At 63.1% G+C, this 55,788-nt stretch carries 49 protein-coding genes and 3 pseudogenes (1 of these 52 cut by a window edge); 23 read left to right on the forward strand and 29 right to left on the reverse strand.

Annotated elements, in window-relative coordinates:
- Nucleotides 1-190, forward strand: partial view of a serine hydroxymethyltransferase gene (glyA, locus tag ACSVIK_RS11710; RefSeq protein WP_442444495.1) — the final stretch only. 1,085 nt of this gene lie to the left of the window's left edge; only the last 190 of its 1,275 coding nucleotides appear in the window; the start codon falls outside the window, past its left edge; it ends in the stop codon at nucleotides 188-190.
- A 125-nt stretch (nucleotides 191-315) separates the two neighbouring features.
- On the opposite strand, the gene ACSVIK_RS11715 is transcribed toward glyA, so the two are convergent.
- Nucleotides 316-1,506 (reverse strand): cyanate transporter, encoded by a 1,191-nt coding sequence (locus tag ACSVIK_RS11715; RefSeq protein WP_442444496.1) that lies wholly within the window; start codon nucleotides 1,504-1,506, stop codon nucleotides 316-318.
- A complete protein-coding gene (locus ACSVIK_RS11720; RefSeq protein ID WP_442444497.1) occupies nucleotides 1,503-2,405 on the reverse strand; it encodes a DMT family transporter in 903 nt (300 codons plus the stop codon). Before ACSVIK_RS11720 ends, ACSVIK_RS11715 begins: the two co-directional genes overlap by 4 nt.
- 85 nt (nucleotides 2,406-2,490) lie before the next feature.
- Here ACSVIK_RS11720 and ACSVIK_RS11725 point away from each other — a divergent pair, with 85 nt between their 5' ends.
- Nucleotides 2,491-2,994: a MarR family winged helix-turn-helix transcriptional regulator gene (locus tag ACSVIK_RS11725; protein WP_442444498.1), complete on the forward strand. Its 504-nt coding sequence runs from the start codon at nucleotides 2,491-2,493 to the stop codon at nucleotides 2,992-2,994.
- Nucleotides 2,995-3,117: 123 nt separating this feature from the next.
- Nucleotides 3,118-3,986 (forward strand): annotated as a pseudogene (locus ACSVIK_RS11730) (AraC family transcriptional regulator).
- A gap of 145 nt (nucleotides 3,987-4,131) precedes the next feature.
- Here ACSVIK_RS11730 and ACSVIK_RS11735 read toward each other — a convergent pair.
- The gene (locus tag ACSVIK_RS11735) at nucleotides 4,132-5,025 is read right to left on the reverse strand and encodes a LysR substrate-binding domain-containing protein (protein WP_442444499.1); all 894 of its coding nucleotides are present in this window, start codon (nucleotides 5,023-5,025) and stop codon (nucleotides 4,132-4,134) included.
- Nucleotides 5,026-5,120: 95 nt separating this feature from the next.
- Between ACSVIK_RS11735 and ACSVIK_RS11740 the strand changes: the two genes are divergently transcribed.
- Nucleotides 5,121-6,293, forward strand: coding sequence for an MFS transporter (locus tag ACSVIK_RS11740; RefSeq protein ID WP_442444500.1), 1,173 nt, complete (start codon nucleotides 5,121-5,123; stop codon nucleotides 6,291-6,293).
- Between the two features lie 262 nt (nucleotides 6,294-6,555).
- Here the strand turns inward: ACSVIK_RS11740 and ACSVIK_RS11745 are convergent, their stop codons facing one another.
- The 5 genes from ACSVIK_RS11745 to ACSVIK_RS11765 form a co-directional block, all read right to left on the reverse strand.
- Nucleotides 6,556-6,858 carry a LasR-specific antiactivator QslA gene (locus ACSVIK_RS11745; RefSeq protein ID WP_442444501.1) on the reverse strand — a complete coding sequence of 101 codons (303 nt, stop codon included), beginning with the start codon at nucleotides 6,856-6,858 and terminating at the stop codon, nucleotides 6,556-6,558.
- Nucleotides 6,851-7,093, reverse strand: a complete 243-nt coding sequence (locus ACSVIK_RS11750; protein WP_442444502.1) for a hypothetical protein — start codon at nucleotides 7,091-7,093, stop codon at nucleotides 6,851-6,853. The genes ACSVIK_RS11745 and ACSVIK_RS11750 overlap by 8 nt, the downstream gene beginning before the upstream one ends.
- A 467-nt stretch (nucleotides 7,094-7,560) precedes the next feature.
- Nucleotides 7,561-8,787, reverse strand: coding sequence for a hypothetical protein (locus tag ACSVIK_RS11755; protein ID WP_442444503.1), 1,227 nt, complete (start codon nucleotides 8,785-8,787; stop codon nucleotides 7,561-7,563).
- Between the two features lie 51 nt (nucleotides 8,788-8,838).
- Nucleotides 8,839-9,132, reverse strand: coding sequence for an addiction module antidote protein (locus tag ACSVIK_RS11760; protein WP_442444504.1), 294 nt, complete (start codon nucleotides 9,130-9,132; stop codon nucleotides 8,839-8,841).
- A gap of 309 nt (nucleotides 9,133-9,441) precedes the next feature.
- Entirely contained in the window at nucleotides 9,442-10,008 is a 567-nt protein-coding gene (locus tag ACSVIK_RS11765; protein ID WP_442444505.1) for a hypothetical protein, read from the reverse strand.
- Between the two features lie 355 nt (nucleotides 10,009-10,363).
- Between ACSVIK_RS11765 and hrpA the strand changes: the two genes are divergently transcribed.
- The 8 genes from hrpA (at nucleotide 10,364) to cyoE (ending at nucleotide 21,192) form a co-directional block, all read left to right on the forward strand.
- Nucleotides 10,364-14,380 carry an ATP-dependent RNA helicase HrpA gene (gene hrpA / locus ACSVIK_RS11770; protein ID WP_442444506.1) on the forward strand — a complete coding sequence of 1,339 codons (4,017 nt, stop codon included), beginning with the start codon at nucleotides 10,364-10,366 and terminating at the stop codon, nucleotides 14,378-14,380.
- 243 nt (nucleotides 14,381-14,623) lie between these two features.
- On the forward strand, nucleotides 14,624-14,893 hold the full coding sequence (locus ACSVIK_RS11775) for a hypothetical protein (RefSeq protein ID WP_442444507.1): 270 nt from the start codon (nucleotides 14,624-14,626) through the stop codon (nucleotides 14,891-14,893).
- The gene (locus tag ACSVIK_RS11780) at nucleotides 14,890-15,465 is read left to right on the forward strand and encodes a DUF6436 domain-containing protein (protein ID WP_442444508.1); all 576 of its coding nucleotides are present in this window, start codon (nucleotides 14,890-14,892) and stop codon (nucleotides 15,463-15,465) included. The genes ACSVIK_RS11775 and ACSVIK_RS11780 overlap by 4 nt, the downstream gene beginning before the upstream one ends.
- An 893-nt stretch (nucleotides 15,466-16,358) precedes the next feature.
- The gene (gene cyoA, locus ACSVIK_RS11785; RefSeq protein WP_442444509.1) at nucleotides 16,359-17,279 is read left to right on the forward strand and encodes a ubiquinol oxidase subunit II; all 921 of its coding nucleotides are present in this window, start codon (nucleotides 16,359-16,361) and stop codon (nucleotides 17,277-17,279) included.
- Between the two features lie 2 nt (nucleotides 17,280-17,281).
- Nucleotides 17,282-19,270 (forward strand): cytochrome o ubiquinol oxidase subunit I, encoded by a 1,989-nt coding sequence (gene cyoB, locus ACSVIK_RS11790; RefSeq protein WP_442444542.1) that lies wholly within the window; start codon nucleotides 17,282-17,284, stop codon nucleotides 19,268-19,270.
- Between the two features lie 3 nt (nucleotides 19,271-19,273).
- Nucleotides 19,274-19,900 carry a cytochrome o ubiquinol oxidase subunit III gene (gene cyoC, locus ACSVIK_RS11795; protein WP_442444510.1) on the forward strand — a complete coding sequence of 209 codons (627 nt, stop codon included), beginning with the start codon at nucleotides 19,274-19,276 and terminating at the stop codon, nucleotides 19,898-19,900.
- Entirely contained in the window at nucleotides 19,901-20,236 is a 336-nt protein-coding gene (gene cyoD / locus ACSVIK_RS11800) for a cytochrome o ubiquinol oxidase subunit IV (RefSeq protein ID WP_442444511.1), read from the forward strand.
- Nucleotides 20,236-21,192, forward strand: a complete 957-nt coding sequence (gene cyoE, locus ACSVIK_RS11805; protein WP_442444512.1) for a heme o synthase — start codon at nucleotides 20,236-20,238, stop codon at nucleotides 21,190-21,192. The genes cyoD and cyoE overlap by 1 nt, the downstream gene beginning before the upstream one ends.
- A 194-nt stretch (nucleotides 21,193-21,386) precedes the next feature.
- On the opposite strand, the gene ACSVIK_RS11810 is transcribed toward cyoE, so the two are convergent.
- Nucleotides 21,387-21,989 (reverse strand): TetR/AcrR family transcriptional regulator, encoded by a 603-nt coding sequence (locus tag ACSVIK_RS11810; RefSeq protein ID WP_442444513.1) that lies wholly within the window; start codon nucleotides 21,987-21,989, stop codon nucleotides 21,387-21,389.
- Between the two features lie 88 nt (nucleotides 21,990-22,077).
- Here ACSVIK_RS11810 and ACSVIK_RS11815 point away from each other — a divergent pair, with 88 nt between their 5' ends.
- Nucleotides 22,078-23,322: an oxygenase MpaB family protein gene (locus ACSVIK_RS11815; protein ID WP_442444514.1), complete on the forward strand. Its 1,245-nt coding sequence runs from the start codon at nucleotides 22,078-22,080 to the stop codon at nucleotides 23,320-23,322.
- 43 nt (nucleotides 23,323-23,365) lie between these two features.
- Here ACSVIK_RS11815 and ACSVIK_RS11820 read toward each other — a convergent pair whose 3' ends face one another.
- The 4 genes and pseudogenes from ACSVIK_RS11820 to ACSVIK_RS11835 all read right to left on the reverse strand — a co-directional run bounded on the left by ACSVIK_RS11820 (nucleotide 23,366) and on the right by ACSVIK_RS11835 (nucleotide 25,999).
- Nucleotides 23,366-24,205 (reverse strand): methyl-accepting chemotaxis protein, encoded by an 840-nt coding sequence (locus ACSVIK_RS11820; protein WP_442444543.1) that lies wholly within the window; start codon nucleotides 24,203-24,205, stop codon nucleotides 23,366-23,368.
- Nucleotides 24,206-24,223: 18 nt separating this feature from the next.
- Nucleotides 24,224-25,012, reverse strand: a pseudogene (locus ACSVIK_RS11825) (MCP four helix bundle domain-containing protein); the annotation flags it as partial.
- A gap of 195 nt (nucleotides 25,013-25,207) precedes the next feature.
- A complete protein-coding gene (gene grxC / locus ACSVIK_RS11830) occupies nucleotides 25,208-25,462 on the reverse strand; it encodes a glutaredoxin 3 (protein ID WP_268182821.1) in 255 nt (84 codons plus the stop codon).
- 18 nt (nucleotides 25,463-25,480) lie between these two features.
- On the reverse strand, nucleotides 25,481-25,999 hold the full coding sequence (locus ACSVIK_RS11835) for a carboxymuconolactone decarboxylase family protein (RefSeq protein WP_442444515.1): 519 nt from the start codon (nucleotides 25,997-25,999) through the stop codon (nucleotides 25,481-25,483).
- A gap of 121 nt (nucleotides 26,000-26,120) precedes the next feature.
- Here ACSVIK_RS11835 and ACSVIK_RS11840 point away from each other — a divergent pair, with 121 nt between their 5' ends.
- Nucleotides 26,121-26,951, forward strand: a complete 831-nt coding sequence (locus tag ACSVIK_RS11840; protein WP_442444516.1) for a cupin domain-containing protein — start codon at nucleotides 26,121-26,123, stop codon at nucleotides 26,949-26,951.
- 108 nt (nucleotides 26,952-27,059) lie between these two features.
- Entirely contained in the window at nucleotides 27,060-27,593 is a 534-nt protein-coding gene (locus ACSVIK_RS11845; protein ID WP_442444517.1) for a DUF3087 domain-containing protein, read from the forward strand.
- Between the two features lie 9 nt (nucleotides 27,594-27,602).
- Here the strand turns inward: ACSVIK_RS11845 and ACSVIK_RS11850 are convergent, their stop codons facing one another.
- The gene (locus ACSVIK_RS11850; protein WP_442444518.1) at nucleotides 27,603-28,364 is read right to left on the reverse strand and encodes an SDR family NAD(P)-dependent oxidoreductase; all 762 of its coding nucleotides are present in this window, start codon (nucleotides 28,362-28,364) and stop codon (nucleotides 27,603-27,605) included.
- Nucleotides 28,361-29,137 carry an SDR family NAD(P)-dependent oxidoreductase gene (locus ACSVIK_RS11855; RefSeq protein ID WP_442444519.1) on the reverse strand — a complete coding sequence of 259 codons (777 nt, stop codon included), beginning with the start codon at nucleotides 29,135-29,137 and terminating at the stop codon, nucleotides 28,361-28,363. The genes ACSVIK_RS11850 and ACSVIK_RS11855 overlap by 4 nt, the downstream gene beginning before the upstream one ends.
- 93 nt (nucleotides 29,138-29,230) lie before the next feature.
- Between ACSVIK_RS11855 and ACSVIK_RS11860 the strand changes: the two genes are divergently transcribed.
- Together ACSVIK_RS11860 and ACSVIK_RS11865 are read left to right on the forward strand one after the other, a co-directional pair.
- Nucleotides 29,231-30,118 (forward strand): LysR family transcriptional regulator, encoded by an 888-nt coding sequence (locus ACSVIK_RS11860; RefSeq protein WP_442444520.1) that lies wholly within the window; start codon nucleotides 29,231-29,233, stop codon nucleotides 30,116-30,118.
- 131 nt (nucleotides 30,119-30,249) lie between these two features.
- Nucleotides 30,250-31,533 (forward strand): FAD-dependent oxidoreductase, encoded by a 1,284-nt coding sequence (locus ACSVIK_RS11865; protein WP_442444521.1) that lies wholly within the window; start codon nucleotides 30,250-30,252, stop codon nucleotides 31,531-31,533.
- 5 nt (nucleotides 31,534-31,538) lie between these two features.
- Here the strand turns inward: ACSVIK_RS11865 and ACSVIK_RS11870 are convergent, their stop codons facing one another.
- The 5 genes and pseudogenes from ACSVIK_RS11870 to ACSVIK_RS11890 form a co-directional block, all read right to left on the reverse strand.
- Nucleotides 31,539-34,607, reverse strand: coding sequence for an error-prone DNA polymerase (locus tag ACSVIK_RS11870; protein ID WP_442444522.1), 3,069 nt, complete (start codon nucleotides 34,605-34,607; stop codon nucleotides 31,539-31,541).
- A complete protein-coding gene (locus tag ACSVIK_RS11875; protein WP_442444544.1) occupies nucleotides 34,604-36,013 on the reverse strand; it encodes a Y-family DNA polymerase in 1,410 nt (469 codons plus the stop codon). Before ACSVIK_RS11875 ends, ACSVIK_RS11870 begins: the two co-directional genes overlap by 4 nt.
- A gap of 7 nt (nucleotides 36,014-36,020) precedes the next feature.
- On the reverse strand, nucleotides 36,021-36,638 hold the full coding sequence (gene imuA, locus ACSVIK_RS11880; protein ID WP_442444523.1) for a translesion DNA synthesis-associated protein ImuA: 618 nt from the start codon (nucleotides 36,636-36,638) through the stop codon (nucleotides 36,021-36,023).
- Between the two features lie 131 nt (nucleotides 36,639-36,769).
- Nucleotides 36,770-37,801: a GGDEF domain-containing protein gene (locus tag ACSVIK_RS11885; protein WP_442444524.1), complete on the reverse strand. Its 1,032-nt coding sequence runs from the start codon at nucleotides 37,799-37,801 to the stop codon at nucleotides 36,770-36,772.
- Nucleotides 37,802-37,951: 150 nt separating this feature from the next.
- A pseudogene (locus tag ACSVIK_RS11890) lies at nucleotides 37,952-38,078 on the reverse strand (phosphonate ABC transporter, permease protein PhnE); the annotation flags it as partial.
- 199 nt (nucleotides 38,079-38,277) lie between these two features.
- Here ACSVIK_RS11890 and ACSVIK_RS11895 point away from each other — a divergent pair.
- Together ACSVIK_RS11895 and ACSVIK_RS11900 are read left to right on the forward strand one after the other, a co-directional pair.
- Nucleotides 38,278-38,874, forward strand: a complete 597-nt coding sequence (locus ACSVIK_RS11895) for an NAD(P)H-dependent oxidoreductase (protein ID WP_442444525.1) — start codon at nucleotides 38,278-38,280, stop codon at nucleotides 38,872-38,874.
- 23 nt (nucleotides 38,875-38,897) lie between these two features.
- Nucleotides 38,898-39,497: a TetR/AcrR family transcriptional regulator gene (locus ACSVIK_RS11900; protein WP_442444526.1), complete on the forward strand. Its 600-nt coding sequence runs from the start codon at nucleotides 38,898-38,900 to the stop codon at nucleotides 39,495-39,497.
- 450 nt (nucleotides 39,498-39,947) lie between these two features.
- Here the strand turns inward: ACSVIK_RS11900 and ACSVIK_RS11905 are convergent, their stop codons facing one another.
- The 7 genes from ACSVIK_RS11905 to ACSVIK_RS11935 form a co-directional block, all read right to left on the reverse strand.
- Nucleotides 39,948-40,424 (reverse strand): tetratricopeptide repeat protein, encoded by a 477-nt coding sequence (locus ACSVIK_RS11905; RefSeq protein WP_442444527.1) that lies wholly within the window; start codon nucleotides 40,422-40,424, stop codon nucleotides 39,948-39,950.
- A gap of 12 nt (nucleotides 40,425-40,436) precedes the next feature.
- Nucleotides 40,437-43,082: an RHS repeat-associated core domain-containing protein gene (locus ACSVIK_RS11910; RefSeq protein ID WP_442444528.1), complete on the reverse strand. Its 2,646-nt coding sequence runs from the start codon at nucleotides 43,080-43,082 to the stop codon at nucleotides 40,437-40,439.
- A 19-nt stretch (nucleotides 43,083-43,101) separates the two neighbouring features.
- Entirely contained in the window at nucleotides 43,102-44,265 is a 1,164-nt protein-coding gene (locus ACSVIK_RS11915; protein WP_442444529.1) for a DUF6531 domain-containing protein, read from the reverse strand.
- A gap of 547 nt (nucleotides 44,266-44,812) precedes the next feature.
- A complete protein-coding gene (gene phnE / locus ACSVIK_RS11920; RefSeq protein WP_442444530.1) occupies nucleotides 44,813-45,577 on the reverse strand; it encodes a phosphonate ABC transporter, permease protein PhnE in 765 nt (254 codons plus the stop codon).
- Nucleotides 45,574-46,404, reverse strand: coding sequence for a PhnE/PtxC family ABC transporter permease (locus ACSVIK_RS11925; protein ID WP_442444531.1), 831 nt, complete (start codon nucleotides 46,402-46,404; stop codon nucleotides 45,574-45,576). The genes phnE and ACSVIK_RS11925 overlap by 4 nt, the downstream gene beginning before the upstream one ends.
- Nucleotides 46,398-47,198, reverse strand: coding sequence for a phosphonate ABC transporter ATP-binding protein (locus ACSVIK_RS11930; RefSeq protein WP_442444532.1), 801 nt, complete (start codon nucleotides 47,196-47,198; stop codon nucleotides 46,398-46,400). The genes ACSVIK_RS11925 and ACSVIK_RS11930 overlap by 7 nt, the downstream gene beginning before the upstream one ends.
- Nucleotides 47,195-48,046 carry a putative selenate ABC transporter substrate-binding protein gene (locus tag ACSVIK_RS11935; protein WP_442444533.1) on the reverse strand — a complete coding sequence of 284 codons (852 nt, stop codon included), beginning with the start codon at nucleotides 48,044-48,046 and terminating at the stop codon, nucleotides 47,195-47,197. Before ACSVIK_RS11935 ends, ACSVIK_RS11930 begins: the two co-directional genes overlap by 4 nt.
- 123 nt (nucleotides 48,047-48,169) lie before the next feature.
- Between ACSVIK_RS11935 and ACSVIK_RS11940 the strand changes: the two genes are divergently transcribed.
- Nucleotides 48,170-49,060 (forward strand): NAD(P)-dependent oxidoreductase, encoded by an 891-nt coding sequence (locus ACSVIK_RS11940; protein ID WP_442444534.1) that lies wholly within the window; start codon nucleotides 48,170-48,172, stop codon nucleotides 49,058-49,060.
- Nucleotides 49,057-49,845, forward strand: coding sequence for a hydroxypyruvate isomerase family protein (locus ACSVIK_RS11945; protein ID WP_442444535.1), 789 nt, complete (start codon nucleotides 49,057-49,059; stop codon nucleotides 49,843-49,845). The genes ACSVIK_RS11940 and ACSVIK_RS11945 overlap by 4 nt, the downstream gene beginning before the upstream one ends.
- 95 nt (nucleotides 49,846-49,940) lie before the next feature.
- Here ACSVIK_RS11945 and ACSVIK_RS11950 read toward each other — a convergent pair whose 3' ends face one another.
- Nucleotides 49,941-52,127 (reverse strand): putative bifunctional diguanylate cyclase/phosphodiesterase, encoded by a 2,187-nt coding sequence (locus ACSVIK_RS11950; protein ID WP_442444536.1) that lies wholly within the window; start codon nucleotides 52,125-52,127, stop codon nucleotides 49,941-49,943.
- Between the two features lie 302 nt (nucleotides 52,128-52,429).
- Between ACSVIK_RS11950 and ACSVIK_RS11955 the strand changes: the two genes are divergently transcribed.
- Nucleotides 52,430-53,758, forward strand: a complete 1,329-nt coding sequence (locus ACSVIK_RS11955) for a spinster family MFS transporter (protein ID WP_442444537.1) — start codon at nucleotides 52,430-52,432, stop codon at nucleotides 53,756-53,758.
- Nucleotides 53,759-53,937: 179 nt separating this feature from the next.
- On the opposite strand, the gene ACSVIK_RS11960 is transcribed toward ACSVIK_RS11955, so the two are convergent.
- Complete coding sequence (locus ACSVIK_RS11960; RefSeq protein WP_442444538.1) at nucleotides 53,938-54,915, reverse strand: zinc-dependent alcohol dehydrogenase family protein; 978 nt, start codon at nucleotides 54,913-54,915, stop codon at nucleotides 53,938-53,940.
- A gap of 182 nt (nucleotides 54,916-55,097) precedes the next feature.
- Here ACSVIK_RS11960 and ACSVIK_RS11965 point away from each other — a divergent pair, with 182 nt between their 5' ends.
- On the forward strand, nucleotides 55,098-55,778 hold the full coding sequence (locus tag ACSVIK_RS11965; protein WP_442444545.1) for a substrate-binding periplasmic protein: 681 nt from the start codon (nucleotides 55,098-55,100) through the stop codon (nucleotides 55,776-55,778).
- Nucleotides 55,779-55,788: the final 10 nt, after the last annotated feature.

Consider the following 55,788-nt stretch of genomic DNA (forward strand, 5'->3'; position numbering starts at 1 on the left):
GCTGCGCATTGGCACGCCGGCCGTGACCACACGTGGCTTCGGCATCGCCGAATGCGAGCGCCTGGCCGGCTGGTTATGCGATGTGTTGGATGCCCTGGCGGCAGACGGTGAAACGCAGGTGGCCGTGCGTGATCGGGTGCGTGAGCAGGTGACCGAGCTGTGCCGGCGCTTTCCGGTTTACGGTCAATAGGGGCGTAGGGTGCACCGGTGCGCCGGCCGCTCGGAAGCAGTACGCTGTCAGAGTTTCGCTGGATCGTCGTGCTGCCAGGCTTGGCATGGCCCGGCGGGCTACTCGCTGGCGCTCGTGAGGCCGCCCTATGCGCTGGGTTCGGCGCCGCTTGGGTTGGGGCGGGTGTGGAACTGTCCGCTACCCGGTGCAAAGCGTGCCGCCATGGCCATCAGTGTCAGGGTGGCCACGGCCATCGCCAGCCAGCTCAGGCGCAGGTCGGCGGTGTACTGGCGTAGCAGACCGGCCAGAAATGGCGCGGTGGCGGCGATCAGGTAGCCGCCGCCCTGCACGAAGGCCAGCAGATCGCCGGTCTGTCGTGGGTCGTCCAGGTGATCCTGGGCCACCACCAGCGACAGCGGGAACAGCGCGCCGATGCCGATGCCCAGCAGCAAACAGATCGGCACCGCCAGTAGCAGTGGTGCGAAAATCAGACCCAGTAGGCCGGCCAGCAGCGACAGCAGCACCACTGCCAGTAGTACACGCCGATCTGGGTAACGTGGCAGCAGGCTCGATGCCAGCAGACCGGCGAACACCTCGCAGAGTGTCAGTGCCGCCAGCAGCAGACCGCTCGACTGCGCGCTCCAGCCCAGCGCCGTGTAGTAGGGCGGCAGCCAGGCCAGCACCAGGGTGTAACCTGCCGTACCGACCCCGAAGAAGCTCATCAGCAGCCAGGCCCTGGGCGAGCGCCAGACATTCAGGTGCGCCGCGTTGCCCGATGCTGCCACAGCTTGTCTCGGTGCGGCGCGCTGCCAGAGCACGGCCGCCAGCAAAGCGGGCAGTGCCCAGCCGGCCAGCGCCCAAGACCAGCCCAGCGACTGCGCCAGCCAGGGCGTCAGCGCCGCACCGAAGGCAGCGCCACCCATGATCGCGCAACTGTAGAAGCCGATCAGGCGGCCACTGTCGGCGGCGAAGCGTGACTTGATCAGGCCCGGCAACAAGGCCTGGATGAAGGCGATGCCGGCACCGGCCAGCAACGCCGTGGTGATCAAGGTGGTGGCGTCGGGCAGCAGGCCACGCAGCAGGCAGGCAACGGCGATCAGCAGCACGCCGAGCAAAATTCCGTTGCCTTCTCCCAGGCGTTCGCGCAACGCCGTGGCGGTCAGGGCACCGAGCCCCATGATCACCACCGGCAGGCTGGTCAGCAGGCTGGCGCCGATATGATCCAGGCCGGTATCGAGCTGGATGCGGTCGAGCAGCGGGCCGATGGCCGCCAGCACCGGGCGCAGGTTCAGGCCAAGCAGAACGATGGCAACTAGCAGCAGGCTCTGACGCTTCATGCTTGAGCCTCCTTCGCGCCACGCCAGGCCACCAGCAGCACGCCGCCGACGATGCACAACGCCGCCAGCAACAGACTCAGGCTGCCCTGTTCGCCGAGCAGGCCGATGGCGATGGCGGCGCCGGTGATCGCCGCCACCGAACCGATCTGGCTGAGAAATACTGTACCGGCCAGGTTCTGCAGGATGAAGTACAGCGCATAGACTGAAGCGAACAGCAGCATCTGTATGGCCAGCAGGCCGACCGCCAGTGCGCTGTCCAGGTGCGGAGAGAAGTCGACGCCAAACAAAGCCGTAGCAATCAGCAGCAAGGCGCCACCCAGCAACATGCCAGGTGCCAGCGACAAGGGCGTGGCGCCGCTCGGCCAGTAGCGGGCACGGTAGATATTGCCCAGCGCCAGGAACACCGGCACGCTCAGCGCGGCCAGCACCCACAGGATCGGGCTATCGCCACCCTGCAGTTTGCCCAACGCCAGTATCAGGCTACCCGACAGGCCAATGCAGATGCCCAACAGGCGGATGCGGCTCAGCCCCTCCATGCGCAGAGCCAGCGCCAGCAGATAGGTGATCAGCGGCGGAAAGGCCAGGCACATCGAGGCGAAACCGGCACCGACATGGCCGATGGAGCTGAACAGCAGGGCGTTCGGCACGGCGATGCTGAGCAGGCCGGAGGCGAGGTAGTAGCGCTGTTGCGGCAGGCCCATGCCGGGCCGCTCGCCACGCCACCAGGCGAACAGCAACAGCAGCACACCACCGCCGGACAAACTCCACAGCAGATAGGCCATCGGCTGCCAGCCGATGCTGCCAGCCAGCTTGACCAGATTGCTGGTCAGCCCCATCAGCGTGCCGATACCGAATAGCAGGGCCAAAGCCAGCAGGGGTCGATTGGAGTTGCCGGACATGCAGATGCCTCCTTGGTGCAGATACGCTACGATGGCAACATTCTTTTTGAAAAGTATCTTGATGGCAAGATAAATTGAGGGCGACATGCAAGACCGCGCACAACTGGCCGCTGAGCAGTGGCAACGACAGCGGCCCGACCTGGATGCTTTCTCCATGGCCGTGATCGGGCGTTTGGGTGAGCTGAGCCAGGTGATCAGCCGTGATCATCTGCTGCCGTTCTTCGCCGAACACGGCCTGCAGGCCGGCGAATTCGACCTGCTCGCCACCCTGCGTCGCGCGGGCGAGCCCTATGCACTGATGCCCACCGCCTTGTACGAGAGCGCGATGATCTCCTCGGGTGGCATGACCAGCCGCATCGACCGCCTGGAAAAGGCCGGGCTGATCGAACGGCGCAAACACCCCAGTGACCGCCGTGGCGTGCTGGTGGCACTGACCCCAGCCGGTTTCCAGCTGATCGACGGCATGCTCGCCGCTCACGTGGCCAACCTGCAGCGCGTGCTCTCAGGATTGACCGCCGACGAGCAGCGTACGTTGCATGAACTGCAGGGCAAGTTGTTGGCGGGGTTGGCTGAGCGGGAAGGGGAGTAGTTCGATGGCGCACGCGCACCCGCGTGGGAGTGATCTGCGGGCTCAACTGAGCAAGTGCGGCTAGGCGCAGGCATGGCGCCATTGCCTAGGCTAGCGCTTACCGTATTCCTGGAGACCTGCCCCGTGTCTGCTCAAGCGTCTGCCTCGACTTACACTGAGCGCTTCAACGCTGTGCTCGCCTATATCGATGCCAACCTCGATGGCGATCTGTCGGTCAAGGTGTTGAGTCAGGTGGCGAGCTTTTCGCCCTTTCACTTCCATCGCAATTTGGCGCGTTCGTTGGCGTACCGGTTTCACGCTATGTGCAACTGATGCGACTGCGGCGCGCTGCCCATGGTCTGGTGGCCCGAGCGGAACTCTCGGTATTGAGCGCTGCACTTCAAGCAGGGTTTGAAAGCCCTGAAGCGTTCAGCCGGGCATTCAGGCGAGCGTTTGGCATGCCGCCCAGCGAATTCAGAAAGGCCCCCAATTGGCAGGTGTGGAATACGGTATTCGCCATCCCTCACTTTTCAAGGACTGTCGCCATGCACGTACAAATCGTCGATTTCTCACCCGTCCGCGTCGCCGCATTGGAGCATTGCGGCCCACCTGAGCGGGTCGATGAAAGCGTCAACACCTTCATCCAATGGCGCATGCAAAGCGGGCAATCGCCGGTAGCCTCGAGCCGCTCCTTCGGCATTCCATACGGCAACCCCGATACCACGCCAGCCGAGGAGTTTCGCTTCGCCATTTGTGGCGAGATTCGAGAGGCCGTGGCGGCAAACGAATTCAACATTCGCGAACTGACCATACCCGGCGGGCGTTATGCGGTGGTTCGGCATACGGGCTCCACGGATCATATCGGCGAAACGATCTACCCGATCTACCGCGATTGGCTGCCGAACAGCGGCGAAGAGCTGCGCGACCAGCCGTTGTTCTTTGAATACCTGAGCGTTTACCCCGAGACGCCCAAGGAGCAATGGCAAACGGATATCTATGTGCCGTTGCGTTAGTGGCGAACGTAGAGCGTACCGGGCAGGCCACTCGGAAGCAGTACGCCAATGGAGTTTCGCTGGAGCGCCGTGGTGCCTGGTTTGGCCTGGCCCGGCGGGCTACTCGCTGCGCTCGTTAGGCCGCCCTACGAGGTCTCGCGGGCGCTCACATCCGGTGATGCTCCAGCAGAAAATCCACAAACACCCGCACCCGCGCCGGCATGGCCGAGCCGCCGACGAACACCGCATGAATCGGCTCCCGGTCGCCGGGGTTGAAGGTTTGCAGCAGCGGCCGCAGATCACCGCGTTGGATGTCCTCGGCCACGGTGAACTCGCCGATGCGCGCGATGCCGGCGCCGACCCGGGCGAACTGCGCCAGCGCCTCGCCGCTGCTGCATTCGATATTGCCGCAGACCTTGAGCGAGAACGCCTGGCCATCGCGGATGAATGGCCAGTTGGGTTCGGCACGGCGGAAGTTGAAGCGTAGGCAGTTGTGTTGCAGCAGGTCTTCCGGTTGCTGTGGGGTGCCGTGGCGCTGCAGGTAGTCGGGGGAGGCGACCACCACCTGGCCGGTGTCGCCGATCTTGCGAGCGGTCAACGGGCTGTCGGGTAGATGGCCGAAGCGCAAGGCCACGTCGGCCTGGCCGCCGAGGATATCGACCACCTCGTCGCCCAGGCTGAGGTCGACGGTGATGTTCGGGTAACGCGCGCTGAACCTTGCCACCAGCGGCACGATGGTCATCCGCCCATGACCGAGCGCAGCGCTCACACGCAAGCGGCCCCGGGGCACGCCCTGGTCGGCGATGGCTTCCTCGACTTCAGCCATGTCGGCGAGTATGCGCCGGGCGCCCCGCAGGTACGCCTCGCCCTCGGCGGTAAAGGTGATAGTGCGGGTGGTGCGCAGCAGCAGGCGGGTGCCGAGGCGCTGCTCGGTACGCGCGATGATCCGGCTGACCGCCGAGGGCGTCAGCCCCAGGGCGCGGGCGGCGGCCGACAGGCTGCCTTCTGCTGCCACGGTGGCGAACACCACCATGTCTCCTGATCTGCCGCCTATGTCCATTTGTGCTCCGTAAGCAAAGGTGTTTGCCAGAAAAGCCATCTACCGCCGTAAAGGTTTGGATCCTAGCATCTGCGGCATAGATGAGGAGCCTTTCCATGCGTATCAATCCACCCCTTGTTGCACTCGCCATCGGTGCCTTCGGCATCGGTGTTACCGAATTCTCACCCATGGGCATGTTGCCGGGCATCGCGGCTGATCTCGGTGTTTCCATTCCGGCTGCCGGCCTGTTGGTCAGTGCCTACGCACTGGGCGTGTTGCTCGGTGCGCCGCTGATGACGCTGACCACCGGCAGGATCCCACGGCGCTATCTGCTGATCGGGCTGATGGGGATTTTCACCCTGGGCAACCTGATGTCGGCATTGGCCACCGACTACACCAGCCTGCTGATCGCCCGGGTGGTTACCTCGCTGAACCACGGCGCCTTCTTCGGCGTCGGTTCCATCGTCGCCGCCAGCGTGGTCGCGCAGGACAAGCGCGCCGGGGCAGTGGCCGCCATGTTCACCGGCCTGACCCTGGCAACCATCGGCGGTGTGCCGCTGGCGGCCTGGTTTGGTGAAACCTTCGGTTGGCGCACGGCGTTCTGGGGCATCACCGGCCTGGGGGTATTGGCCATGGCCGCGCTGTGGTTCGCCTTGCCCAATCTGCCGTCGGCGAAAAGCATCGGTGTACTGAATGAAATCCGTGTGCTGGGCCGGGGCTCGGTACTGGCAGCGCTGGCGCTGACCGTGGTGGGCTCCAGTGCGATGTTCACCGTATTCACCTATATCGTGCCGATTCTCAGCAACGAGACGCATGCCTCGACCGCTTTCATCACCGCCATGCTGGTGCTCTACGGCATCGGCTTGGCGCTGGGCAATGTATGGGGCGGCAAGGCGGCGGATCGCTCCGTCGACCGCACGTTGGTAATCTCGCTGAGTGCGCTGATCCTGGTTCTGCTGGCCTTCACCCTGTTGATGCGTTGGCCGTTGCCGGCAGCCGTGGCCATCCTGATCTGGGGCATCGCCAGCTTCGCCATCGTGCCGCCGCTGCAGATGCGCGTGATGGAAGCCGCTCATGACGCCCCCAACCTGGCCTCGGCGGTGAATATCGGCGCATTCAACCTGGGTAATGCGATTGGCGCAGCGCTCGGCGGGGCGGTAATCAAGGCGGGGTTGGGCTACCCGGCGATTTCACTGGCCGGTGCTGCGATGGCCGGGCTGGGGTTGCTGATGGTGCTGGGGTTTGCCTGGCGTTCCAGGGCAGTGGCGGCGCCAGCTATATGTCAGTGACCTGAGCCTCGCGGTTGGCTCCCTATGCATCAGGAATAACTCGCAAAGCCACGCGTCATTGCGCTGGGCAGCGTCTTCGAGTGTGAAGCGAGGTGGACAAGCTGCGCGTTGTCCACCCTACGTCTTGGTTTCACCGTAGGGTGGATGACGCTTTTTCATCCACCGTTGCGGCGAGTTCTGGGCTAATTGTTCAGCTTTGTGAGCGGTGCACACAAAATTCGTTGCTAAATGAAGAGGCGAGGGCATGCCCTCGCCTTTGTCGTTATAGCCGTAGTTCCGTCCGCAAGGCCTGATGCTCGCCGCCCAATGGCGAGCACAGGCGCTGGTGGATGCGGCTGAGAAAGCCCAGCTCGAAGGCATGGCGCTGTGCACCTGGCGGGTATAGCTGCCGCTCCATTAACAGATTGGCCCATAGCCAGCCGCTGTTGGCGTTGTCCAGCCAGGCCTGCGCGGTCTGCACACCATGGTCGAAGCTCACCTGACAATCTGCGTTCCAGCCGAAGCTGGCAGGCGGTTGCCCATCATGGCTGGGCAAGTGAGTGAGATAGCGTTGCAGTTCAATCATGCTCGGCCCTCCCGGCTGCCTGGGCGATGGCTCGGCGGTAGAGCACGATCAACTCGCTGAGCAGCGCGCTGGTGGTGCTTGCCAGCTCTGGCTCCGGTATTCGACGCAACAGCTTGGTCAGCAACGCCGCGCGGTACTCGGCTGCTGCCTGCAAGGGGCACTCGTCGGCCACATGGCTATGCAACGGATTGCGTGGCGTGGGGAAGGGGATAACGACGGATTCAGACTTGGTCATGCAGCACCTCCAAAACGGAAGTCGACACGACAGCCAGCAGCCCAGGGCGGAGCCCTTGGGTAAAAGGGGGATAGTGCATTTTCCTTATGCTCCTTCGTGGATTTAAGGAGCCGCGTTCCATTCGCTACCACACGAAATGGAGGCGGACCGTGCAAGGGTGGTAGACCGACCCACGAAGGACGCCGGCCAGGCCGAAGCCTGCCTCACACGGCCCGCCATAAATGCGCGAGAAAACAGCAGGCACAAAAAAAGCGCCTGCTCTCGACTATGGCGCTACCGCGCCTTCGTGTGAATCGGGCTACCACACCCGGTCACGGGATTGACCGTGACGGGGCGGACTGTAACGCGGGGTGATGGGATAGGGCAAGCTGGTGCGCTATAGGTCAAGGCGATGCGTTTCAATGTTGATGCATGGAGACGTTGCTATTGAGGCTTGTTCCTGAATGCTCTGGGGTTTGGTTGTAGTATTAAGTGGTTCTGTCGTCGCTATCGTCTTCCTGAGATTTGAGTTTTTTATCTAGTTCTTGAGTTAGTTTATCTAGCTCGTCAAGATGACTTGATATGGCGTGCTCATGGAATCTAAGAAAGTGTCCGTGCGTTATGTGGTTTCTGAATTTCTGTAGCTCTCTAGCTTTTAAGAAAGTTTCTTTGTCAATCACGTTGTTGTCAAGCAAAGAAATAAAAACCTGCTCGTTGCTGGGGATGTTTTTCCAGTCGTATTTCTTGAAGAAATTCTTATTTTTTGCAAATGTCCTCGTGGTATTTTCTAGGTCTCTCCAGTGACTTAGTAATGCTGCAGCCTCTTGATTAGCATGTCCTATCACGCTCTCAACTAGTTCTTCACGCTCTTCTTCTGGTACAGAAATAGCGTCCAGTGACATTATTGCTTTCTCAAGTTTCTCTTTTACTTCCTTGGAGAGTTGAGTCGTTAGCTCGTGATCTGCTTTGTTGAATGTGTTGTTGTGTGCAATTTTGCATCGCAGCTCATAGAGTTTTTTCCAGCGTGACTCTAGGTATGTGGCGTCACAGTCAACATGAGGTTCAAAATATCTTTTCCAATTTGACTTGGGAATGAAGTCAGATATTTCACTCATTTCTACGGTTGAGGTTTTTATTTCGGATATTTTCTTTATTAGTGCGCTTATTTCCAGTGTTCTGTATTCGCTGAATAAAAAGTCAGATAGCTGTATGAAGTCGACTTCGTAAAGGTAGTTATTGCTAGAGCCGTTTTTGTCGAGTCTTGAGCTTTTCCTGATGTCCTCTGGAATGGTGTCTTTTGTCCAGCCTAGACCAACGTTGGTTAGCATAAATTTTGTTATTAGCTTTCTCATGAGATTTTCAATCTCATGAATATAGGGGTAACTTATTTGAGAGTAGTGAAAGCTAATGTCATCCCAAAGATTTTGTACATTTCCATCAGATGCCATGTGAAGAAGTTTGCGGATGGCGCGGCTCATTCTGGAAAAGGCGTCTATGTCTCCTGAGTCTGATTTTAATCTTAGGTGATAGAATACGTGATTCTGTTTTTCATTATGGCCTGTTTGTAGTTCGTATTCTACTTCCAGTGTTTGGTGTTTTATCTTTTTATTTGTTATTTTTATGTCTGAGTCTGATTGCAGGAAAGACTTAAAGGCGGATGTGTCGCGGCAGAAAGAGTTTTCGGCTGAAATAATGGCTAGATACTCGATCTTCATATTCTTCCTGTCGTTGGGCTTTGGATTGTCAGCGTGCTTTAAGATAGCTCCTCACCTCGCACCATGCGGCCGCGCCGCCATCTCAACCCCCAGCGCCTTCATCACCGCGAGCATAGTCTTTAGTGTCGGATTGCCGTGTTCGCTGAAGGAACGATAAAGCTGCTCGCGGGACAGGCCGGTTTCTCTGGCCAGTTCGGTCATACCTTTGGCGCGTGCCATCACGCCCAGGGCTTTGGCGATATAGCCGGCATCGCCGGTTTCCAGGGCGTCGCTCATGAACTCGGCAATGGCTGCGGGGCTGGTGAGGTATTCGGCGGGGTCGAAGTCGCTAAAGGTTTCAGTCATTTCGTGTTCTCCACGTCTGCAGGATCTGCTGGGCGGCCTCTATGTCATGGCGTTGGCTGCCCTTGCCATCAGCGGTTTGTCCGGGGCACTATGTGCGCCTTGCTGGTATCGCCCTTGAGCATTTGTAGGGCGTACTCGCGAAGCAGTACGCCTTTTTGTTCTGGCCGGTGGACTGTTCGCTGCGCTCTTGGGTCATTTTACAAGCTGCGGTGGTTTGAAGGTCGGGCGGTAATAAAAAGGGGATGGATTAAATGATCTATCCCTGTGTGGGGGTTAGCCCTCTTGGGGCTTGCAAGGATTGAAGGCTTCTCACTCACTATCGGGTACGGAAACCCAAGAGCCCTGCACCTTGGAAATTCCCCTAGTGGTATTTCCTGTTTCTCTGAAAAATGTCCCATCTTTTTCCGTCAACAAGGGAATGCCCGAGGCGCGTAAGTGTTGAATCACGCGAGATCTTTGTGCGGCATTGATCTGTTGTTGGCCCTTTTCCCGAATCAGTAGCAGATAAAGCTTGTCATCTGTAAACAGATGCAAGAGCTCGGAACCATATTCACCTTTCCAAATGTATCCGCACTGCAATGCAGGTTTGCTGAGCTCTTCAGCTTGTCGATAGCGCTGCTCGGAATAGGTAACAAATCGGAAACCGCTTGCTGTCGAAACCAGCAAGCCGCTGACCGTATCCTGCGGCTTGCTTACACCGTATGGAGCTGAAATCCAGTCAGCAGGGGTGACTAGCTCAGGGGGCTCACTCAGCGAAAGATCCGCGACAAGCTTGGCTGTGGATTCGGGTGTGCCATATGGGGCTTGGCTGGCGCATCCGGTCAAAACTAGACTTAAGAGCACCCCAAAACATGCTTGAGCGAACTTTCTTTCCATTCCTGTTTTTCCTTAATGCCTGTATCAAACATGATGTGTGGCCGGCGATTCAGCGGTCACATATATCTAATCTACCTATCCCGTTGCTCTGGTGCCGTTATTTCGTGATGCAGCGTTGTAGAGCGTATTCGCGAAGCAGTACGCCGTTGGGAGCGCTGGACGTAGGTTGTGGTGCCATTTTCAGCATGGGCCGGTGGACTGTTTGCTGGCGCTACGAGCGGCCGGCGTCCCGGTTCACCCTACGCGCTGCTGCTAAGAGCGGTCGGCGTTCCGATCCCCCGCGCTAATCCTGTTCCCTGCGTCCAGATGCGTAATCTGCGACAATCCCGCCTTTGCCCTGATTGCCCCGATCCAGATGACTGACCTCGCCACGCTGCAGAAGAACCTCGACCACGTCATGATAGCCGAGCGCCATCGTTTGCGCCGGCAGTTGCATGAGCTGCAGAAGCAGCCCGATGAGGCCAAGCTGGCGCAGTGGCTGGCGCGTTTTCAGGCGTCCAGCGACAAGGTGACGGCGCGGCGTAGCAGCATCCCGGCGATGCGCTATGACGATGCGCTGCCGATTGCCGCCAAGCGCGACGAGATCAAGGCCGCGCTGGAGAAGAGCCAGGTGGTGGTGATCGCCGGTGAGACCGGTTCGGGCAAGACCACGCAGTTGCCTAAGATCTGCCTGGAGATTGGCCGCGGTGTGCATGGGCTGATCGGTCATACCCAGCCGCGCCGTTTGGCAGCGCGCAGTGTGGCCACAAGGGTAGCGGAGGAGATCGGCACGCCGCTGGGCGAGTTGGTCGGCTATCAGGTGCGTTTCGAGGATCAGAGCAAGGACGGCACGCTGATCAAGCTGATGACCGACGGCATCCTGCTCGCCGAAACCCAGCACGACCGTTTTCTGGAAAAGTACGACACCATCATCGTCGACGAGGCGCACGAACGTAGCCTCAACATCGACTTCCTGCTCGGTTATCTGAAGACCCTGCTGCCGCGTCGCCCGGATCTGAAGCTGATCATCACCTCGGCGACCATCGATCTGGAGCGGTTCTCCAAGCACTTCAACGATGCGCCGATCATCGAGGTGTCCGGTCGTACCTATCCGGTGGAAACCTGGTACCGCCCGCTGGCGGCCGAGGTGGACGAGGAGGGCGAACGTTTGCTCGATGACCTGTCCATCGACCAGGGTATTCTCGCCGCGCTGGACGAGATCGCCGAGCACGAGCGCAGCGTGGGCAAGCGCCCCGGCGACGTGCTGGTGTTCCTGCCCGGTGAGCGCGAGATTCGCGAGGCGGCGGAGGTGCTGCGCAAGGCCAACCTGCGTTTTACCGAGGTACTGCCTTTGTATGCGCGGCTGACGCCGGCAGAGCAGCAGAAGATTTTCGCGCCCATGCCGGGGCGCAAGATCGTGCTGGCCACCAACGTCGCGGAAACCTCGTTGACCGTGCCGGGCATCCGTTATGTGATCGACAGCGGCACCGCGCGCATCAGCCGCTACAGCTACCGCGCCAAGGTGCAGCGCCTGCCCATCGAGCCGGTGTCGCAGGCCAGTGCCAACCAGCGCAAGGGGCGCTGCGGGCGGGTCGAGCCGGGCATCTGCATTCGTTTGTACAGCGAGGAAGATTTTCTCGGTCGCCCTGAATTTACCGACCCGGAGATCCTGCGCACCAACCTGGCGGCGGTGATCCTGCAGATGCTGCACCTGCGCCTGGGCAGCATCGAGGACTTTCCCTTTATCGAGCCACCAGACGGCAAGGCTATCAGCGACGGCTTCAACCTGTTGCAGGAACTGTCGGCGGTCAACCGCGAGAGTCAGCTCACGCCCATCGGCCGGCAACTGGCGCGCCTGCCCATTGACCCGCGCCTGGGGCGCATGGTGCTGGAAGGCGCCAAGCAGGGCAGCCTGGAGGAAATCCTTATCGTCGCCGCCGCGCTGTCGGTGCAGGACCCGCGTGAGCGACCGATGGATCGCCAGCAAGCCGCCGATCAGGCCCATGCGCAGTGGAAGGATGTGGACTCGGACTTCGCCGCGCTGATCAATCTGTGGCGCGGCTTCGAGGAGAAACGCCAGGAGCTGGGCAGCAACCCGCTGCGTACCTGGTGCAAGAAGAACTTCCTCAACTATATGCGCCTGCGCGAATGGCGCGACGCGCACCGGCAATTGGTGCTGATTGCGCGTGATCTGCAGTTGATGGGCAAGGGCGGGCAGAACCGCTCGGAGGCGAAGGGCGAGCAGCCGGCGAACACTCCGCAGCCGACCAAGGACACCCGCGTCAATGCCATTGCCCGCCAGCAGGCCGAGGCCAGCGAGGCGGCGGTGCGGGCGAAGAATTACGCTGCCGTGCACAAGGCGATTCTCGCCGGCCTGCTCAGCCAGATCGGCCAGAAGACCGAGGAGGGCGACTACCTCGGCGCGCGTCAGCGGCGTTTCTGGATCCACCCGTCCAGCGTGATCGGGCGCAAGAAGCCCAACTGGATCATGGCCGCCGAGCTGGTGGAAACCACCAAGCTGTTCGCCCGTATGGTGGCCAGAATCGAGCCGGACTGGATCGAGCCGCTGGCCGCGCATCTGGTGAAGAAGAACCATCTGGAGCCGCACTGGGAGAAGAAGCGCGGCCAGGTGGTGGCGTTCGAGCAGGTCACCCTGTACGGCATGATCATCGTCGGTCGCCGCCCGGTGCATTACGGCCCCATCGACCCGCCGGTGGCGCGCGAGATGTTCATTCGCGAGGGCCTGGTACGCGGCGATATCAACAGCCGCGCACGCTGCCTGACCGCCAACCGCCAGTTGCTGGAACGCCTCGACGAGCTGGAGGCCAAGTCGCGCCGTCGCGACATTCTCGCCGACGAGGAAACCCTGTTCGGCTACTACGAGGCGCGCATCCCGCAGGACATCTACCAGGCTGCCAGTTTCGAGAGCTGGTACAAGAAGGGCAGCGCTGCCGACGCGCAACTGCTGATCATGCGCGAGGAAGACGCCCTGGCCCGCGATGCCAAGGAAGTCACCGCCGCGCAGTACCCGGACTCCCTGCGCATCGGCGAGCTGCAACTGCCGCTGAGCTATCACTTCGAGCCCAACCACCCGCGTGACGGCGTGACCTTGCGTGTGCCTGCGCCGCTGTTGCCGCAACTGCAGCCCGAGCGCCTGGAGTGGCTGGTGCCGGGCCTGCTGGAAGCCAAGTGCGTGGCGTTGGTGCGCGGCCTGCCCAAGGCGCTGCGCAAGAACTTCGTGCCGGTGCCGGACTTCGTTGGCGCCGCGCTGGGCAAGCTGGTATTCGGCCAGGGCTCGCTGCCGCAGGCGCTCGGTGCCGAGTTGCTGCGCATGACCGGCGCGCGGGTGTCTGATGAGGCCTGGGCGGAAGCGGCCGAAAGCATCGAAAACCATCTGAAGATGAATATCGAGGTGGTGGATGCGCGCGGCAAGTTCCTCGGTGAAGGCCGCGACCTGGCCGAGCTGACCGCACGTTTCGCCGAAGCCAGCCAGGCGGCCTTGGCCATTGCGCAGCAGAGCGACAAGCCGAAAGCGGTGGAGGCCAAGGCTTTTGCCGAGGTGGCGGAGAAGGCCCAGCAGAAGATTGCCGGGCTTTCCATGACCGTTTACCCGGCCTTGGTGGAGGAGGCCGGGGTAGTGAAGGAAGGACGCTTCCCAACCCAGGCCGAGGCGGACTTCCAGCATCGCCGTGCGCTGCAGCGTTTGCTGTTGCAGCAACTGGCCGAGCAGGCCAAGTTCCTGCGCGGCAAGCTGCCGGGGCTGACCGAGTTGGGCCTGCTGTATCGCGACATCGGCCGTGTCGAGGCGCTGGTCGAGGACATTCTGCTGGCCAGCCTGGATGCCTGCATCCTCGAAGGCGAGGCGACGCTGCCGCGCGACGGTGCGGCCCTGGCGCAACTGGCCGAGCGCAAGCGCGGCGACTGGACGGCGCATGCCGAGCGTATCGCTCGCCTGGTGCTGGAAGTCCTCAAGCTGCACCATGGCCTGCAAAAGCGCTTCAAGGGCAAGATCGACCTGGCCCAGGCCATGGCGCTCAACGACATCAAGCAGCAGTTGGCCAATCTGGTCTATGTCGGCTTCGTGCGCGAGACGCCGGGCGAGTGGCTCAAGGAGATCCCACGTTATCTCAAGGCCATCGAGCAGCGCCTGGACAAGGTGGGCGCGCAGGTGCAGCGTGACCGCGTATGGACGGGCGAGCTGACCGGCTATTGGGAACAGTACCAGGCGCGTGCTGCCAAACATGCCCAGGAAGGCAAGCGTGACCCGCAACTCACGCTGTATCGCTGGATGCTGGAGGAGTACCGTGTGTCGCTGTTCGCCCAGCAACTGGGCACCAAGATGGCGGTATCGGACAAGCGCCTGAGCAAGCAGTGGACGCTGGTTGAAGCGTGATTGGCGTGGCCTGGGCTGCACTGCCCGGGCCGGCGCGGCAGGGTAGCAGGTTGTTGAAAAACTACCTGCGTTGGCAATACTGCGTTAAAAACGACCTCAAAATGCTCATTTACAACACGTAAACTGCGCTTTTTCGGTCGTTTTTGCCTTGTCTTGCCTGCCTCGCCTACGTTTTTCAATGGCCTGGTAGGGCGTCTGGCGCCCGATTCTAAGTGGGTTCCACTGTGAAGGTTGAAGTGAGACATGAGCGCAAAAGATGAAAACGCTGGGCTGAGCCGCCGTGGCTGCCTGGGGCTGTTTGTGGTGGGGCTGCTGTTTGTAATTTCGTTGGTTGCCGGTTTTATCTACTTCGTCACCCGCCCGCAGGGTGGCGAGATTGAGGCGGGTGAGCGCGCGGCCATCGCCGCCTGCTGGGAGCGCACCAAGGGCGCAGACAGTGAGCGTGCCTTCACCGTGGAAAGTTGCCAGGAAATGGAAAAGCAGTTCCTGCGTAAGTTCGGCGAAAAACCATGAGTGTGTTCAGCCGGATGACGCTCAAGCACTTCGTGCTGGGCTTCTTTGCCGTGGTGTTGGCGGCAATCGTGCTGATCTGGTGGCTCAGCGGCGCGGCCTACCTGCGGCCCTATGGCGAGAAAACGGTGATCTTCGGCCAGGGCAGCTTGCAGCTGCCGCCAGAACTGGCCGGCCCCGGGCCGATTCGGGTGGTGCACTTCTGGGATCCGGACTGTCCCTGCAATGCCGAGACGGACGCGCACCTGCGCTACCTGATCGGCCTGCACCGCAATGCCGATGTGGTGTTCTACAGCGTGCAGAAGCCAGGCAGCAAAGGCGAACTCGCGCCCTTCCTGCGTGGGCGGATGAAGCCCTTGCCGGGCATAAAGGGCATGGAGTCGCTGCCGGCCAGCCCGTCGCTGGCCATCTGGGATCGCGACGGCAAGCTGGCCTACGCCGGCCCTTACAGCGAAGGGCTGGTGTGCAACTCCAGCAACAGCTTCGTCGAGCCGGTGCTCGATGCCCTGACCCAGGGGCGCCATATTTCCCTGGCCAGCGGCCTGGCGGTGGGCTGTTACTGCGCCTGGAAGTAGTGGCGTAGCCCGGATGCAATCCGGGAGCCCATGGCATCGTTCAGGATCGAATGCGGGCTAGGTAGAGCTATCGCGGCTAAAGCGGAGTGCCGCCCAGCCCGTCCCACAGATGTCCCTCAGTACTCCTGTGGGAGGGGCTTTAGCCGCGATGCTTTATGGGGCCACACCAAAGCCCCGGATTGCATCCGGGCTACGAGTCTGCCCGTTTAGCCGTGATGCTTGTCGCGGCTAAAGCGGAGTGCCGCCCAGCCCGTCCCACAGATGTCCCCAGTACTCCCGTGGGAGGGGCTTCAGCTGCGATGCTTTATGGGGCCACACCAATGGCCCCGGATTGCATCCGGGCTACGGTGCACCGCAGGGCTCCCTGGTGTAGAGGTCTTGCCGTCTCCGGCTAAGACGCAGGGCAGGGCGATGATTCGCCGCGAGGGGGCGGCTCCTACCGTGGCGCTTGTGTTCGCACGGTTAGCCCGCAACGCCATCATTGATGGGTTGCTAGTCGATTTCTGGCCAATGTCAAGAAAACGCGTCCTTCCTGCTCAGGCAAAAAAACGAGTCAATGATTCCTGTCAATTCGCTGACAAATAGCTCTAAACCGGGGGTGTGATCATTTGTCGCACCCTTCGCTTGTTTGCTGGGTACTTGCCGGCAAGTGTTTCAAAACTTTGCGCATATGTTGCGAAATATGTATCCCGGGAGCTGGCAGCAGCCTCATGAATAGGCTGCTAATCAATTGTGCGAGGGATTCACAGCCTTCAACATCGGTCTATCCCACGGTTCTACCGCTTCGCTTGCACGGATGCTCGAACTCTTGAGCATCCGTTGGCGGCCTTTTGCTCGATGGGCCGCACGGCGTTGGCGCCGAAAGTGGGCATCACTCAGTTGAAGGTCGTGACATGAAAGAAGAGAAGTACCATCGTTTGGTGCGCTGGCTGGCGATGGCGATTGCCTGCTCAGCGCTCGGTGGATGTGACTGGGCACTGTTCAACTCGAAAGGGCAGATCGGTGTCGAGCAGGGCAACCTCATCCTGATCTCCATTGGGCTCATGCTGATCGTGGTCATCCCCGTGATCGTCATGACCTTCTGGTTTGGCTGGCGCTATCGCGAGTCGAACGAGAAGGCCACCTACATGCCCGACTGGGCGCACTCGCACAAGATCGAACTGATCGTCTGGGGTGTTCCGCTGATCATCGTCGCGGTTCTGGCGGTCATCATCTGGAAAACCTCGCATTCGCTCGATCCCTATCGCCCGATCGATTCGGACAAGCCGGCGCTGAACATCGAGGTGGTCTCGCTCGACTGGAAGTGGCTGTTCATCTACCCGGATCAGGGCATCGCCGTGGTCAATGAACTGGTCATCCCGGAGAAGACCCCGGTGACCTTCCACATCACCTCCGACACGGTGATGAACGCGCTGTCGATCCCGCAACTGGGCGGCATGATCTACGCCATGGGCGGCCAGCGCACTGAGCTCAACCTGATCGCCAACGAACAGGGCGAGTTCTTCGGCCAGTCCGGCAACTTCAGCGGCCCAGGTTTCTCGGCCATGCGCTTCACCACCCACTCGGTCAGCGACGATGCGTTCGCGCAGTGGGTCGACAAGGTCAAGCAATCGCCCGAGGTCATGGACTTCGCCGCCTTCAAGCAGGTGGGCGAGCCCGGCGAGATGGTCAATCACCGCTATCCGATCTACCCGGTTCGTTACTTCGGCCAGGTCGAGCCGAACCTGTTCAACAAGGTGATCGGTCAGTACGTGGATCTGAAAGATTCTCACAGCACGGCCATGACTGATGGCGCTGCGGAGGTGCAGGAATGAATATCCTTGGAAAACTGACGCTGGACGCTATTCCGTATCACGAGCCGATCATCATGATCACCCTGGCCGTGGTGGCGCTGGGCGGTCTGGCGCTGTTCGCGGCGGTGACCTACTTCAAGAAGTGGGGCTACCTGTGGAAAGAGTGGCTCACCACGGTGGACCACAAGAAAATCGGCGTGATGTACATTCTCGTCGGCCTGGTCATGCTGGTGCGGGGTTTCGCCGACGCCATCATGATGCGTACCCACCTGGCGATGGCCCATGGTGACGGTCAGGGTTACCTGCCGCCGGAACACTACGACCAGATCTTCACCGCGCACGGCATCATCATGCTGATCTTCGTGGCCATGCCACTGGTCACCGGCCTGATGAACATCGTCGTGCCGCTGCAGATCGGTGCGCGTGACGTGGCCTTCCCCTACCTGAACTCGCTGAGCTTCTGGCTGTTCGTCGGTGGCGCGCTGCTGATCAACCTGTCGCTGGGACTGGGCGAGTTCGCCAAGACCGGCTGGGTGGCTTATCCGCCGTTGTCGGGGATCAAGTACAGTCCAGGCGTGGGCATGGATTACTACATATGGAGCATGCAGCTATCGGGCTTGGGGACGACGCTAACCGGGGTCAACTTCATCGCCACCATCCTCAAGATGCGTGCGCCGGGCATGAGCCTGATGAAGATGCCGATCTTCACCTGGACCATTCTGGTCACCTGCGTGCTGATCTGCGGCGCCTTCCCTCCGCTGACCGCCACCCTGGCGATGCTGTCGCTGGACCGCTACCTGGATTTCCACTTCTTCACCAATGAACTGGGCGGCAACCCGATGATGTACGCCAACCTGTTCTGGGTCTGGGGTCACCCGGAGGTGTACATCCTCATCCTGCCGGCGTTCGGCGTGTTTTCCGAAGTGGTGGCGACCTTCTCGCGCAAGACCCTGTTCGGCTATGCCTCGATGGTCTGGGCGACCGCGGCCATCGGCGTGCTGTCGTTCGTGGTGTGGCTGCACCACTTCTTCACCATGGGTTCCGGTGCCAACGTCAACGCCTTCTTCGGCATCATGACCTCGATCATCGCCATCCCCACCGGGGTGAAGATCTTCACCTGGCTGTTCACCATCTTCCGTGGCCGTCTGCAACTCAACGCCATGACCTGGATGACCCTGGGCTTTCTGGTGACCTTCTCCATCGGCGGCATGACCGGCGTGTTGATGGCGGTGCCGGCGGCGGACTTCGTGCTGCACAACAGCCTGTTCTTGATCGCCCACTTCCATAACGTGATCATCGGCGGTGCGGTGTTCGGCTACCTGGCGGGCGTCATCTACTGGTTCCCGAAAGCCTTCGGTTACAAGCTGATCGACCGCTTCGGCCGTTACTCCTTCTGGTTCTGGCTGCTGGGCTTCTATTTCGCCTTCATGCCGCTGTACGTGCTGGGCTTCATGGGCATGACCCGTCGCCTGAACCACTTCGACAACCCGGCCTGGGTGCCGTGGATCGAGGTGGCCGTGGTGGGTGCCGTGCTGATCGGTATCGGCATCCTCTTCACCATCGTGCAGTTCGTCACCAGCTACATCAAACGCAAGGAAAACCGCGACCTGACCGGCGACCCCTGGGATGGCCGCACCCTGGAGTGGGCCACTTCCTCGCCGCCGCCGTTCTACAACTTCGCCGTCATCCCGACTGCGGACAAGATCGACGCCTTCTATGAAGCGAAGAAGAACGGTGTCGAGCTGATGCCGGTGCCGGAGCAGTACGAGCCGATCCACATGCCGAAGAACACCGGCAACGGTGTGGTGGTGGCCGGTTTCATCATCGCCTTCGGCTTCGCCATGATCTGGCACATCTGGTGGCTTGCCATCGTTGGCCTGGTCGGTGCCGTGGCCAGCTTCATCGTGCGTTCCTACGACGAGGACATCGACTACTACGTGCAGCCCGAGGAAATCGCGCGCATCGAGCAGGCGCATCGTCAAACCAAAGCAAACGCAGTCGTACAGGCATAACCCATGAGCGCTTACGAACCTCATTATTCACACGACGCTCATGGTCACGACCATGAGCACCACCACGACACCAGTGGCCTCAAGCTGTTCGGTTTCTGGGTCTACCTGATGACCGACCTGCTGATCTTCGCCACGGTGTTCGCCACCTTCGCGGTGCTCAGCAATGCCTTCGCCGGTGGCCCCACCGCCAAGGAAATGCTCGGCGGCGGGCTGCACCTGGTGCTGGTGGAAACCTTCGCCCTGCTGTTCTCCAGTATCACCTACGGCATGGCCATGCTGGCCACCTACCGGGGTGACAAGGATGCTGTACTGCGCTGGCTGGGTATCACCTTCCTGTTCGGGGTGAGCTTCATCAGCATCGAGCTGAACGAGTTCCACCACCTGATCCATGAAGGCGCCGGGCCGCAGACCAGCGCCTACTGGTCGGCCTTCTTCACCCTGGTCGGCACCCACGGTCTGCACGTCAGTGCCGGCCTGCTGTGGATGCTGGTGCTGATGTTCCAGGTCGGCACTCGCGGCCTGACCGACACCAACAAGACGCGCGTGGGGCTGCTCAGCCTGTTCTGGCACTTCCTCGATGTGGTGTGGATCTGCGTGTTTACCGTCGTCTACTTGCTGGGGGTGCTGTAAATGGCTCACCAAGACAATCACGCCGCTCACGCCGTGGGCTTCAAGGATTACCTGACCGGCTTCATCCTCTCGGTGATCCTCACGGTGATTCCCTTCGCCCTGGTCATGCACCCTGAAGTGCTGGGCCTGAGCCGTGGCGTCACCCTGATCACCGTGGTGCTGTTCGGCATCGTTCAGGTTCTCGTCCACCTCGTGTACTTCCTGCACATGAAGACCGACGCGGAAGGCCGCTGGAACGTCATTTCGATGATCTTCACCGTGGTGATCATCGCGTTCGTGGTGGGCCTGTCGGTGTGGATCATGTGGAGCATGCACTATCACATGATGATCAACTGATGCTGGCGATCCTCAAGCAGTACCTCAACCTCGCCAAGCCAGGCATCGTCTTCGGGAATCTGATTTCCGTCACGGGCGGTTTCTTCCTGGCTTCGCGTGGCGATGCCGACCTGGCGCTGTACCTTGCGACAGCGCTGGGGGTTGCCCTGGTGATCGCCTCAGGCTGCGTGTTCAACAACTACATCGACCGTGACATCGACCAGAAGATGGAGCGCACCCGCAACCGGGTGCTGGCGCAGGGGCTGATTTCCCCTGTGCACGCCATCGTCTATGCCTGCGTGCTCGGGGTGGCGGGGGTGGCCTTGCTGTACACCGCCACCAACACCCTGGCGGTGATGCTGGTGCTGATGGGCTTCGTGGTCTATGTCGGCCTCTACAGCCTGTGGCTCAAGCGTGGCTCGGTGTATGGCACCCTGGTCGGTAGTCTGTCGGGGGCGGCACCGCCCGTGGTCGGCTACTGCGCGGTGAGCAACGAGTTCGATGCCGGTGCGGCCATTCTGTTGTTGATCTTCAGCCTGTGGCAGATGCCGCATTCCTATGCCATCGCCATCTTCCGCTTCAACGACTACCAGGCCGCGAACATCCCGGTGCTGCCGGTGATCAAGGGGATTTCGGCTGCCAAGCGGCAGATCGTGCTGTACATCGCCGCCTTCGTGGTGGCGACCCTGATGCTGACGCTCAGTGGCTACGCCGGCTACAGCTACTTCGTGGTGGCTGCGCTGAGTGGTGCCTACTGGCTGTGGATGGGCGTGTCGGGCTACAAGGCCGTCGATGATCGAGTGTGGGCACGCAAGCTGTTCATGTTCTCCATCGTCACCATCACCATGCTCAGCGTGATGATGTCGGTGGACTTCGCCGCCACCCCCGACCAGGTGCTGATGACCTCCATCAACCACCTGTGCAGCCAGTTCGCCAGCAGCGCGCAGGGCATCTGCGCGGTGGTCGCCGGTATCTGATTCAGGCACGTAGGGTGGATGTCGCTCTTTACATCCACCACGCGGTGGATCGGTGAAGCGTGATCCACCCTACGCAACTGACCTTGGCTCTGTGGGAGGGGTTTCAGACATGTAGCCTGGGTAGAGCACCGCGAAACCCGGGTAATTCGCTCCCGGGTTTCGCTTCGCTCTACCCAGGCTACGTGCTGCCCCCTTCATCTGCTGGTGCCAGGCTTGCACAGCGCCTCGACCATTCCTACCAGCGTCTCGATCACTTCTTCCTGAGCAAGCAGTACGTGCTCCTCGCTGAGGTAACGCGCGGTGGTGTATTGCACCGCATTGATCAGCACGAACAGCAGCGCCGGCAGGTTGTCGATGCGGTATTCGTCGATATGCCGCATCAGGTATTGCCGACACAGCTCGGTCATCTGTCGCTCCAGGGTCTGGAACACCGGCGCCGCGTTGAGGGTGTGCCAGTGGCGCAGCAGCTCGCGTTGCGCCTTGTCCTCGGCCACCTGCTCGAAGATGCCGAGCAGGATGGCGCGGGTGACGGTGGCGATATCCCGGCCGAGCAGGGGCGCCAGGCGCTGTTGCACGCCGTCGAGCATGAGCTGGGCCTTTTGCATCAGCAGGGCATCGACGAGCATTTCCTTGTTGGCGAAGTACTGATAAAGCGAGCCGATGCTGACGCCGGCCCGTTGCGCGACGTGGTTGGTGGTGAGCCGATCCAGGCCACGGTCGGCGATTTCCAGGGCCGTAGCCTCCAGCAGCAGGGCGATCATCTGGTTGGCGCGTTGTTGCTTGGGCTGCTTTCTCATGCACTGGGCATCCGCGAGTTGTTTGCGAGCAATTAGTCGCAATAGCGTAGAGCGACCTCTTCAGCAGACAGCCAACCAAGGTATGAAAATGTCCCCAGAGCCCAAGGTTATTCCCGCTCGCCATGGCGCCGACCTGCAGCGCGCTCGCCAGGTGGCGGCGCCGGTGCGACGCTTCATCCGCGGCTCGGCCGAGCCCAGCCCGGCTCAGTGGCAGGCCATCGGCGAGTCGCTCATGCAGGGCGACGCGGCCATGGACGCGCTGCTGGAGTGGATGAGCGAAGTCGGCCTGGCGCAGAGCATGCCGCTCTACAACCGGGCGCTGGAGCAGGGCATCGCGGCCCTTGGCGAAGAAGCTCCGCTGCCGCTACAACGCTTCTTCGCTCAGGTCGAGGCCACACCGGATTGGCTCGATGCCGAGCTGCTCGAAGAGGGCGCGCGGGTCTGCTGCCTGTCCGGGCTTACCGGCATGCGCGTATTGCGTGACCTGGGCTTGCTGGCGGGCTATCAGGCTTCGGCCATCAACCGCACTCTGGTGCTTACCGGCGCCCTGGAGAAGGGCGCGCAGCGACGCATCGCCGAAACCAGCAAATGGTGGATCGATTGCACGCGGCCCGGCGGCATGGCCCGTGGCGCCGCCGGCTACCGGGGCACGCTGCATGTGCGGCTGGTGCATGCGCTGGTGCGCCGGCGTGTGTCGGGCATGCCCGAGTGGGATGCGAGCTACTTCGGCCTGCCGGTCAATCAGGGCGACATGCACGCCACCTACCTGGCGTTCTCGGTGATTTTCCTGATCGGTCAGCGTCTGCTCGGCGTGCCCTTGAGCAAGGACGAGCGCCGGGCGGTGCTGCACCTGTGGCGCTATATCGCCTGGCTGATGGGGGTGGATGAGCGCTGGCTGCATGCCGAGGAGAACGCCGCTACCTGCGCGCTCTACCACAACCTGCTGTCTCAGGCCCCGGCCGATGCCAGCAGCCAGCAACTGGGCAGGGCGCTGATCGATGAGCCGCTGCAGCGCCATTACCCCAATCTGCAGGGGCTGCGCGGGCTGTTCAATCGGGCGATTCATCTGAGTATTGCGCGTACCTTCATCGACGCCGAGGGGCGCCGTGCACTGGGATTGCCGGGCGGGATCCTGCCCTGGTATCCGCTGCTGACGGCGCCGCCGCGTTACCTGCTACACCGTCTGGTGCGCTGCCTGCCGGGGGGACGGCAGTGGTTGAGCGAGCGCGGTGATCAGCAACAGCAGGCCTACCTGCTGACGCTGTTCGGCGAGGATCATCCGCGTCTGCTTGCGGCCATGCCCGTGGCTTCGGCTGATCCCCAAGGCCACTGAGGCAGGTGGCCTGGGGGCGGGCTCTCCGGGGGGGCGCGTTGCTCTACAGGCGGAAGCGCGCCACCAGGCTGTCCAGTTGCGTGGACAGCGCCTGCAGGTCGCTGCTGGCCTGGTTGAGCTGGTCGGCGATATGGGTGGTGCCGACGGTCAGTTCGTTGATGTCGACGATATTGCGGTTGATGTCTTCCACCACGCTGGACTGCTCTTCGGTGGCGGTGGCGACCTGAATGTTCTGGTCGCTGATCTGGCCGATATGGCTGTTGATCTGTTCCAGCGCAGCAGAAGCCTTGCTCGCGTATTCCACCACCAGGGCGCTTTGCCGTTGCCCCTTGGCCATGGCCTCGACGGCCGAGCGTGACTCGTTCTGCAGGCGGTCGATGACCTGCTGGATTTCCTCGGTGGAGGCGCCGGAACGGCTGGCCAGGGTGCGCACCTCGTCGGCCACCACGGCGAAGCCACGGCCCTGTTCGCCGGCACGTGCGGCCTCGATGGCGGCGTTGAGGGCGAGCAGGTTGGTCTGCTCGGAAATGCTGCGGATGGTATTGAGCGTGGTGCTGATGGCTTCGGTCTGCGCCGCCAGCGCGCCGATCACCTTGGCCGCCTGCTCCAGCTCGCCGTTGAGGGCGTCGACCTGCTGCTGCGCCTGGCTGACCACCGCGCCGCCTTCGCTGGCGTGCTGGGTCGCTTCGCGGGCGACATCGGCGGCGTTCTCGGCATTGCGGGCGATCTCGTTGACGGTCGAGCCCAGTTCGTTGATGGCGGTGGCCACCTGTACCGTGCGGTCGCTCTGTGACGCGCAGTTGCTCTGGGTCAGGCGGGCGCGTTCGGCCACCTCGCGGGCCATCCCCGAGAGTTGCCGCGAGTTGTCGGCGAGCTGGCGCATGGCGCCATGCACCTTGTCGATGAACTGGTTGAAGCTGCTGGCGATAGCGCTCAGTTCATCCTTGCCGGGCAGCTCGATGCGGGTGTTCAGCGCCAGGTTGTCGGCGGCCTGGCCCAGGCTGTTCTGCAGCACGCTGACGCGGCGACGCAACTGCACCACGATCATCCAGGACATGATGATCGACACCAGCAGGCCGATGGCGATGATGGCGAGTTGGCGGGTCAGGCCCTTGTCGTAGCTTTCTTCGCTGTGCTGGTTGCGCTGTTCGGCCTGTTGCAGCAGGACATCGAGCAGGTCGTTGGCACCCTGGCGCATCACACCGTAGCTCTTGGCGTACTGGTCACGATAGATCTGCTGAGCCTTGGCCATGTCGCCGGCTTCCAGTGCTTTGAGCATCGGCTCCAGCTCGTTGCTGACCATGGCCTCGAACTGGTCGAGCAGCTTCTGCGCCTGCACCTTGCGCTCCGGGTCGACCTGTGAGGCCACGGCCTGGCGCATGGCATCGCGCATGCCGGGCACGTCCTCGTTGCGTGCGTCCTGCACACGCGACTGCACGCCACGTTCGTCACGCAGCGGTGTTTCCTGCAGCAGCATCATGTCGATGCCGACGCGCATGCGTGGAATGCGTGAGGCCACCTCGGCCATGGCGCGCATCGGCTCGGCAGTATTGAGGTAGAGCGCCTGGGTGTCCCTGTGCATGCTGGACAAGCTGTTCAGGCTGGCCAGCGCCACCAACAGCAGGGCGATGCAGGGAATGGCCACTGCGACGATCAGGCGGGTCTTCAGGGAGAGGGCGTCGAGACGCATGATGGAGCTCCGATTTATTAGAATGGGCGCAGCGCATCGGCGAGTATAGCTGGCCGAGGTGACGCTCCTGTATCGGCCGCCAGGTTCCGGTGCATGAGGGCAATGCCTGACTCTTCATCGGAAAGGAGAAGGCCGACACCTTTTGCGCCGGCGCTCGAGGGGCGGATGGCCGACCGCGAGGCCGGCCATCCGGTTTCAGGCCTGCAGCAAGGCGTCCAGTTGCCCGCCGCGTTCCAGTGCGGCCAGGTCATCGAAGCCGCCGATATGCCGTTCACCGATGAAGATCTGCGGCACGCTGCGGCGATGGCTGCGTTGCAGCATTTGCGCCAGCCGCTCGGGCGAGTGGCTGACATCTATCTCCTCGTAGGCCACGCCCTTGTGCGCCAGCAGAGCCTTGGCGTTGATGCAGTAAGGGCAGTGTGCGGTGGTGTAGAGCGTAACGGCTTGCATGATGGACCTCCGGCGGCCTCAGACGGTTACTGATGGAAAGTCGACATCGGTTTCGGCCAGATTGTTGAGGTAATTGGTCAGTGTCATCAGGGCGACATTGGCCACCACTTCGACGATGGCTGCATCGCTCAGCCCGGCATCGCGTGCAGCCTGCAGATGCGTATCGCTGAGGCGGCCACGGCTGTCGACGATCTGCCGAGTCAGGCGCGCCACGGCATCGAACTCGCCGTCACGGGCGCTGCGGATGTCCGCCTCGCTCAGCCCGGCCTTGCCGGCGAACAGGCTGTGCGCGGCCAGGCAGTAGCCGCAGCCGTTGACCTGCGAGCTGGCCAGTGCCACCACTTCACGTGCCCTGGCATCGAGCGTGCCCTTGCCGAGGGCCTGGGACAGCGCCAGGTAGCCGTTCAGCGCGGCCGGTGCATGGGCCAGGGTGGCGAAGGTATTGGGGATGAAACCGAGGCTCTTGCCGATGCCGGCCAGTTGCGCCTGGGCGCTGGCTGCGGTTTGTTCGAGGGGCAGTGCAGTAATACGGGGCATGGTGATTCTCCAGTCTTGGGTGGGGGCTTGTCGTTCAAGCCTGGAGTCATGCTAAGGATTCGATCTGGCTTTTCGGCTGCAGATCGTCGATGTTATGCGGCAGATCGTCCAAGATTGCGAGATGCCCATGGATCGCCTGACCAGCCTGTTGCATCACTTCAACCTGCACGCCAGCACCTTTCACCGCGGCGGTTTCTGCGGCGCCAGCAGCCATGGTGAGCAGGAGCCGCATGGCTACATCCACCTGCTGCGTGCCGGGCGCCTGCATTTTCGCGAAGGCGATGGTCGCGAGCTGCACCTGGAGGAGCCGAGCCTGATGCTGGTGCCCCGGCCACGTCAGCACTGGATGAGCGCCAGCGAGGCCGATGGCGCCGAACTGGTGTGCGCCACCCTGGCCTTCGACGGCGGCACCGACAACCCGCTGTCGCGCGCGCTGCCAGACGTCATCGTTCGGCCCCTGCGCGAACTGCCGAGCCTGAGCGGCTGCCTGGACTGGCTGTTCGCCGAGGCGGCGGCCGATGACTGCGCGCGCGAGCTGGTGCTCAACCGCCTGTTCGAGTTGATGGTGATCCAGTTGCTGCGCCATCTGCTGAGCAACCGCGAGCTGGCTTCGGGCATGCTCGCCGGGCTGGCCGAGCCGCGCCTGGCACGGGCGCTCAATCAGCTCCACGAGAAGCCACAGCATGGCTGGTCGGTAGCCGAACTGGCGGCGCTGGCCGGTATGTCGCGGGCCAGTTTTGCCGCGCACTTTCATCAGGTGGTCGGTGCTACTCCCGGCGATTATCTGGTGGGCTGGCGCGTCAGCCTGGCGCAGAAGCGCCTGCGTGAGGGCCGGCCCATGGCGCTGATCGCCGATGAGGTCGGCTACGAAAGCCCCTCGGCCCTGGCGCGCGCTTTTCGCCGCAAGGTCGGCGCCAGCCCCAGCGAATGGCTGCGCCAGGTCGCTGGATAGCGGCGGGGCGCTTTGGCCGACCGTGGCGGTCGGCCGCAGCGAGGAATTCGTGCCGCGCAGGCAAGCTGTCGTACCATCACGCCTCGCCCCGTTGGAGTACCCGTGCGCATGTTCGAGATCACCCCCGTCAACCCCGAGAAGTACCGCCAGCAGACCCGCCGCATCACCGCTCTGGTGGCGGCCATCTTCGTCACCCTGGCCATGGCCCTGGCGATGCTCAGCGTGCAACTGTTCGGCGAACCCGGCAGCGACGGCAACTTCCGCTGGAACCTGCTGGGCGTTCTGAGCGCGCTGGGCCTGACCATAGCGCTGGTGCGCCTGTATCTCTGGCAGCGCCCGTGGATGGCCCCGGCGGTGTACGGCTGGCGCCTCAAGCGCAGCCTGATGCGCGTCACCAATGTCATGCACCACGTCAGGGCCGGGGTGGCCCAGGGCGACGAAGCGGCGATGAAGCTGCTGCGCTTCTATCACCTGGGGGTGACCCAGATGCATCAGCTCGACGGCAACTCCAGCGAACTGAGCCAGATGGTGCGGGAGATCGACGAGCATCGCCAGGCCATGCAGCAGCAAGGGCTGGAACTGGAGCAGACCCGGCTCGAGCCGGACTGGCTGGAGCGGGTCAGGGCGTTCAAGGCGGCATGATCCTCCGGCTCAATGGCCGGCTGAGACGCCCTGATCGATGGCCAGGTCGGCACCGGTGATCGAACGAGCGCCGGGCTGGCAGAGGAAGAACGCCAGCTCCGCCACTTCCTGTGGTTGGATGAAACGCGCCTGCTCGCCCTGCGGATACTTGGCCAGCAGTTCTCGGTAGTAGGCCGCCGGATCGCCATTGCCATAGCGCTCGGCCTGGAAGCTGAGCATGGGCGTTTCGATATCGCCGGGCGACACGGCATTGCAGCGCACGCCGAATGGCGCCAGGTCGAGCGCCAGGGCCTTGGTGAACAGGGTCAGGCCGCCCTTGCTGGCGCAATAGGCCGCCGCATTGGGGTTGCCCTGGCGCCCGGCATCGCTGGAGACGTTGACGATGGCGCCACGGGTTTCACGCAGATGGGGGATGGCTGCGGCGCAGATGAAGAAACTGGCCTTGAGGTTGACGTCCAGCACCAGGTCGAAGTCCTCCTCGCTGAAGTCCTCCACTGGCCCCTCGCGCCACACCCCTGCCGCATTGATCACCGCGTCGAGTCGCCCGGCCGCCTCGATCGCCGCACTGACCACCGCCTTGCACGCTGCTGGGGTGCGAATATCCGCTGCCAGGCTGCCGATGAGCGCATGGCGTTGGTTCAGTTCGGCCAGGCCGCTGGCATTGGCGTCGGTGGCGAACACCTGCCAGCCACCACTGAGGAAACGGGCGACCAAAGCACTGCCCACGCCACCGGCAGCGCCGGTGATCAGCACCACGGGGTCTGTGTTCATGGCGCCTTGTCCTCGATCAGGCAGTTGCCGCCATCGACCACCAGCAGCTCGCCGGTGATATAGCTGGCCTCCGGCGAGGCGAGAAAGGCTACGGCGGAGGCCACTTCCTCGGGGCGGCCGGCACGGCCTACCGGCACGTAGGCTGCGGCGCGCAGTTCGTGGGGCGTGCTCGAGCCCGTGGCGATCCAGCCTGGTGCCACCGAGTTGACCGTGATGCCCTGGCGCGCCACTTCCAGCGCCAGGCCCATGTTCATCCCCACCATGCCCGCCTTGGCCGCGCTGTAGGCGGCCTCGCTGGGGTGGCCGGCCTTGGTGCCGGTGGTGGAACTGATATGGACGATGCGCCCGTAGCCGCGCGCCTGCATGCCCGGCAGTACGGCGCGGGTGAGCAGGAAGGCGCTGGTGAGGTTGCGCGCGAGCGTCAGGTTCCAGGTGTCCAGGCTCATGCTGGACACCTCCTCGAGCTTCTCGGGGCTGCCTTGCATGGCCATGCCGGCGTTGTTCACCAGAATGTCGACGCGCCCCCACAGGCCCTCGGCCCAGGCGGCGAAAGCCTGCACGCCAGCTTCGTCGGTGAGATCCACGGGCTGGCCTTGCACCTCGTAGCCCTCGGCGCGCAATTCGGCGACACGCTCGGCGATGCGCGCGCTGCTGGCGGTGATGATCAGCCGCGCGCCAGCCTGGCCCAGACGCCGGGCGATGGCCATGCCGATGCCCTCTGCGCTACCCGCGCCGCTCACCAGCGCGACCTGATCCTTCCATTCCTGTTGCATGACAGGCACTCCATCCGGTTTTCGATGGCAGCAAACTAGGTTAGTTTTGCTGATAGAAAAAGACGACTGTCATCAACAGAATTGACGATAGCCATGGCCTTCAACAGCGAAACCCTGCGTGTCTTTCTTGCCGTGCTGGATGCCGGCTCCTTTTCCGCGGCCGCGCGGCGCCTGGGCCGTGTGCCTTCGGCGGTGAGCATGGCCATCGCCCAGCTCGAGGCCGAGCTGGATCTGCAACTGTTCGACCGCCGCACACGCAAGGCGCTGCCCACGCAAGCGGCGCTGGCCCTGGAACCGCAGGCACGGCAGGCGGCCAGCCAGCTCAACCGGCTCGATGCCCAGGCCCTGCAACTGCATCAGGGGCTGGAGCGGCGTCTGGTCATCGCCATGGCCTCCGAGCTGCAAAGTGGCATGTGGAGCCAGCCGCTGATCGCCCTGGCCGAGGAATTTCCGCAACTGGAGATCGAGGTGCGCACCGCCTCGCAGGCCGAGGCCGTGCGCCTGCTGCACGAGGGCAGCGTGCACCTGGCCCTGGTGTTCGAGCGCCCAGGCATCGACGAACGGGAGAGCTTTCTCGAAGCCGGCAGTCAATTGCTGGTGGCGGTGGCGACACCGGGCTACCTCAGGCAAATGGCCGCGCAGGGAATGGTCGAGGCGCGGCAGATCCTGGTCGCTGCCGGCTCGCCGTCGGCGACCGATCCGCAGATGATCCTGTCCCACCGCCTGTGGCTCACCGATAGCGACCTGGCCACCCTCAACCTGGTGCAGGCCGGGCTCGGCTGGGCCTACCTGCCGCAGCCGCTGGTGGCCACGCTGATCGAGGCGGGCAGCCTGCAGACGGTGGCGTTCGACAACATGGCCAGCCAGTTGCGCCTGTGGGTGGACATCGTCTGGAGCAGCAGCCGGCCGCTGGGGCTGGGGGCGCAGCGCTATCTGGAGCTGATCCGTGAGCGGATCGCGGCCGAGCCACCAAGGGCATAGAAGCGGGGTGTGAGCCCTCGATATCCTTCGCCCAGCTTGGACGGCTTCGGCAGTGCTGACTTACCCCGCCTGCCTGGCATCATGGCGGTCCTCGTATGGAAAACCGAATCAACACAGGAAAGGTCGTGCCGATGAACTCGCCGAACGTTGCACTGGCATCATCCATTCATTGCCCTACCGCGTGGCACGTCACCCACTGGCGTGACGATGCCTATAGCCTGGGTGCCTATAGCACCTTGTTGCACGGCGGGCGGCCGGAGCATCGTCGCGTGCTGGGCGAATGCTTGCACGGGCGGTTGGTCATCGCCGGTGAGGCCTGCAACGCGCAGGCGCCGGCGATGACCCACGGGGCCTGGGACGATGGCATTCGCGCGGCCCGGCTTGCCGTTCAGGCCGGGGGCCGGCGCGTGATCGTCATAGGCGCGGGGTGTGCGGGGCTGGGGGCCGCCCAGCACCTGCGCGGCAATGGTGTCGATTGCGTGGTGCTCGAAGCACGGCGGCGCATTGGCGGTCGCACCCACAGCCTGCAACTGGGGTCGGTGGTCGTGGACGTGGGTGCCGCCTGGCTGCAGCAGTTCGCGGACAATGCCCTGGCCCGCGAGGCGCAGCGCCTGGGCGTACGCATGGTGGAGACCGATTTCAGTCAACCGCTGTCGGCGGCCAGTGACGGGCCGGTGCAGGGCATCGACGAGGCCTGGCAAGCCTTGCGTCAGGGGCTCGACCGCTGCCTGCCGCTGGCTGAAGGCGTCGAGCGCTATCTGGCCAGCCTGGCGCCGGCCCAGGCGCGGGCAACGCGGCATGCCATCGACGGCAACCTGATCATCGAGGCCTGCCTGCCGCTCACCGAGCTGTCGGTGGAGGCCCTCGACGAGGAGGGTGTCGGCAGCGGTGATCGTTTTCTACCCGGCGGTTATAGCCAGCTTATCGAGCATCTGGCGGCAGGCCTCGACATCCGCCTGGGCCAGCCGGTCACCGAGATCGACTGGCGCGACCACGAGCTGCGGGTCAACGACGAGCGTGGCGATTTCTGCATCTGCACCGTGCCGGTCGGCGTGCTCAAGACCCTGCGCTTCGTTCCCGAACTGCCCCAGGCGCAACGTGATGCGCTGAGTTACCTGGGCATGGGCAGGCTGGAGAAGGTGGTGTTGCAGTTCGAGCAGCGCTGGTGGCCGCATTCGCCGAGCGGCTATCTGCGCTGGTACGACAGCCCGGCGAGCTGGGTCGAGTGGCTGGATCTGACCGATGTGCTGGGCAAGCCGACCATCGCCGGGCTGATCGCAGCCGATGCGGTTGAGCATGAGTTTGCCGGCCGCAGCGATCAGGAAATCGCCCTGGCCGCGCGCGATGCCCTGCAGGCCTGGGCCGTGGCGGTCGAGAACGGCTCTGCTGGGCGAGAGGACTGCTCCCGAGCCTGACGCCATCAGTGAAAGTCTCGACTCCGAACATCCAGACCGGTCAATAGCGGGGTCAGGTCGATCAGGCGCCCGGCGATGACGTGGCGCACGCCGTCCACCCTTTCCAGATGGCCGTCGATGCGCAGCAGTTGCGATTGCACGAGCACGCGGCGTTGGCGCTCGGCCAGGTCGTGCCAGACCACAACGTTGAGCAGGCCGAACTCGTCTTCGAGGGTGACGAAGATGACGCCACTGGCGGTTTGCGGCCGCTGCCGGCCGATCACCAGGCCGGCGACGCTGACGGGGCGGCCGTGTTCGACCGCTTGCAGGTCGTGCGAGCTTTTGCAGCGCAGGGCGCGCAGTTGTTCGCGCAGCAGCGCCAATGGGTGTGGGCCGAGGGTGGTGCCGAGGGTGTCGTAGTCGGTCAGCAGGTTTTCGCCCACCGAGGGTTCGGGCAGGTTCAATGCGGTTTCCGGTGTGGCTGCGATGCCAGCGAACAGCGGCAATTGCGCCTCCACGCCGGCCACGGCCCAGCGTGCCTGATGGCGGTGGCCGACCAGGCTGGCGAGAGCGCCGGCGTCGGCCAGGCGCTCGCGGGCGGGGCCATCCAGCCGGGCGCGTAGGCAAAGGTCTTCGACAGAGCTGAAGGGCGCAGCCTGGCGCGCCGTTTCTATGCGTCGGGCATCGTCCTCACGCAGGCCACGGATCATCTTCAGCCCCAGGCGGATGGCTGGCTGCTTGCCGCCGCTGGCTTCGAGGCTGCAATCCCAGTCGCTGTGGCACACGTCCACCGGATGCACCTGGATACCATGACGCCGGGCGTCCTGCAGCACCTGATCCGGGCTGTAGAAACCCATGGGCCAGCTATTGACCAGGGCGCAGGCATAGGCAGCCGGTTCGTGGCATTTCAGCCAGCAACTGGCGTAGGCCAGCAGGGCGAAGCTGGCAGCATGGGATTCGGGGAAGCCATAGCTGCCGAAGCCTTCGATCTGCCGGAAGATGCGCTCGGTGAAGTCGAGCGTGTAGCCCTTTTCCAGCATGCGCGAGGTCAGGCGTTGGCGATGCGGTTCGAGCCCACCATGGCGCTTCCAGGCGGCCATGCTGCGGCGCAGTTCGTCGGCCTCGCCGGGGGTGTAGTCGGCGGCGACGATGGCCAGCTCCATCACCTGTTCCTGAAACAGCGGCACGCCCAGGGTGCGCTCGAACACCGGTTTCAGTTCCTCCGAGGGGAAGTCGACGGGTTCTTCGCCGTTACGCCGACGCAGGTAGGGATGCACCATGTCGCCCTGGATCGGCCCGGGGCGGACGATGGCGACCTGGATCACCAGGTCGTAGAAGGTCTGCGGGCGCAGGCGCGGGAGCATGGCCATCTGCGCGCGGGATTCGATCTGGAAGGCGCCGATGGTGTCGGCACGGCTGATCATGGCGTAAGTGGCGCGGTCTTCGGCAGGTATTGTGGCCAGCGTCCAGCGCGTGCCACGGTAGCGCTCGATCAGGGCGAAGCAGCGGCGCAGCGCGCTGAGCATGCCGAGGGCGAGCACGTCGACCTTGAGCAGGCCGACCAGATCCAGGTCGTCCTTGTCCCACTGGATGACGGTGCGCTCGGCCATGCTGGCATTCTCCACCGGCACCAGGGTGTCGAGGGCGTGTTCGGACACCACGAAGCCCCCCGGATGCTGCGACAGGTGGCGAGGAAAGCCGATCAGCTCGCCGGTCAGCACCAGCACCCGGTGCAGCAGCGGGTTGTGCGGATCGAAGCCGGCCTCCTGCAGGCGCTCGGCCGAAGGCGGCTCGTTGCTCCAGCGGCCGCAGCATTCGGCCAGTGCATTGACCTGGTCGGGTGGCAGGCCGAGCGCCTTGGCCACATCGCGCACCGCACCGGCGCCGTGGTAGGTGTTGACCACGGCGGTCAGCGCCGCGCGGTTGCGGCCATAACGGCGGAACACGTACTGGATGACTTCCTCGCGGCGCTCGTGCTCGAAGTCCACATCGATGTCCGGCGGCTCGTTGCGCTCGCGGGAGAGAAAGCGCTCGAACAGCAGGCGGTTGTGGGTGGGGTCGAGTTCGGTGATGCCGAGTACGAAGCACACCGCCGAGTTGGCGGCCGAGCCTCGCCCCTGGCAGAGGATGCCCTGCTCGCGGGCGAAGTGGACGATGTCGTGAACGGTGAGAAAGTAGCTCTCGTAGCGCAGTTCGGCGATCAGGCTCAGCTCATGTTCCAGCTGTGCGCGTGCCCGTGCGGGGATGTTCGCAGACCAGCGCCAGCGTGCGCCTTGTTCCACCAGATGGCGCAGCCAGGAGGTGGCATCGTGGCCCGCCGGTACCAGTTCATGGGGGTACTCGTACTGCAGTTGCTCGAGATCGAAGCGGCAACGCTCGGCGATGCGCAGGGTTTCTTCGAGCAGGTGTGCGGGATACAGCTCGGCCAGTTCTTCGCGGCGGCGCAGGTGACGCTCGCCATTGGCGAACAGGTAGGCGCCGGCATCGGCCACAGGCAGGTGCTGGCGGATGGCGGTCATGCAGTCCTGCAGGGCGCGGCGGCCACGGGCATGCATGTGCACGTCGCCACAGGCCACGGCGGGCAGCTCACAGCTCTGGGCCAGCTCGAGCAGTCGCTGCAGGCGGGTGCTGTCGTCGCCACCACGGTGCAACTCCACGCCCAGCCACAGGCGCTGGGCAAAACGGCTGCGCAGCCAGGGCAAGGGTTGCACATCCTGCGCATCCAACCAGATCGCCAGCAGCCCATCGAGCGGCCTCTCGAAGTCATCACGCAGCAGACGATAGCGGCCTTTCGCGGCGCGCCTTCGGGCACAGGTGATCAGGCCGCACAGCGCCTGGTAGCCCGCCAGGTTCTCCACCAGCAGCACCAGCTTGGGGCCGTCTTCGAGCTGCACCTCGCTGCCGACGATCAGGGCGACGCTGCTTTCTTTGGCGGCCTGCCAGGCGCGCACGATACCGGCCAGGGTGCATTCGTCGGTAATGGCCAGGGCGTGGTAACCGAGGCGGGCGGCGCGCTCGAACAGCTCCTCGGCGCTGGAGGCGCCGCGCTGGAAGCTGAAGTTCGACAGGCAGTGCAGTTCGGCGTAGTGGTTCATGCGAACCAGCCGTGCAGCAGCAACGGCCCGCTGCTGCCGACCGGGCGAAAGGCCCAGCCGCGCTGGCCGTTGCGGGTTTCCACCAGGTAGTAGTCGCGGCGTACGTCTTCACCATCCCACCAACCGGACTCGATCCGCTCCGGGCCGCCGAGGATGCGCAGGGACGCTTCGTACAAGGGCAGCGGTTCGGCCAGCAGCCAGCCGGGGCGCGGGCCGCTGGCGGGGAGGGCGCTGGATGTCGGCTGCTGCGTCCAGGCGCGTTCGGGGCGGTGGTCGGCGTGCGCGCCCAGCCCGTGCACGGCCTCGTCACCCAGGCGGGCACGCAGGCGTTCGCGTAATTGCTCCCAGGGCTGATTCTGCTGGGGGCGTTCGTCGAAGAGCGGCTGATGCTGCGGGGTGAAGGCGGGTAGCTCGCGGGCCACCAGGCGCACGGCCAGCACCGGGGCCGGCAGTTGCTGATGTTCCAGGCGGCCACGGGTCAGCTCGAAGAGCATGCCGGGGTCGCGCTCGGCACTGAGCAGGCCGATGGACACCTGAGTTTCGCTGCCATTGCGGTGTTCCAGATGCAGGGCGAAGCGCTGCACGCCGCTGTCACGGCCGGCCAGGTAGGCGGCGAGGTCGGCGGTCAGGCGGCGCAGCGGGAAGAGCAGGGCCTGGTGCGATGCCACCTCGAAGTTCAGTTCGAGGCGGGTGTCGAAGATATCCGGCGGTGTGTAGAAATCCAGGGCTAGCGGGCGGCGACCGAGCAGGGTGTCGAGCTGCACCAGCACCTCGGCGGGGAAGCGCCTGGCCAGGCTGTCGCGCGGCAGCTCCCAGAGTTGTCTGAGCTGGTGCAGGCCCATGCGGGCAAAGGCCGTGCTCGCAGCAGGGCTGAGGCCGAGCCGATCTACCGGCAACCTAGCCAGCTGGTGCTGCAGCTCGTGGGCATCCTTTGCCAGCAGGCCGTCACCGACATTGACCAGCACGCGCGCCGCCGCCGGGTTGGGGGCGGCGGCGATGCGGTGCTGAAAGCCCAGGGCGACAAGCTCTTCGCGCAGGCGCGCCTCGAAGCGTGGCCAGGGGCCGAACAGGCCCAGGCTGGAGTGCACCTCCAGCAGCAGGCAGCGTGGATAGTACAGGCTGACCTGGGCGCTGAAGGCATAGGCCCAGGCTGCCAGGAAACGGTGCCAGCGCTCGATCTGCCCGAGGTCGTACTCGGCAGTGGCGAAGCTGCGCGTCAGCGCTTGCGCGGCGGTCAGCGACAGGCCGGGCTTGAGGCCGAGCGCGCGTGCGGCCGGGTTGACCGCCTGCAGCACGCGGCGTTGCGGCGTGCCGCTGAGCAGGGCCAGGGGCTCGGCGTCATCGCTGCGCTGGCGCAGCACGCCGTCCATGGCCAGTTGCGGCAGCAGGATGCAGGCCCAGAGCATCTGCGCCTCAGTGCCACGGCGCGGCGATGGGCCGTGCAGGCGCGAGGCCGCCACGGCACTTGAGTACACGGATGCACCTCGGCTGGCTCTCCAGCGCCAGGCGCAATGCCGCGGGCGAGGGGTTCGCTGCTGCTTCCAGCGGGCGATAGGCGAAGGCCAGGGTGTGCCCGGTCGCGGCAGCCACCTGCAGGCGACGCAGCGAGCGGTCATCGGCCTGATGCAACCAGCACAGCACGGCGCCACAACTGCCTGAGCGCAGGCATTGCTCGGCGGCCCAGAGCGCTTCGCGTGGTTGTGCATCAATGATGTTCAGGTGACGCAGATCGATACCGGCATCCAGCCAGGCGGGAGCATAGGGCAGATGGGGCGGGGCCACCAGCACCACCCGTTCGCCCGCTTGGGTGAGGCGCGCCAGGGTTGGCCATAGCAGGCGCAGTTCGCCAATGCCAATGGCCGCCGTCAACACTTCGCTGAGCGCCGCGGGCGGCCAACCGCCGCCCGGCAGTGCGGCATCCAGCGCGACATGGCCAGTCGATGAGCTGGAGATGGCAGGGGCGGAAACGACCTGCCCACGCCAGACACGGCGGGCATCGAGCAGGCGGTCAAGGGCAACCACGGATGACATGCTGGCGGAGCACCGAAAATACTGTATGCATGAACAGTATTTGCTTTCGGCTGGCCAGGGTCAAGTCACGGCTGAGGGCGCGCTTGCTCGCATGTGGGTGAGTTGGTGTGTGGGATGGCGAGGCGCCGGGTTCAGGCTGTCGCCAGTTTGACCCGGTTGCGTCCAGCCGCCTTGCTGGCATAGAGCGCAGCGTCGGCGCGGGCGATGGTATGGCTGAGCGGTTGCCGGGCATGGTGCTGGCTGACGCCGAGCGACAGGGTCACGCTGAGGGGGCTGCCATTGCAATCGATCCGTAAGGCCTGAACGGCCTCGCGAATGCGCTCGGCGCTGGCTGCCGCCTGTTCGAGGTCGGTATGCGGCAGCAGCGCGAGAAACTCTTCGCCACCCCAACGGCCGATGGCGTCCTGTTTACGCATCGAATCCTTGAGCAGATGGCTCACCGCCTTGAGCACCTGGTCGCCCACCTCGTGCCCATGGGCGTCGTTGATCGCCTTGAAGTGGTCGATGTCCATCAGCATCAGGGTCAATTCGGTTCGCTGCTGCAGCGCCTGCTCGGCCAGGCTGAGCAGGTGGCGGCGGTTGAACAGCTCGGTCAGTGGATCGGTGGTGGCGATGAGCGCCAGTTCCTTGTGTGCGCGCATCACCGTGACCACATGAAACAGTGCCAGGTAGCTGAACATGCAGAACACCACCGTCAGGTTGAAGATGTGCACGGCCAACAGGGCGTGGGACGAGATCGGCTGCAACGGCGGCAGGTACCACATCAGCACGTCCAGCCCCACGTAGTAGGCCCACAGGCAGATGGCGAAAATCCAGGCAATGCGCGCGCGCATGCTGACGAACAGTGCCGGGATGAACAACAACAGGTAGTAGTGAAAACCACTCTCCCAGCCCACCATCAGGGTTCCCAGGCCCGCATGCGCCGTCACTTCGATACGGATCAGCATTATCGCCAGATGATTGCGCCGCTGTTTGAGGGCGCGATAGGCATAGATGTAGATGGCCACGCTGAGCACGTTCACCCAGCCGAGGATGGGGGAGTCCAGGCTGAGGAAGATGACCAGAAAGGCGAAATGCACCCAGGCTGCCAGTTGGCAACTGCGCATGGCCAATTGCCAGATCTCGGGGCGGCCCTCTTGTCTGTGAGGTTTGGATCGGGTCATCACGGAGGGCTTCCTGGCCTTTGGTGCAGTAGATGATGGCTAAACGCTATCACGTCTGGGCTATATCGGACTACGAGGGGCTTTGCCCTGAGTCTAGGGGCTTTTGAGGTTTCGGCGTGATCGAGCGAAACGGCAACGGATCCTGGCAGTTCAGACGCTCACCCATCGCTGCCGGGCCCAGCCACTCAAGCCATCCACCGCCAGCACCAACGAAGCCGAGCATGCTGGCCATGCGGATGTTGTTTTCCCAGCGCTACAGGCTGTAGGCGATCAGGCGGCCGCCGTCTTTGTCGAGAATGGCAACAGGTTTGCGTATGAGTATCTCAGCGCCCGGGTTTTCCGGGAGAAGGGCCAGATAATCGAGCGACAGAAGGGCTTGCTCGACAAGTTACCAATGGTAAGTTACTTTTGGTAGGTAATGCTCGCTCTTGCCTGTGGCTGCGCGAGCCGCTCACCTGACAACCGGAGTACATGTCATGCATAGCCTGATCGTGGTCGCCCATCCCAATCCCGATTCACTCACCCACGCCATTGCTCAGAGCATCGCTCAGGGCATCAGAGCTGCAGGTTCAGAGCACAGCAGCGAATTGGCCGACCTGGCTGCCGAGGGGTTCGACCCGCGTTTCACCCTGGCAGACCAGGCGCTGTTCATGGAGCGGGCCGCGCCGCCTGCCGATGTCGCAGCCGAGCAGGCACGACTGGATCGTGCCGACGCCCTGGTCATCGTCTATCCGATCTACTGGTGGTCTTTTCCTGCCTTGCTCAAGGGCTGGATCGATCGTGTGTTTACCCAGGGCTGGGCCTATGAGGCCAGCGACAGCGGCAAGGTGGTGAAGAAGCTGCAGCGTCTGCCGATCCATCTGGTCGCCGTGGGAGGCGCCGATGAGGGCACCTTCACCCGACACGGCTACGCCGCCGCCATGAAGACCCAGATCGACCATGGCATCTTCGACTACTGCGGCGCGCCCGTGCGCAGCTCCTCCCTGCTGCTGGCCTCGGATGCCGGTTACCCGGCCGCTCAACTGGAGAGGGCGTTTGAAATCGGTGCTCGGGTCTTCGCTTCCCAGCGCTGAGGCACAGTGGGACAATCCGCCTCATGACCTCGCCGACTTCAGTGCCTTCGCGCCGACGCCTGACCAGAGAAGCCCGCACCCGCCAGTTGCTGGACACCTCGTGGGCGCTGATCGGTGAGGAGGGCACGGATGCCCTTACGCTCGGGCGCCTGGCCGAGGCGGCGGGCATCACCAAACCGGTGGTCTACGATCATTTCGGTACCCGCAATGGCCTGCTGGCCGCGCTCTACGAAGACTACGACCTGCGGCAGACAGCGCTCTTCGATGCCGCTGTCGCCGCCGCCAAACCCACCTTGCAGGACAAGGCGGGCGTCATCGCCTGCGCCTATGTCGATTGTGTGCTGACGCAGGGCCGCGAGATTCAGGGCGTGCTGGCTGCACTGAGCGGTTCGCCGGAACTGGCAGCGGTCAAGCGCCAGTACCAGGAGGCCTTCATCGACAAGTGCGCCGGAATCTTCGCGCCGTTCGCCGGGCCTGAAGGCGTTTCGCGCGCCAGCCTGTGGGCGATGCTCGGCGCCGCCGACGCCCTGTCGGATGCGGCAGTGGTGGGGGATATAACGCAGGTGCAGGCAAAGGAGGAACTGCGGCAGACCATCCTGGCAATGGTGCAGCGCAGCCAGTGAGCGCCAGGCCGAAGCGGGGCGCTGGCCTGGCTCGAACAAACGGCCTGATCCGGCAATTTCGAGTCCCCGGTAGGTGTTGCGCTCAGTTTTTTGCCGCCGCCAATCCTAAAGGCTGAATCTTCTAGCTCCAATCTTTCCCCAAGAATCTTCGGCCCATCAATGAAATTACATACAGATTTATCGAATACTAGCCAGTCCTTAAACTCGAAGTCATTAATCGATATGGATAAGTGTCCAGTTTTTGAATTTGCGCTGCTAATATATTTATTGGGTGGCTTCATCGCCAATGCGGCAAGCTCTGAAAAGTCGGTATTTTTTATTGCAACCTCAAGACTGCATTCAAAGACCATCTTGGGCGCCTTGTAAAACTAGCACATTGGAAGTTCAGGCTTTGGGCAGTCGAATATTGTTGGATACACCTCGCAGGCCCGATCAAAGCTAGGGGGAGGGCTAGGTAATTAGCTTTTGGGCTCTCTGAATATTTTTCTTGGCCATTTCATATATATCCTCATGCTGAGGGTGCACTCTTTCGTAATGTTCGATAGCCTTTTTGTGTTCGCCTATATCGAAATAGGCATTTCCCAGGTTGTAGTTTAATGTTGAGCTGTCAGGTTTATGCTTCAGGCCGGCGATTAGATATACGATTGATTTGTCAGGCATATCCATCGCTGAATAAGAATTGGCCAAGGCGCAGCAAGCTTCAATGTCATCTTCTCGGCTTTCTAGTGATTTCTTAAATGAGTGTATTGCCATTTCATAATTGGATTGCTTGAAGAATATATCCCCGACAATGTACCAGGCATGATTTTCATCGTTCTGGAAGTCTCTTCGTATGGTGCCCTTGGCTTTGTTATATATTTTTCCAAGAGCATCCTCATACCTTTTCTTGCGTAATAAGTCATGGATCTCTATGAACGGATCATGCATCGTTGTCACCTGCTAACAATTTTGGTCTTCACCGTATGGCCAATTTGGATTGCAAAGGGTAGGAATGACCAAGCATGGGTCAAGCATGAATGGTATTGGCATTCTAAATCTAATACCGCCTTTAGGGCGCCTTGAGTGCTCTTCTCCATCGGGATGGCCAATATTTCGCTCTCGTTCGCCGCTGGGTTTTCGTTCGTCCGCACCCTTTCTTTTGTTAGGGTTCTCGGGTTTCTGGTACTTGCCCTTTGCAAGCCCCGCAAGATCATAGAAGTTAATCGGGTTGTTGTCTGTATAGATATACAGCTTGTTCAGGCCGCTCTGTTTGGGGGAATCGTCAACTAATCCTAACTCTACTGCTAGCGCTAGATCTGGATCATCAAAGTCATATGTCAGGCCCGCAGGATCACTCTCCACATAGCGCCCAGTCTCGGGGTCGTAATCGCGGAAGTAGTTGTAGTGCAGCCCACTTTCCTGATCGTAGTACTGCCCCGGAAAGCGCAGGTTGAGGGTCAGGCTGCCGGTGGCCTGGCCGACGCCGAAGGCGTCGGAGACCCAGCTCCAGATGGGCTGCTGGTTTTGGTCAGTTGCGACGCGAGGTGTGCCGAGGTGATCGGTATGCAGGTAGAACGGGGTGCTCGATGCAACGCTGCCGTCAGGGGCGTAGCTGACGTTGATGCCCGCTATCGGCATTTCGTCCAGCCAGATATAGAACTGGCTGCCTTGCCGTTGTCCGGCCGCGCTGAGCAAGCGTTCCTCCAACAATTGGCCATCCGGGCCATAGAGGAAGAGGGTCATACCGCTCGCGGTGAGCTTGTGCGTGCGTTGGCCCAGGGTGTTGTAGCGGTATTCGGCCACCGGGGTGCCGCCGATCTTGACCCGTACGAGCCGATTCTGCTGATCGTATTCCAGTTGCCGATCCGGGCGATCCTGGGTCAGGTTGCCGGTGGCATCGCTGGTGACCGAGGTGCCGCCCATTGTTGTGAGTCGGTTGCTGTTGGCCGCATAGCCGAGTTCGGTGGTGGTGCTCGCTTGCGGGCTGCCATCGACAATGGGGGTGGCCGTTTTACTCAGGCGATTCCCGACCGCGTCATAGGCATAGCTCTGCTGCAGGTCGGCGCGTTGTTCCGAGGTGAGGCGGTCGAGGGCGTCGTAGCCGTAGCTGAGATTGCCGAGCAGGCTGCTTTGCAGGGTTTCGATATTGCTGTTGGCGTCGTAGCCGTAGGCGCTTGTCCAGGTGGCGACCTGCTGTTGAGTCAAACGGTAATCCTGGTCGTAGCTTCTCGACAGGCTCAGGCCGTTGGCCCAGGTCAGGCTCTTCAAGGGGCCGAAAGGCAGGTACTGGATCTGGCTGGCCAGGGCCGTGGGCGTGCCTTCACCGACTTGCAGTTGCACCTGGCTGACCTGCCCGGCGCCATTGCGGGTGTAGTGGATGCTGAAACCCAGCGGGTAGTCGATCCGTGTGAGCTGGTTGGCGCCATCGTAGGCGTAGCCCAGGCTGTCGTACTGATCGCCGCCTGCCACGGCGATCGAACGCAATTGGCCGGTCAGGTTGCCACGGGCATCGTAGTGGTAACCGATAACGCCGCTGGCATCCTGAATGGCTGTCAGCCGGCCCACGCCATGATTGCCGTCGGCTGTCATGTCGTAATGGTACTGGACGTTAAGAGCCGGATTGGCGGGGTACTGACGACCCGTCAGGCGGTTGAGCGCATCGTAGGTGTAGGTGGTGACCACACCACGCGCGTCGGTCTTGCTGATGACATTGCCAGCGGCATCGTGGGCGTAGGTGGTGGTGCCGCTGTCGGGGCTGATCAGTTGGGTCAGGTTGCCCAGGCCGTCATAGACGTACTGCGTGGTGACGCCACGCGGATCCTGCACCTGGGTCAGGTTGTCCTGCGCGTCATAGCCGAGTTGCGTCACCCCATTGAGTGGATCGGTGCTCGCGACGAGACGATCAAGGGCATCGAAGCTGCTGGTGGTGCTGTGCTGCTTGGGCGTCTGGCTCAGGGTCGGGTTGTCATTGAGGTCATAGCCGTAGCGATGGACTTGCCCGCCTGCCCCGACGCTGCGCAGCAAACGCCCCAGCTCATCGTAGACCCAGCTTTGCTGCTGGGTGAGGTTGTTGCTGGCATCGCGCAGGCGCTGGGCCGTGCGATTGCCCATGGCGTCGTAGTCGTACTCGACCTTTTCCCCGAGGTTATTGCTTATTGCGACCAGACGCCGGGCGGCACTCCAGGTGTAGGCCAGCCAACTGCCATCGCCGCGGGTGACCTGGGTGATCTGGCCGATGGCATCGTGCTCGAAACTGGTGGTGCTGCCAGCGGTGCTGATGGACGCGAGCCAACCCTGAGGGGTATAGCTCAGCGTGGTGGTCACGCCATTGGCGTCCACCAGGGTTTGGGGGTTGCCGTAGGCGTCGAAATTCGAGAGCTGAGTGACATGACCGAGGGCATTGGTCACCGTGGTCAGATGGCCCTGGGCGTCATAGGCGTAGGTGGTGATGTCCGCGACATCCGTGCGCGGGCCGTCGGCGCTTTCCACCAGGCCCAGGCTGTTGTAGGTGTAGCTCCAGGTGCGTGCCGCCGCCTGAGTGCCGGTGGCGACCAGCGTGGCAGCCAGGGCCAGTGACAGCAGGCTGACGCGATGCGAAATATTCATGGTGCAGTTCCTTCTGTGCTCAGCGCGGGGTCACGGACTGGCTGATTTGTCGTCCTTGGGCGTCGTAGGTGTACTGGGTGATGCGATCCGGCTCGGTGACCTTCACCGGCAGGAAGAAGTCGGCATGCCAGTCGGTGGTGATGGTGCGCGCCTGCGGCGTTCCAGATGCCTCGGTGCGGGAAACCTCCAGACCCCGGTCGTTGTAGGCGTAGGTGGTGAGATTGCCCTTGTTGTCGGTCTTGGTCTTGAGCAGGCCGCGATCGTTGTAGGTGAAGGTGGAGTTGCTGCTGGGGCAGTTCGCTGAGGGTTCCCCATCGATGGCAGCAATTTTCTTGACGCCTTGAATCACTGCGAAATGGTAGGTTGTATTTTTACCAAGTGGGTTGGTAACGGTCGAGGTGCCATCAGCATTGTATGAAATGGTGGTTTTCTCTACATCACCTGACCTTGCGCTGGATGTCGCCCTGCCAAATTGGTCATATGTCCAGGTGACATAACGATCTCCGTTTTCATCGGTAATGCCTGTTAGAAAGCGCGGGAAGGACAGGTCTTCATAATGGAATGTTCGATTCGTAGTGGAACCGCTGATTGTTCTGGATGTTGTTTGCAGTCGCCCTTGTGCATCATGGTTGTAAACGATCGATACGTTGCTCGCAGTCAGTGTCAAAGGTTGTAGTTTCGCGTCTGACGTGAAAGTAAGCGTTTCGCCTGTGTCGGATGTGACAACTGTTTCCGACGCGCTGTGATTGAGCGATATCGAACGGCCGTTGGCGTCTTGTTGAGAAACCATTTTGCCCAGGTTGTCGAAGGTATAAGTCATCTGGCTTGTTGAGGTGTAGCGCCATCCCGCTCCTTCGGCTACCAGTGTGCCAAACTCATCGCTGGGGGCGGTAATGGTCGTCCCTGATCGAGCGAATAACGTTTCTCTGCCATCGGCCTCCACCAGCCGTATTTCGGAGCTTGTGATGACCAGTCTTGTGGACAGGTTATGGCGCCAGTAACCATCCAGGCTGTTATAAATTCTGTCAAAGCGCAGCAGGGGGGAGGAGGAACTAGAGAAGTCGGTTTCGCGCTGGAATTTGTTGCCGATGGTGAGGTTTATCGGGTTTCCAGTGCAGGTATTAGGTGGAGGGGTGCCTTTGTTCTTGGAAAGCGTTACTTCAGGGTCGTACAGGATGGTCATGGAGTCACTGGCCGAGCATGCCCCAACGCTACCTGTTACTGCGAGAACATTAATTCCGGGTCGCAGAGTGACTGGTACGCCTCGGGATTGCAGAAAGGTCACAGCAGCCGTGAATGATCCAGAGTAATTAAAAAAAGGGGTGCCGTTCAGTGTGGCGGTAACGGTGCCGAAGTTTCCGAGCTGGGCACTTGCCCCGCCCTGACCATAAACAGTGATATTGGCGGTTCGTGTAGTCGCCCCATCACTTGGGGAAGTGAAGTTGAGGGTACAGGCTAGCGCTGTACAGGGTGAGATAGCCAATGCCAGAAAAGTGGCTGAAAGTCGCATGCGTCCTTTCTCCGTGCGAGTAAGAGTCCAGTTTTACAAGTGGCTATTTATAGCTGATGCCAGCGCTATTTGCGCTTCTTGAAACGTTTGGAAATGAAGCCTCTCCCAGAGGCCTGTTGGCACGGACTATTGAGGTGGTTCATCTGGCAGAGATGCTGCATTACTGCCGTCATCACTTCATTGTGCGATCGATAAAGCGCAGCCAGCGAACGCCTCAGGCTCACCCACTCACCCATCTCTGCCTGGCCCAGCCGCTCAAGCCATCCACCGCCAGCACCAGCAGGAGCATGGCCAGGATCACCGTGGCGGCCTGGGCTTCCTGGAACAGGCTGAGGCTCATGTAGAGCATCTGCCCCAGGCCGCCAGCGCCAACGAAGCCGAGCACGCTGGCCATGCGGATGTTGTTTTCCCAGCGGTATAGGCTGTAGGCGATCAGTTGCGGCCAGACGCCGGGCAGGGTGCCGTAGCAGAAGGCGACCAGGCGGCCGCCACCGCTCTCGCGGATGGCGTCGGCCGGCTCGTGTGGGATGTTTTCCAGCGCCTCGGCGAACAGGCGGCCAAGTACGCCGGCGGTGTGCAGGGCCAGGGCCAGGGTGCCGGCGTTGGGGCCGAGGCCGGCGGCCAGCACCATCAGCGCGGCCCAGACCAGCTCCGGGATGGCGCGCAGGGCATTGAGCAGCAGGCGCGTGGCGTGCAGGGCGAGGCCGCCGAAGCGTCCGGCGGCTGGCAGCGCCAGGGCCAGACCGAGGATCGCCGCGAGCAGGGTGCCGATGGCGGACATGGCCAGGGTTTCCAGCGCGCCACGGCCAATGGCCTGCAGGTGCGTGGCGGAGAAGTCCGGCTGCAGAAAGCCGCTGGCGTACTGGCCCATCTGTGCCAGGCTGTCGCCAGCCAGCAGAGAACCGAGGTCGATGCCCAGGTAGAGGAACGAGGCGATCACCGCGCCGAGAATGGCGGCAAGCAGGATCAGGTTGCCGACTCTCATGTCAGCCTCGCGCGCAGCAGGCGGCTGAACTGGTCGGCCAGCAGCACCAGCAGCAGGAAGGTGAGTAGCATGCTGGCCACTTCGCCACCGGCGAACATGCGCAGCGACAGGTCGATCTGCTGGCCCAGGCCGCCGGCACCGACGAAGCCCATCACCACCGAGGCGCGGATGGCGCACTCCCAGCGGTACACGGTGTAGGAGAGCATTTCCCCGGCGGCATTGGGCAGCACGCCGTAGGCGAAGGCGGCCAGGCGGCTGCTGCCGGCACCGAGCAATGCGCGGGCGGGGCGGGCATCCACCGACTCGAAGATTTCCGCATAGACCTTGCCGAGCATGCCGGCGTAGGTGATGGCGATGGCCAGCACCCCGGCGGTGGGGCCGAGGCCGACGGCGCGGACGAACAGCAGCGCCCAGACGATTTCCGGCACGCTGCGCAGGAAGATCAGCAGGCCGCGCACCGGCCAGCGCGCCAGGTTCGCCCACCAGGCCGGGCGACCGCCCCGGTGCACGGCGGACAGCGACAACGCACGGCTGGCCAGCAGTGCGCTGGGTATGGCGATGAGCAGCGCCAGGCTCATGCCGGCGGTGGCGATGGCCAGGGTTTCCAGGGTGGCGCGGCCAAGCAGGGCGAGGAACTCGCCATCGTGCGCGGGCGGCCAGAAGCCGGCGAGGAAGTTGCCCATGGCGCGGGTGTTGTCACCGTCCACCAGCACCGCCAGATCCAGCTCGCTCAGGCGCAGGCCCGGCCACAACAGCAGCAGGGCCAGCACCGTGATCAGCAGGCGTGGCAGGGCGGCGGGGTCGCGTGGGGCGGCGGCGCTCAGCATCGCGGGATATGTACCGGCTGTGGCGGCATGGCAGTGCTGGGCGCGGTCTGCAACTGCTCGTTGGCGTACAACGCATCCAACTGGGCGGGCTGCACGTAACTGGCTGGCAGGTCGAAGGCGATACGCCCGTCGCGAATGCCGATTACCCGGGGAAAATGCGCCAGGGCCAGGTCGACCGCATGCAGGCTGGCCAGCAGGGTCATGCCGCGCTCGGCGGCTTCGCGGTTGAGCACGGCCAGGGTATGACCGGCCAGCACGGGATCCATGGCCGAGACGGGCTCGTCGGCGAGGATCAGCTCCGGTGCCTGGTACAGCACGCGGGCGATGCCGACGCGCTGCAACTGGCCGCCGGAGAGCTGGTCGCAACGCTGGTAGAGCTGCTCACTGATGTCCAGCCGTGCCAAGGCTGCCTGAGCGCCTGCGGCATCCAGTGGATGAAGTAGGTTGAGCAAGCCCTTGAGCAGCGACCACTGGCCGAGCTTGCCGGCCAGCACGGCGGTGACCACGCGCTGGCGTGGCGGCAGCGGCGGCGCCTGATGGATCAGGCCGATGCGTGCACGCAGGCGCTGGCGCTGGCCGGGAGCCAGGCGCCAGGGGTTGAGCTGCAGCAGGTCGATCTCGCCACTCGTGGGTTGCAGGCTGGTGGCCAGCAGGCGCAGCAGGGTGGTCTTGCCGGCGCCAGAGGGGCCGATGATGGCCACCCGTTCGCCGGGTCTTACCTGCAGATCGATGTTGTCCAGCGCGACCTTGCCGTTGGCGTGGGCCAGGCCCACGCCACGCAGGGCAATGCTCACTTCAACAGGCCGGCGGCGCGAGCGGCTTCTTCGATGCCAGCGTAGTTTTCAGGCTTGGTCTCGATGAAGCGGCTGGCGGCCTGCAGGTCGAGAATCGCCTTCTGCTCCGGCTTGGCAGGGTCGAGGGCGAGGAAGGCCGCCTTGATCTTCGCTTGCAGGGCCGGGTCGAGGTTGCCGCGCACCGTCCAGTTGTAGTCGTAGTAGGTGGGGGTGGTGGCGAAGACCTTGACCTTGTTGGTATCGACTTTGCCGGCGTCCACCAGCTTCTGCCACACCGAGGCGTTGAGCACGCCGGCATCGGCCTTGCCGGCCTGCACCCAGGCAGCGGTGGCGTCATGAGCACCGGAGTAGGCCACGCGGCTGAAGAACTCCTCGGGCTTGATGCCGTCCTGCAGCATGAAGTAGCGCGGCATCAGGCTGCCGGAGGTGGAAGACACCGAGCCGAAGGCGAAGGTCTTGCCCTTGAGATCCTGCAGGGATTTCACCGCCGGATCGGAGGTGATGAACTTGCTGGTGAACTCGGCGTCCTGCTCGCGTTGCACCAGCGGCACGGCGTTGCCGGTCTTCAGGCGCGCCTGGACGAAGGTGAAGCCGCCCAGCCAGGCCATGTCGATACGGTCGGCGGCCAGCGCCTCGACCACCGCGGCGTAGTCGGCCACCGGCACGAACTGCACCTTCATGCCCAGCTCCTGTTCCAGATAGGCGCCCAGCGGTTTGAACTTGCGCAGCAGCTCGGTGGGGGCTTCGTCGGGAATGGCCGAGACCTTGAGAACGTCGGCGGCTTGCGCGAATACGGCGGATACGGACAGGGCGATACCGGCGGCGAGCGCCAGGGTTTTCTTGAACATGTCGGATTCTCCGGTTCAATGGCGGGGAAGGCGTGCGGAGTATAGTGGCCCAGCGCCCGCGCTGCAGCACGTAGATCGTAGGGTTAAGATGTCGCCTCGATGCCAACTGCCTGGAGCCGTTCGATGACCGCTACGCTGCCCGCCCTGGCCTTCGCCGGGATCGGCCTGATGGGCCTGCCCATGACCCGCCGTCTGTTCGCCGCCGGCTACCCGCTGACCGTCTGGAACCGCACGCCGGACAAGTGCGCGCCGCTGCTGGCGCAGGGCGCACAGCGGGTGGGAAACCCTGCCGAGCTGTGCCGTGACGCCAGAGTGGTGATGCTCTGCCTGGCCAATACCGAGGTGGTGCGCGAGGTGGTGTTTGGCCCGGGCGGAATCGTCGAGGGCGCGCGGCCTGGGCAGTTGCTGGTGGATTTCTCCAGCCTGGAGCCGGCAGCCACCCGGGAAATGGCCGCCGAGCTGGAGGCGCGCACCGGCATGCGCTGGGTGGATGCGCCGGTGTCTGGCGGCACGCCGGGCGCCGAGGCCGGCACCCTGGCGATCATGGCCGGTGGACGTGAAGAAGATGTAGAGCGCGTGCGACCGATACTGGCGCACCTGGGCCAGCGCCTGACGCGCATGGGTGAAGTGGGCGCCGGGCAGGTGACCAAGGTGTGCAACCAGATGATCGTCGCCTGCAATGCGCTGGTGATCGCAGAAGTGGTGGCACTGGCCGAGCGCGCTGGCGTCGATGCCAGCCTGATCGCTCCGGCATTGGCCGGTGGCTTCGCCGATTCCAAACCCCTGCAGATTCTGGCGCCGCAGATGGCTGCCAGTCAGTTCGAGCCGGTCAAGTGGCATGTGCGCACGCTGCTCAAGGATCTCGATACGGCGGTGAAGCTGGCCCGCGAGCAGGGCGGCGCCACGCCCATGAGTGGCCTGGCCGCGCAACTGATGCGCCTGCACGGCAGTCAGGGCTTTCTCGAGTGCGACCCGGCCACGCTGGTGGAACTGCTGCGGGAGCAATGCCCATGAAGATCGCTGCCAACCTGTCCATGCTGTTCACCGAGCTGCCGCTGCGCGAACGTGTGCTGGCGGCGATGCGTGCCGGGTTTGCGGGGGTGGAAATCCAGTTCCCCTACGAGCTGCCGGCCATCGCCTTGAAGGAGGTGCTGGAGCTCAGTGGCCTGCCCCTGGTGTTGATCAATGTGCCGGCGGGCGACCTGATGAGCGGCGGGCCGGGCCTGGCCAGCGTGCCGGCGCGCCAGGTCGAGTTCGACGCTGCGTTGCAGGAGGCGCTGAGCTATGCGGCCATGGTGCGCCCGGCCTGCGTCAACGTGCTGCCAGGGCGCCTGGCCGAGGGTGTGAGTCGCGAGCAGGCGCTGGATTGCCTGGCCGCCAACCTGCGCAAGAGCGCCGAGGCCTTCGCCGTGCTGGGCATCCGCGTGCTGGTGGAGGCGATCAATCCTCTCGATATGCCAGGTTTTCTGATCAACACGCCGGAGCATCTGGACGAGCTGCTGCGGCGAGTGGATCACCCCAATCTGGCAGCGCAGTACGACCTCTACCACATGGCGCGCCAGGGGTTGGACGTGGCGGCCGGCCTGCGCCTGCTGGCCGGGCGTATCGGCCATGTGCAGTTCGCCGACGTACCGGGGCGCGGCGCGCCAGGCACCGGCGAGCTGGCCTTCGCGCCGTTGTTGGGCGCTCTGCGTGACAGCGGTTACGACGCCTGGCTGGGCGCCGAGTACAAACCAGGAGAGGCAGGCACCCAGGCCAGCCTGGGCTGGTTGGCGCAGTGGCAGCAGCAAGAGACTTAGAGGCGTGTATGCGCGTCTGTAGCCCGGATGCAATCCGGGACGCCTGTGCCTGCCAACCCCGGATTGCATCCGGGCTACGAGGCTGAGGCAGTGCGCTAGAACCTGGCTCCGAGCCGTTCCAGTGGTAGCACGTGTGGTGGGAATTGGGCGACGATCTCGGCCAGTGGCATCGGTTTGCTGAACAGGTAGCCCTGCACCTGATCACAGCCGCGCTCCCTGAGGAAGGCCAGTTGCTCGGTGGTTTCCACGCCTTCGGCCACCACCTTGAGGTGCAGAGCATGGGCCATGGCGATGATGGCGTGGACGATTTCGCGATCCTGGTTCGAGTTGACGACGTCCTGAATGAAGCAGCGATCGATCTTCAGCGTGTCCAGTGGTAGTCGGCGCAGGTAGGCCAGCGAGGAGTAGCCGGTGCCGAAGTCGTCGATGGACAGGCTGACGCCCAGCCCGCGAATCCTTTCCAGCAGATTGATGGCCCGGTTGATGTTGCTCAGCAGGGCGCTTTCGGTCACCTCCATTTCCAGCCGTTGGCCTGAACAGTGGGTGTCGTGAAGTATCTGCTCGATGCGATCCGGGAGATGGTCGTTGGCCAGGTTCAGCGCCGAGCAGTTCACCGCGACTTTCAACTGCGGGTAGCCCATCTGGTTGAGGTAGTGCAGGTCATGGCAGGCCTGCTGCATCACCCAGTCGTCGAGCTGGGCGATGAAGCCGTTGGCTTCGGCGATGGAGATGAAGCGATCCGGTGTCAGCAGGCCATGCTGAGGATGCTTCCAGCGCACCAGGGCTTCGAGCTTGGTCAGTTCGCCGCTATTGAGGTCGACGATCGGTTGGTAATAGAGCAGCAGCTCGTTGCCCTGTTGCAGGCAGTTCCGCAGGTCTTCCTCCAGTTGCAGCTCGAAGGAGGCCTTCTGCCGCAGGTGTGGGTTGAAGAAGTGCATCGCATTGCGCCCACTGCCCTTGGACTGGTAGAGCGCCAGATCGGCATGCTTGAGCAGTTCGTCGGGGTTGTTGCCGTCCTGGGGGTACAGGCTGATACCGATGCTGGTGGTCATCACCAGCTTGCGGCCGCTGAGAAAGATCGGCTCTTGCATCTGTTCCAGCAGGCGCGTGGCGAGCAGCCGTGGTGCGATGTCGCTGTCGAGGCTGGCCACCACGCAGAACTCGTCGCCGCCGAAGCGGGCGATGATGTCGCGCTCGCGCAGCGCGCCACGAATGCGCAGGGCGACCACACGCAGGAGTTCGTCGCCGGAGTCATGGCCAAGGGTGTCGTTGATGCGCTTGAAGTGATCGATGTCGAGGAACATCACTGCCAGATTTCGTCCGGTCACCGCGTGTTCTTCCAGGGCGGCGGCGAACACCCGGTTGAAGCCGCGGCGGTTGAGCAGTTCGGTCAGTGGGTCGAAGTGGGCCACCTGTTCCAGCGTGGCGCGGGCATTGTCCAGTTGCGCCAGCAGGGCATTGACGCGCTGCAGGTCGCGCTCCTTGTCGTCGAGCTTGCGCCCGATCCAGGTGGCGATCAGGCTCAAGCTGAGAATCAGCAAGGTGATCGAGGCGACGCTCAGTACCAGTTGCAGGCTGTTGTCGGCACGGCGCATCAGCAGGGGCGTGCCGTCCGGCACCACCAGATGCATGCTGGCCATGCCGGTGTAGTGCATGGAGGTGATGGCCGCGCCCATGACCAGTGCTGCCGAGTATTTCAACCAACGCTGGTGGCGCTGCATGCTGGAGCGAAAATACTCGGTGAGCAGCAAGGCGGCGAAGCTGGCGGCAATGGCGATGGCGATGGCGATGGACAGGGCGAACAGGCCGCCGTGGTAGTAGGCCTCCGCGGGTGAGCGGATGGCGGCCATGCCGCTGTAGTGCATGGCGGCGATACCGCTGCCGATGATGCAGGCCGCCAGGATTTGCCGGTGCAGGCCCGGGCGGGCCTGGGCCATGCAGCTCAGCGCCAGTAATGCCGCGGCCAGGGCGACCAGCAGGGAGAACAGGGTGGTGGGCAGGTCGTAGCGGATGGCCACTGGCGCCTGGAACGCCAACATGCCGATGAAATGCATGCTCCAGATGCCGCCGGCCAGGCACAGGGCGCCGACCAGCACCCAGGTCACGCGCATGCTCCGGCGCTGCATGTAGTCGAGTTGCTTGGTGATGTTCAGCGTACACAGGCTGCCGATCGTGGCGATCACGTAGGACAGCAGCACCAGCCAGGGATCATGACGGCATTCGAGCAGCAACTGGCCGGTGGCAGGTAAATCTCCAAGAAAACGAATAGACAACCCTTCCATAGTCACCCTTGCCTTGTAGAACCCCCTGCGATGTCAGCGTTTTCTGACGCTGGCGGGGCAATGCGGTAGCCGCACCTGGGTTATAGGTCATAGCGCTATTCATTGGGTTTAGCATGCAAATCCATGCTTTGCTCAATATCTGAGCAGTTTTTGCCGCCGCAACATTGCATGACATAAATCAAGCGAATGTTCGCAGACAGCGTGAGGAAAACTGCCTAGATTGCCGGCTCCGGTGGTTGGCCGGTGCTGCCAGGGGGGCGGCGCCACACAGGCCTGGCACTGACACAAGGAGATGGCAAGCCATGCAACCTGATCAGCAAGCCCCGAATGCCTGGCGCATTCTGTTCCTGCTCTTTCTCGCCAACCTGTTCAACTTCTTCGACCGCACCATCCCGGCCATCATCATCGAGCCTATACGCCTGGAGTGGAGCCTGAGCGATCTGCAGCTCGGGCTGATCGGTACCGCGTTCACCATCGTCTATGCCATCGCCGGCGTGCCGCTGGGACGGATGGCCGATACCGGCTCGCGGCGCAAGATCATGGGCTGGGGGCTGGCCGCCTGGAGCGGGCTGACGGCGCTCAATGGCATGGCCTGGAACTTCTGGAGCTTCTTGCTGATTCGTATGGGCATCGGCATCGGCGAGGCCAGTTATGCGCCGGCAGCCAACTCGTTGATCGGTGATCTGTTCCCGGCGCACAAGCGAGCGCGCGCCATGGGCATCTTCATGCTCGGCTTGCCTCTGGGGCTGCTGCTGGCCTTCTTCAGCATCGGCGCCATGGTGCAGGCCTTCGGTAGTTGGCGGGCGCCCTTTCTCATCGCGGCGGTTCCGGGGCTGATCCTGGCGCTGTTCCTGTTCTTCATCCGCGAGCCGCAGCGCGGCGCGGCGGAGAGCACGCCGATGAGCCAGGAGCCGGTGGCCAATCCGTTGCGCAAGGTGCTGGCAATCCGCACCTTCTGGTGGCTGGTGCTGGCCGGGCTGGCCTTCAATTTCGCCACCTACGCCTGCAACGCCTTCATGGTACCGATGCTGCAGCGCTATTTCGGCATGGGCCTGCAGCAGGCGGCGATGGCCACGGGGGTGATCGTCGGCCTGACCGGGCTGGTCGGCCTGACCCTGGGCGGTTGGGTCGCGGACAAGGTGCACCAGCGCTGGGCCAACGGGCGCCTGTTGTTCGCGGCGCTGAGCATGCTTATCGGTACCCTCTGCACCGGCTGGGCACTGAGTGCGGGGCGTATCGAGGTCGGGGTGTTCGTCGGCGTATTCAGCCTGGGCTGGCTGTTCTCCTACAACTTCTATACCTGCGTCTACACCGCGATTCAGGACGTGGTCGAGCCGCGCCTGCGGGCCACGGCGATGGCATTGTTCTTCGCCGGTTTGTACCTGCTCGGCGGTGGCCTCGGCCCACTGGTGGTGGGCGGGCTGTCGGATCATTACGCCAGAACGGCGATGCAGGCAGCGGGCGCCAGCGAGATGAGCGAAGCCTTCAAGGCCGCTGGCCTGCATGATGCGATGCTGCTGATCCCGGTGGCCCTGTTTCTGACCCTGCTGGCCTTGCTCCAGGCCGCCCGCAGCTTCCAGCACGATGCCCAGCGCATGCGCGAGGGCATGGAGCAGGCCGGGCCGGTTTGAGGCGGGGAAGGGGGCGTTCGCGAAGCAGTACGCGGTGGGCGTTTTAGCGGAGCGTTGCGGTGCCAGGTTTGGCATGGCCTGGCGGACTGTTCGCCTAGGCTCCTGAGTCCGCCCTACGCTCCTGAATCTGCCTTACGCGGCCGGTGTTGCGGTACGCCCGGCCGCTGTCTACTGCCGGTTCAGGGCACCAGCAGGATCTTGCCGTCGCGCTCGCCGCTGGCGGCGGCTGCTACGGCGTCCTTGATGTGCTCCAGGTCGTAGGTGGCGGCGATGCGGGTCTTCAGCTTGCCACTGGCGATCAGTTGCACCAGTTCGCCGAACACCTTCATCTGCTGCGCCTGGCTGGCCTGCTGGAACCATTTGGCCAGCCAGAAGCCGCGCAGGGTCACGTCACGAAACACGAAGGAGGCCGGCGATACCTGGCAGGGCTGGCCGCTCATCATGCCGTAGTTGACCAGCACGCCACCGTTGCTCAGCGCCGCCGCCAGGTGGTCGGTGCTGGCGCCGCCGACCGCGTCTATCCCCAGGCGCACTTCGGCTTCGCCGGTTATCGCGCGAACGCGCTTGGCCAGGTCGGGGCCGTCGACCAGCACCACATCGCCGCCTTCGGCCTCGACGCCGGCAATCGCCGATTCCCGACGCACCACGTTGAGGGTCTTGAAGCCACGCAGCTTGGCCAGTTGGATCAGGTAGCTGCCGACGCCGGAGTTGGCCGCGTTCTGGATCACCCAGTCACCGGGCTTGAGGTCGACGAACTCGCTCAGCAGCAGCGAGGCGGTCGGTGGGTTGACTGTGAGCATGGCCAGTTGCAGCGGGTCGCTGTCTGGCAGGGCGATAAGCTTATCCGCTGGCGCGTTCATGGCGCTCACCCAGGTGCCGCAACCCACCGGCAGCAGCACGGTCTGGCCGACCTTGAACTGGCTGACGCCTTCGCCGAGGGCTTCGACGCGGCCCACGCCCTCGTTGCCACCGATCGCCGGCAGCGGCGGCAGCATGCCGTAGGCACCGGTCAGGGTGAGCACGTCGGAAGGATTGATCGGTGCAGCCAGCACCTTTACCCGCACCTGGCCGGCGTCCGGCTCAGGGAGGGTCAGGGCAACGGCTTCGATCACGTCTTGCGGCACCGGGCCGCGGTGTTGGTATTCGGCTTTGAGCATGGTGTTCTCCTGGCAGTGCAAGTCAGTCGAGCCAGTCTAGCTGGCATGACGCAAAGCGGAGTGAATCCTCTGGCATCCATTGTGGTGATAAGCGCGGAGCCGTCTATGCTCTGCCTTGTCGAGAACTGGAGCGTTGCATGGGTAGCGGGTGGTGGTGGATTGGATTGCTATGCTTGGCCTCGTTGGCGCAGGCCGAAACCCTGCATGTCGGTTTCGGTACGCACAAACCGCCTTACGTGTTCGAGGGGGAGCCGCGTGGGCTCGAATATGATCTGGTGAACCAGGCAGCGCGTCACGCGGGCTTCGAGATGGATGCCTACTATGCGCCCATGGAGCGCCTGCACCTGATGCTACGCCGCGGCGAGATCGATGCTATCGCCACTACCCATGAACGCAGCGGAGTCGAGGCCTACTATTCGGATGTCTACATCCATTACCACAATGCCGCCGTGGCGCTGACCAGGCGCGGCTATCGCATAGAGCGCATCGCCGATCTCGAGGGGCATTCGATCAGCGCCTTCCAACGCGCGCGCTGGCTGCTGGGCGAAGAGTTCCAGCGCATGGCCGAGCGCAATCCCGACTATCGCGAGGAAGCCAATCAGATCAACCGCAATCGCCTGCTCTACAGTGGCCGGGTCGATGTGGTGGTGGGTGACAGACGTATCATTCGCTATTTCGACGCCGAGGTGGCCGACCAGGTCGATGTGACCCAGCCCCTGACCTGGTACGACATCTTCGCGCCCACGCCTTATCGCCTGGGCTTTCGTCTCGATGCCCAGCGCCAGCGCTTCAACCAGGGGCTGCGCCTGCTGCGGGAGAGCGGTGAGTATGCGGCCATTACCCAGCGTTATGATGATCACTGAAACCTGAGGA

Origin of the sequence: Pseudomonas sp. NCHU5216, from assembly GCF_052156495.1 — a bacterium.
Classification (GTDB): Bacteria; Pseudomonadota; Gammaproteobacteria; order Pseudomonadales; family Pseudomonadaceae; genus Aquipseudomonas.

Bases quoted from the DNA above. Each gene is read 5' to 3' on its own strand.
- ACSVIK_RS11715 (WP_442444496.1), bottom strand. From the start codon at position 1,506: ATGAAGCGTCAGAGCCTGCTGCTAGTTGCCATCGTTCTGCTTGGCCTG.
- ACSVIK_RS11720 (WP_442444497.1), bottom strand. From the start codon at position 2,405: ATGTCCGGCAACTCCAATCGACCCCTGCTGGCTTTGGCCCTGCTATTC.
- ACSVIK_RS11725 (WP_442444498.1), top strand. From the start codon at position 2,491: ATGCAAGACCGCGCACAACTGGCCGCTGAGCAGTGGCAACGACAGCGG.
- ACSVIK_RS11735 (WP_442444499.1), bottom strand. From the start codon at position 5,025: ATGGACATAGGCGGCAGATCAGGAGACATGGTGGTGTTCGCCACCGTG.
- ACSVIK_RS11740 (WP_442444500.1), top strand. From the start codon at position 5,121: ATGCGTATCAATCCACCCCTTGTTGCACTCGCCATCGGTGCCTTCGGC.
- ACSVIK_RS11745 (WP_442444501.1), bottom strand. From the start codon at position 6,858: ATGATTGAACTGCAACGCTATCTCACTCACTTGCCCAGCCATGATGGG.
- ACSVIK_RS11750 (WP_442444502.1), bottom strand. From the start codon at position 7,093: ATGACCAAGTCTGAATCCGTCGTTATCCCCTTCCCCACGCCACGCAAT.
- ACSVIK_RS11755 (WP_442444503.1), bottom strand. From the start codon at position 8,787: ATGAAGATCGAGTATCTAGCCATTATTTCAGCCGAAAACTCTTTCTGC.
- ACSVIK_RS11760 (WP_442444504.1), bottom strand. From the start codon at position 9,132: ATGACTGAAACCTTTAGCGACTTCGACCCCGCCGAATACCTCACCAGC.
- ACSVIK_RS11765 (WP_442444505.1), bottom strand. From the start codon at position 10,008: ATGGAAAGAAAGTTCGCTCAAGCATGTTTTGGGGTGCTCTTAAGTCTA.
- hrpA (WP_442444506.1), top strand. From the start codon at position 10,364: ATGACTGACCTCGCCACGCTGCAGAAGAACCTCGACCACGTCATGATA.
- ACSVIK_RS11775 (WP_442444507.1), top strand. From the start codon at position 14,624: ATGAGCGCAAAAGATGAAAACGCTGGGCTGAGCCGCCGTGGCTGCCTG.
- ACSVIK_RS11780 (WP_442444508.1), top strand. From the start codon at position 14,890: ATGAGTGTGTTCAGCCGGATGACGCTCAAGCACTTCGTGCTGGGCTTC.
- cyoA (WP_442444509.1), top strand. From the start codon at position 16,359: ATGAAAGAAGAGAAGTACCATCGTTTGGTGCGCTGGCTGGCGATGGCG.
- cyoC (WP_442444510.1), top strand. From the start codon at position 19,274: ATGAGCGCTTACGAACCTCATTATTCACACGACGCTCATGGTCACGAC.
- cyoD (WP_442444511.1), top strand. From the start codon at position 19,901: ATGGCTCACCAAGACAATCACGCCGCTCACGCCGTGGGCTTCAAGGAT.
- cyoE (WP_442444512.1), top strand. From the start codon at position 20,236: ATGCTGGCGATCCTCAAGCAGTACCTCAACCTCGCCAAGCCAGGCATC.
- ACSVIK_RS11810 (WP_442444513.1), bottom strand. From the start codon at position 21,989: ATGAGAAAGCAGCCCAAGCAACAACGCGCCAACCAGATGATCGCCCTG.
- ACSVIK_RS11815 (WP_442444514.1), top strand. From the start codon at position 22,078: ATGTCCCCAGAGCCCAAGGTTATTCCCGCTCGCCATGGCGCCGACCTG.
- ACSVIK_RS11820 (WP_442444543.1), bottom strand. From the start codon at position 24,205: ATGCGCCAGCTCGCCGACAACTCGCGGCAACTCTCGGGGATGGCCCGC.
- grxC (WP_268182821.1), bottom strand. From the start codon at position 25,462: ATGCAAGCCGTTACGCTCTACACCACCGCACACTGCCCTTACTGCATC.
- ACSVIK_RS11835 (WP_442444515.1), bottom strand. From the start codon at position 25,999: ATGCCCCGTATTACTGCACTGCCCCTCGAACAAACCGCAGCCAGCGCC.
- ACSVIK_RS11840 (WP_442444516.1), top strand. From the start codon at position 26,121: ATGCCCATGGATCGCCTGACCAGCCTGTTGCATCACTTCAACCTGCAC.
- ACSVIK_RS11845 (WP_442444517.1), top strand. From the start codon at position 27,060: ATGTTCGAGATCACCCCCGTCAACCCCGAGAAGTACCGCCAGCAGACC.
- ACSVIK_RS11850 (WP_442444518.1), bottom strand. From the start codon at position 28,364: ATGAACACAGACCCCGTGGTGCTGATCACCGGCGCTGCCGGTGGCGTG.
- ACSVIK_RS11855 (WP_442444519.1), bottom strand. From the start codon at position 29,137: ATGCAACAGGAATGGAAGGATCAGGTCGCGCTGGTGAGCGGCGCGGGT.
- ACSVIK_RS11860 (WP_442444520.1), top strand. From the start codon at position 29,231: ATGGCCTTCAACAGCGAAACCCTGCGTGTCTTTCTTGCCGTGCTGGAT.
- ACSVIK_RS11865 (WP_442444521.1), top strand. From the start codon at position 30,250: ATGAACTCGCCGAACGTTGCACTGGCATCATCCATTCATTGCCCTACC.
- ACSVIK_RS11870 (WP_442444522.1), bottom strand. From the start codon at position 34,607: ATGAACCACTACGCCGAACTGCACTGCCTGTCGAACTTCAGCTTCCAG.
- ACSVIK_RS11875 (WP_442444544.1), bottom strand. From the start codon at position 36,013: ATGCTCTGGGCCTGCATCCTGCTGCCGCAACTGGCCATGGACGGCGTG.
- imuA (WP_442444523.1), bottom strand. From the start codon at position 36,638: ATGTCATCCGTGGTTGCCCTTGACCGCCTGCTCGATGCCCGCCGTGTC.
- ACSVIK_RS11885 (WP_442444524.1), bottom strand. From the start codon at position 37,801: ATGACCCGATCCAAACCTCACAGACAAGAGGGCCGCCCCGAGATCTGG.
- ACSVIK_RS11895 (WP_442444525.1), top strand. From the start codon at position 38,278: ATGCATAGCCTGATCGTGGTCGCCCATCCCAATCCCGATTCACTCACC.
- ACSVIK_RS11900 (WP_442444526.1), top strand. From the start codon at position 38,898: ATGACCTCGCCGACTTCAGTGCCTTCGCGCCGACGCCTGACCAGAGAA.
- ACSVIK_RS11905 (WP_442444527.1), bottom strand. From the start codon at position 40,424: ATGCATGATCCGTTCATAGAGATCCATGACTTATTACGCAAGAAAAGG.
- ACSVIK_RS11910 (WP_442444528.1), bottom strand. From the start codon at position 43,082: ATGAATATTTCGCATCGCGTCAGCCTGCTGTCACTGGCCCTGGCTGCC.
- ACSVIK_RS11915 (WP_442444529.1), bottom strand. From the start codon at position 44,265: ATGACCATCCTGTACGACCCTGAAGTAACGCTTTCCAAGAACAAAGGC.
- phnE (WP_442444530.1), bottom strand. From the start codon at position 45,577: ATGAGAGTCGGCAACCTGATCCTGCTTGCCGCCATTCTCGGCGCGGTG.
- ACSVIK_RS11925 (WP_442444531.1), bottom strand. From the start codon at position 46,404: ATGCTGAGCGCCGCCGCCCCACGCGACCCCGCCGCCCTGCCACGCCTG.
- ACSVIK_RS11935 (WP_442444533.1), bottom strand. From the start codon at position 48,046: ATGTTCAAGAAAACCCTGGCGCTCGCCGCCGGTATCGCCCTGTCCGTA.
- ACSVIK_RS11940 (WP_442444534.1), top strand. From the start codon at position 48,170: ATGACCGCTACGCTGCCCGCCCTGGCCTTCGCCGGGATCGGCCTGATG.
- ACSVIK_RS11945 (WP_442444535.1), top strand. From the start codon at position 49,057: ATGAAGATCGCTGCCAACCTGTCCATGCTGTTCACCGAGCTGCCGCTG.
- ACSVIK_RS11950 (WP_442444536.1), bottom strand. From the start codon at position 52,127: ATGGAAGGGTTGTCTATTCGTTTTCTTGGAGATTTACCTGCCACCGGC.
- ACSVIK_RS11955 (WP_442444537.1), top strand. From the start codon at position 52,430: ATGCAACCTGATCAGCAAGCCCCGAATGCCTGGCGCATTCTGTTCCTG.
- ACSVIK_RS11960 (WP_442444538.1), bottom strand. From the start codon at position 54,915: ATGCTCAAAGCCGAATACCAACACCGCGGCCCGGTGCCGCAAGACGTG.